At 68.1% G+C, this 56266-nt stretch carries 50 protein-coding genes and 3 pseudogenes (1 of these 53 cut by a window edge); 31 read left to right on the forward strand and 22 right to left on the reverse strand.

The features are described from left to right. Nucleotides 1–207 precede the first annotated feature (207 nt). The 4 genes from AAHM41_RS05835 (at nt 208) to AAHM41_RS05850 (ending at nt 3697) form a co-directional block, all read left to right on the forward strand. On the forward strand, nt 208–1812 hold the full coding sequence (locus tag AAHM41_RS05835; RefSeq protein ID WP_342235581.1) for a glycosyltransferase family 39 protein: 1605 nt from the start codon (nt 208–210) through the stop codon (nt 1810–1812). After that, nucleotides 1812–2927 carry a glycosyltransferase family 2 protein gene (locus AAHM41_RS05840; RefSeq protein ID WP_342235643.1) on the forward strand — a complete coding sequence of 372 codons (1116 nt, stop codon included), beginning with the start codon at nt 1812–1814 and terminating at the stop codon, nt 2925–2927. Before AAHM41_RS05835 ends, AAHM41_RS05840 begins: the two co-directional genes overlap by 1 nt. Before the next feature lie 131 nt (nt 2928–3058). Beyond that, on the forward strand, nt 3059–3319 hold the full coding sequence (locus tag AAHM41_RS05845) for a type II toxin-antitoxin system RelE family toxin (RefSeq protein ID WP_342235582.1): 261 nt from the start codon (nt 3059–3061) through the stop codon (nt 3317–3319). A 9-nt stretch (nt 3320–3328) separates the two neighbouring features. Next, nucleotides 3329–3697 carry a helix-turn-helix domain-containing protein gene (locus tag AAHM41_RS05850; RefSeq protein ID WP_342235583.1) on the forward strand — a complete coding sequence of 123 codons (369 nt, stop codon included), beginning with the start codon at nt 3329–3331 and terminating at the stop codon, nt 3695–3697. A gap of 40 nt (nt 3698–3737) precedes the next feature. Here AAHM41_RS05850 and AAHM41_RS05855 read toward each other — a convergent pair whose 3' ends face one another. After that, the gene (locus AAHM41_RS05855; protein WP_342235584.1) at nt 3738–4373 is read right to left on the reverse strand and encodes a TetR family transcriptional regulator; all 636 of its coding nucleotides are present in this window, start codon (nt 4371–4373) and stop codon (nt 3738–3740) included. 444 nt (nt 4374–4817) lie between these two features. On the opposite strand from AAHM41_RS05855, the gene AAHM41_RS05860 reads away from it, so the two are divergent. Both AAHM41_RS05860 and AAHM41_RS05865 read left to right on the forward strand, forming a co-directional pair. Further along, complete coding sequence (locus AAHM41_RS05860) at nt 4818–5984, forward strand: efflux RND transporter periplasmic adaptor subunit (RefSeq protein ID WP_342235585.1); 1167 nt, start codon at nt 4818–4820, stop codon at nt 5982–5984. Beyond that, on the forward strand, nt 5981–9127 hold the full coding sequence (locus AAHM41_RS05865) for an efflux RND transporter permease subunit (protein WP_342235586.1): 3147 nt from the start codon (nt 5981–5983) through the stop codon (nt 9125–9127). Before AAHM41_RS05860 ends, AAHM41_RS05865 begins: the two co-directional genes overlap by 4 nt. A gap of 123 nt (nt 9128–9250) precedes the next feature. Here the strand turns inward: AAHM41_RS05865 and AAHM41_RS05870 are convergent, their stop codons facing one another. Beyond that, nucleotides 9251–9811, reverse strand: coding sequence for an ankyrin repeat domain-containing protein (locus AAHM41_RS05870; RefSeq protein WP_342235587.1), 561 nt, complete (start codon nt 9809–9811; stop codon nt 9251–9253). Between the two features lie 148 nt (nt 9812–9959). Here AAHM41_RS05870 and AAHM41_RS05875 point away from each other — a divergent pair, with 148 nt between their 5' ends. The 4 genes from AAHM41_RS05875 (at nt 9960) to AAHM41_RS05890 (ending at nt 13879) form a co-directional block, all read left to right on the forward strand. Further along, entirely contained in the window at nt 9960–10613 is a 654-nt protein-coding gene (locus AAHM41_RS05875) for a peroxiredoxin (RefSeq protein ID WP_342235588.1), read from the forward strand. 12 nt (nt 10614–10625) lie between these two features. Continuing rightward, nucleotides 10626–10871: a hypothetical protein gene (locus AAHM41_RS05880; RefSeq protein ID WP_342235589.1), complete on the forward strand. Its 246-nt coding sequence runs from the start codon at nt 10626–10628 to the stop codon at nt 10869–10871. Between the two features lie 142 nt (nt 10872–11013). Next, nucleotides 11014–11634, forward strand: a complete 621-nt coding sequence (locus AAHM41_RS05885; protein WP_342235590.1) for a hypothetical protein — start codon at nt 11014–11016, stop codon at nt 11632–11634. A 433-nt stretch (nt 11635–12067) separates the two neighbouring features. Continuing rightward, nucleotides 12068–13879: an ABC transporter ATP-binding protein gene (locus AAHM41_RS05890; protein ID WP_342235591.1), complete on the forward strand. Its 1812-nt coding sequence runs from the start codon at nt 12068–12070 to the stop codon at nt 13877–13879. Nucleotides 13880–13930: 51 nt separating this feature from the next. Here the strand turns inward: AAHM41_RS05890 and AAHM41_RS05895 are convergent, their stop codons facing one another. Both AAHM41_RS05895 and AAHM41_RS05900 read right to left on the reverse strand, forming a co-directional pair. Further along, entirely contained in the window at nt 13931–14743 is an 813-nt protein-coding gene (locus AAHM41_RS05895; RefSeq protein WP_342235592.1) for a S1 family peptidase, read from the reverse strand. 111 nt (nt 14744–14854) lie between these two features. Continuing rightward, nucleotides 14855–15763, reverse strand: coding sequence for a LysR family transcriptional regulator (locus tag AAHM41_RS05900; protein WP_342235593.1), 909 nt, complete (start codon nt 15761–15763; stop codon nt 14855–14857). A 111-nt stretch (nt 15764–15874) separates the two neighbouring features. On the opposite strand from AAHM41_RS05900, the gene AAHM41_RS05905 reads away from it, so the two are divergent. From AAHM41_RS05905 to AAHM41_RS05915, 3 genes are all read left to right on the forward strand, one after another. After that, nucleotides 15875–16615 carry an SDR family oxidoreductase gene (locus AAHM41_RS05905; protein ID WP_342235594.1) on the forward strand — a complete coding sequence of 247 codons (741 nt, stop codon included), beginning with the start codon at nt 15875–15877 and terminating at the stop codon, nt 16613–16615. Nucleotides 16616–16716: 101 nt separating this feature from the next. Further along, entirely contained in the window at nt 16717–17643 is a 927-nt protein-coding gene (locus AAHM41_RS05910) for an SMP-30/gluconolactonase/LRE family protein (protein ID WP_342235595.1), read from the forward strand. A gap of 11 nt (nt 17644–17654) precedes the next feature. Beyond that, entirely contained in the window at nt 17655–18068 is a 414-nt protein-coding gene (locus tag AAHM41_RS05915; RefSeq protein ID WP_342235596.1) for a fosfomycin resistance glutathione transferase, read from the forward strand. Nucleotides 18069–18083: 15 nt separating this feature from the next. On the opposite strand, the gene murI is transcribed toward AAHM41_RS05915, so the two are convergent. Further along, nucleotides 18084–18953: a glutamate racemase gene (gene murI, locus AAHM41_RS05920; RefSeq protein ID WP_342235597.1), complete on the reverse strand. Its 870-nt coding sequence runs from the start codon at nt 18951–18953 to the stop codon at nt 18084–18086. Between the two features lie 118 nt (nt 18954–19071). Between murI and AAHM41_RS05925 the strand changes: the two genes are divergently transcribed. Both AAHM41_RS05925 and AAHM41_RS05930 read left to right on the forward strand, forming a co-directional pair. Then, nucleotides 19072–19557 (forward strand): hypothetical protein, encoded by a 486-nt coding sequence (locus tag AAHM41_RS05925; protein ID WP_342235598.1) that lies wholly within the window; start codon nt 19072–19074, stop codon nt 19555–19557. A 181-nt stretch (nt 19558–19738) separates the two neighbouring features. Further along, the gene (locus AAHM41_RS05930; RefSeq protein WP_342235599.1) at nt 19739–20221 is read left to right on the forward strand and encodes a GNAT family N-acetyltransferase; all 483 of its coding nucleotides are present in this window, start codon (nt 19739–19741) and stop codon (nt 20219–20221) included. 42 nt (nt 20222–20263) lie between these two features. On the opposite strand, the gene AAHM41_RS05935 is transcribed toward AAHM41_RS05930, so the two are convergent. The 7 genes from AAHM41_RS05935 to AAHM41_RS05965 all read right to left on the reverse strand — a co-directional run bounded on the left by AAHM41_RS05935 (nt 20264) and on the right by AAHM41_RS05965 (nt 28491). Further along, on the reverse strand, nt 20264–22729 hold the full coding sequence (locus AAHM41_RS05935; protein WP_342235600.1) for a DEAD/DEAH box helicase: 2466 nt from the start codon (nt 22727–22729) through the stop codon (nt 20264–20266). A gap of 68 nt (nt 22730–22797) precedes the next feature. Beyond that, a complete protein-coding gene (locus AAHM41_RS05940; protein ID WP_342235601.1) occupies nt 22798–23367 on the reverse strand; it encodes a GNAT family N-acetyltransferase in 570 nt (189 codons plus the stop codon). A 69-nt stretch (nt 23368–23436) separates the two neighbouring features. Further along, on the reverse strand, nt 23437–24615 hold the full coding sequence (locus AAHM41_RS05945; protein ID WP_342235602.1) for a helix-turn-helix transcriptional regulator: 1179 nt from the start codon (nt 24613–24615) through the stop codon (nt 23437–23439). Next, complete coding sequence (locus AAHM41_RS05950) at nt 24612–24833, reverse strand: hypothetical protein (RefSeq protein WP_342235603.1); 222 nt, start codon at nt 24831–24833, stop codon at nt 24612–24614. Before AAHM41_RS05950 ends, AAHM41_RS05945 begins: the two co-directional genes overlap by 4 nt. Before the next feature lie 116 nt (nt 24834–24949). Then, nucleotides 24950–26806: a cobaltochelatase subunit CobT gene (gene cobT / locus AAHM41_RS05955; protein ID WP_342235604.1), complete on the reverse strand. Its 1857-nt coding sequence runs from the start codon at nt 26804–26806 to the stop codon at nt 24950–24952. A 142-nt stretch (nt 26807–26948) separates the two neighbouring features. Next, nucleotides 26949–27929 (reverse strand): cobaltochelatase subunit CobS, encoded by a 981-nt coding sequence (gene cobS / locus AAHM41_RS05960; RefSeq protein ID WP_342235605.1) that lies wholly within the window; start codon nt 27927–27929, stop codon nt 26949–26951. Between the two features lie 34 nt (nt 27930–27963). Then, nucleotides 27964–28491 carry a J domain-containing protein gene (locus tag AAHM41_RS05965; protein ID WP_342235606.1) on the reverse strand — a complete coding sequence of 176 codons (528 nt, stop codon included), beginning with the start codon at nt 28489–28491 and terminating at the stop codon, nt 27964–27966. 223 nt (nt 28492–28714) lie between these two features. Between AAHM41_RS05965 and AAHM41_RS05970 the strand changes: the two genes are divergently transcribed. Then, nucleotides 28715–29005 (forward strand): BolA family protein, encoded by a 291-nt coding sequence (locus AAHM41_RS05970; protein WP_342235607.1) that lies wholly within the window; start codon nt 28715–28717, stop codon nt 29003–29005. Nucleotides 29006–29068: 63 nt separating this feature from the next. Here the strand turns inward: AAHM41_RS05970 and AAHM41_RS05975 are convergent, their stop codons facing one another. Together AAHM41_RS05975 and AAHM41_RS05980 are read right to left on the reverse strand one after the other, a co-directional pair. After that, nucleotides 29069–29461 carry a GFA family protein gene (locus AAHM41_RS05975; protein WP_342235608.1) on the reverse strand — a complete coding sequence of 131 codons (393 nt, stop codon included), beginning with the start codon at nt 29459–29461 and terminating at the stop codon, nt 29069–29071. A gap of 91 nt (nt 29462–29552) precedes the next feature. Continuing rightward, nucleotides 29553–30131, reverse strand: coding sequence for a TetR/AcrR family transcriptional regulator (locus AAHM41_RS05980; protein ID WP_342235609.1), 579 nt, complete (start codon nt 30129–30131; stop codon nt 29553–29555). Nucleotides 30132–30263: 132 nt separating this feature from the next. Here AAHM41_RS05980 and AAHM41_RS05985 point away from each other — a divergent pair, with 132 nt between their 5' ends. Continuing rightward, entirely contained in the window at nt 30264–31037 is a 774-nt protein-coding gene (locus tag AAHM41_RS05985; RefSeq protein WP_342235610.1) for an SDR family NAD(P)-dependent oxidoreductase, read from the forward strand. 1 nt (nt 31038) lies between these two features. Here AAHM41_RS05985 and AAHM41_RS05990 read toward each other — a convergent pair whose 3' ends face one another. Beyond that, complete coding sequence (locus AAHM41_RS05990) at nt 31039–31917, reverse strand: LysR substrate-binding domain-containing protein (RefSeq protein ID WP_342235611.1); 879 nt, start codon at nt 31915–31917, stop codon at nt 31039–31041. Nucleotides 31918–32018: 101 nt separating this feature from the next. Between AAHM41_RS05990 and AAHM41_RS05995 the strand changes: the two genes are divergently transcribed. Continuing rightward, on the forward strand, nt 32019–33011 hold the full coding sequence (locus tag AAHM41_RS05995) for a zinc-dependent alcohol dehydrogenase family protein (RefSeq protein ID WP_342235612.1): 993 nt from the start codon (nt 32019–32021) through the stop codon (nt 33009–33011). Nucleotides 33012–33017: 6 nt separating this feature from the next. On the opposite strand, the gene AAHM41_RS06000 is transcribed toward AAHM41_RS05995, so the two are convergent. Then, a complete protein-coding gene (locus tag AAHM41_RS06000; RefSeq protein ID WP_342235613.1) occupies nt 33018–34118 on the reverse strand; it encodes a lactonase family protein in 1101 nt (366 codons plus the stop codon). Nucleotides 34119–34236: 118 nt separating this feature from the next. Between AAHM41_RS06000 and AAHM41_RS06005 the strand changes: the two genes are divergently transcribed. Both AAHM41_RS06005 and AAHM41_RS06010 read left to right on the forward strand, forming a co-directional pair. After that, nucleotides 34237–34488 (forward strand): DUF3297 family protein, encoded by a 252-nt coding sequence (locus AAHM41_RS06005; RefSeq protein ID WP_342235614.1) that lies wholly within the window; start codon nt 34237–34239, stop codon nt 34486–34488. A gap of 73 nt (nt 34489–34561) precedes the next feature. Continuing rightward, complete coding sequence (locus tag AAHM41_RS06010) at nt 34562–35230, forward strand: methyltransferase family protein (protein ID WP_342235615.1); 669 nt, start codon at nt 34562–34564, stop codon at nt 35228–35230. A 405-nt stretch (nt 35231–35635) separates the two neighbouring features. Here the strand turns inward: AAHM41_RS06010 and AAHM41_RS06015 are convergent, their stop codons facing one another. Together AAHM41_RS06015 and AAHM41_RS06020 are read right to left on the reverse strand one after the other, a co-directional pair. Beyond that, the gene (locus AAHM41_RS06015; RefSeq protein WP_342235616.1) at nt 35636–38746 is read right to left on the reverse strand and encodes an efflux RND transporter permease subunit; all 3111 of its coding nucleotides are present in this window, start codon (nt 38744–38746) and stop codon (nt 35636–35638) included. Then, nucleotides 38746–39855 (reverse strand): efflux RND transporter periplasmic adaptor subunit, encoded by a 1110-nt coding sequence (locus AAHM41_RS06020; RefSeq protein WP_342235617.1) that lies wholly within the window; start codon nt 39853–39855, stop codon nt 38746–38748. Before AAHM41_RS06020 ends, AAHM41_RS06015 begins: the two co-directional genes overlap by 1 nt. An 84-nt stretch (nt 39856–39939) precedes the next feature. Here AAHM41_RS06020 and AAHM41_RS06025 point away from each other — a divergent pair, with 84 nt between their 5' ends. The 6 genes and pseudogenes from AAHM41_RS06025 to AAHM41_RS06050 form a co-directional block, all read left to right on the forward strand. Further along, nucleotides 39940–40539: a TetR/AcrR family transcriptional regulator gene (locus tag AAHM41_RS06025; RefSeq protein WP_342235618.1), complete on the forward strand. Its 600-nt coding sequence runs from the start codon at nt 39940–39942 to the stop codon at nt 40537–40539. Next, entirely contained in the window at nt 40536–41027 is a 492-nt protein-coding gene (locus tag AAHM41_RS06030; RefSeq protein WP_342235619.1) for a PaaI family thioesterase, read from the forward strand. Before AAHM41_RS06025 ends, AAHM41_RS06030 begins: the two co-directional genes overlap by 4 nt. Next, nucleotides 41027–42286 (forward strand): multidrug effflux MFS transporter, encoded by a 1260-nt coding sequence (locus tag AAHM41_RS06035; protein WP_342235620.1) that lies wholly within the window; start codon nt 41027–41029, stop codon nt 42284–42286. The genes AAHM41_RS06030 and AAHM41_RS06035 overlap by 1 nt, the downstream gene beginning before the upstream one ends. Further along, nucleotides 42287–43591, forward strand: a complete 1305-nt coding sequence (fabF, locus tag AAHM41_RS06040) for a beta-ketoacyl-ACP synthase II (RefSeq protein ID WP_342235621.1) — start codon at nt 42287–42289, stop codon at nt 43589–43591. Between the two features lie 93 nt (nt 43592–43684). Continuing rightward, nucleotides 43685–44500, forward strand: coding sequence for an oxidoreductase (locus AAHM41_RS06045; RefSeq protein ID WP_342235622.1), 816 nt, complete (start codon nt 43685–43687; stop codon nt 44498–44500). A gap of 47 nt (nt 44501–44547) precedes the next feature. After that, a pseudogene (locus AAHM41_RS06050) lies at nt 44548–44947 on the forward strand (Tn3 family transposase); the annotation flags it as partial. 206 nt (nt 44948–45153) lie between these two features. Here AAHM41_RS06050 and AAHM41_RS06055 read toward each other — a convergent pair. From AAHM41_RS06055 to AAHM41_RS06070, 4 genes and pseudogenes are all read right to left on the reverse strand, one after another. Continuing rightward, nucleotides 45154–46374 carry an aminotransferase-like domain-containing protein gene (locus AAHM41_RS06055; RefSeq protein ID WP_342235623.1) on the reverse strand — a complete coding sequence of 407 codons (1221 nt, stop codon included), beginning with the start codon at nt 46372–46374 and terminating at the stop codon, nt 45154–45156. 260 nt (nt 46375–46634) lie between these two features. Then, a pseudogene (locus tag AAHM41_RS06060) lies at nt 46635–46876 on the reverse strand (Tn3 family transposase); the annotation flags it as partial. A 754-nt stretch (nt 46877–47630) separates the two neighbouring features. Beyond that, complete coding sequence (locus tag AAHM41_RS06065) at nt 47631–50216, reverse strand: beta strand repeat-containing protein (protein ID WP_342235624.1); 2586 nt, start codon at nt 50214–50216, stop codon at nt 47631–47633. A 315-nt stretch (nt 50217–50531) separates the two neighbouring features. After that, nucleotides 50532–50980: pseudogene (locus AAHM41_RS06070) on the reverse strand (transposase); the annotation flags it as partial. Between the two features lie 237 nt (nt 50981–51217). On the opposite strand from AAHM41_RS06070, the gene AAHM41_RS06075 reads away from it, so the two are divergent. From AAHM41_RS06075 to AAHM41_RS06095, 5 genes are all read left to right on the forward strand, one after another. Beyond that, entirely contained in the window at nt 51218–51433 is a 216-nt protein-coding gene (locus AAHM41_RS06075; protein WP_342235625.1) for a recombinase family protein, read from the forward strand. A 320-nt stretch (nt 51434–51753) separates the two neighbouring features. Then, nucleotides 51754–52482 carry a Tll0287-like domain-containing protein gene (locus AAHM41_RS06080; RefSeq protein WP_342235626.1) on the forward strand — a complete coding sequence of 243 codons (729 nt, stop codon included), beginning with the start codon at nt 51754–51756 and terminating at the stop codon, nt 52480–52482. A gap of 39 nt (nt 52483–52521) precedes the next feature. Next, on the forward strand, nt 52522–55281 hold the full coding sequence (locus AAHM41_RS06085) for a response regulator (RefSeq protein ID WP_342235627.1): 2760 nt from the start codon (nt 52522–52524) through the stop codon (nt 55279–55281). A gap of 2 nt (nt 55282–55283) precedes the next feature. After that, nucleotides 55284–55658, forward strand: a complete 375-nt coding sequence (locus AAHM41_RS06090) for a response regulator (RefSeq protein ID WP_342235628.1) — start codon at nt 55284–55286, stop codon at nt 55656–55658. After that, a protein-coding gene (locus AAHM41_RS06095; RefSeq protein ID WP_342235629.1) for an adenylate/guanylate cyclase domain-containing protein crosses the window boundary here: on the forward strand, nt 55651–56266 show its 5' portion. It continues 431 nt past the right edge of the window; the window shows 616 of its 1047 coding nt (coding positions 1–616); the start codon lies at nt 55651–55653; its stop codon lies off the right edge, out of view. The genes AAHM41_RS06090 and AAHM41_RS06095 overlap by 8 nt, the downstream gene beginning before the upstream one ends.

Here is a 56266-nt window from a genome sequence, read left to right on the forward strand (position 1 = left end):
GGGGGGCGGGGGGGCGGGGGGGGGGGGGGGGGGGGGGGGGGGGGGGGCCCCCCCCCGCGGCCCTGCTGTAACCCGTCGCACCAGGCCGGAATGATCCGCGCTGGCCGGCCGGGGCCCGTGCTGGTATGAAGCGCGGTCGCGCCGGATCGACCGATCCGCGTGATCTATAAGCGCAGCCCGTCCTCGGGGCGGCTGCTGGGAATGCGGATGACCGACGCTCTCTCCGCCGCGTCCGCCCGGCCCGGATCCACGGGATCCGCCGGCTGGCTGCGGCTCGACACCCCCCAGGGGGCGATATTCTGGCTGATCCTGCTGGGCGGGCTGCTGCGGCTCGCCCTGGCCTGGGCGCTCGGCTACGGCAACGGCGAATCCTACTACGTCGCCACCGCCCGGTTCTGGGCGCTCAGCTATTTCGACCAGCCGCCGCTGTTCCTGTGGCTGACCCACGCCATGATCGGGCTCGGCGACGCCGAGCTGTGGCTGCGCCTGCCCTATGTGCTGATGTTCGGGGTATCGACCTGGCTGATGTATCGGCTGGGCGCGGTTCTGTTCGGCGCCTGGGCCGGGGTCTGGGCGGCGCTGCTGCTGAACCTGTCGGCCGTGTTCTTCCTCAGCGTCGGCAGCTGGGTGCAGCCGGACGGGCCGCTGTTCCTGTTCCTGCTGGCCGCGGCGTACTGCACGGCAAGGGTGGTGGTGCCGGAGCCGGAGACGCTGTCGCCCGGCGCCGCCTGGGGCTGGTGGCTCGCCGCCGGGATCTGCTTCGGCCTGGCGCTGCTGTCGAAATACCACGCCGTGCTGATCATGGCCGGGCTGCTGCTGTTCCTGCTGACCACGCCAGGGCGGCGGCGCTGGCTGGCCCATCCGGCGCCCTGGATCGCGGTGGTGGTCGCCTTCGCCATCTTCTCGCCGGTGCTGATCTGGAACGCCGAGAACCAGTGGGTGTCGTTCCTGTTCCAGAGCGGCCGCAGCTCCGGCGGGCGCTTCCGGTTCGACTGGCTGGGCCAGAACATCGGCGGCCAGGCGATCTGGCTGCTGCCCTGGATCTGGCTGCCGATGATCTGGGTGTTCGTCGTCGGCCTGCGGCGCGGGCCGAAGGATCTGCGCGGCTGGTTCCTGGTCAGCCTCGCCATCATCCCGATCGTGCTGTTCACCGCGGTCGCCTCCTGGGCCAAGGTCGGCGCTCATTTCCACTGGCAGGCGCCGGGCTACCTGATGCTGTTCCCGCTGCTCGGCGCCGCCACGGCGCGGTGGCTGGAAGGCGGCAGCCGTCCCGCCCGCATCTGGCTCAAGGCGTCGGCCATCGCCACCGTGGTGGTGCTGGTGGTGTTGGGCAGCCATGCCGCCACCGGCTGGATGCGGGCCCTGCCCTATCTCGATCGCGAGAAGGACCCGACGCTGGAGGGGCTGGACTGGACCGATCTGCGCGCCGCGGCGCAGGAGCGCGGCTGGTTCGACCGGCCCGGCCTGTTCGTGGTCGGCACCCAATGGCACCAGGCCGGCAAGATCGACGTCCAGCTCGGCGACCGGCTGCCGGTGCTGTGCCTGTGCGAAGACCCGCGCAACCTCGCCTTCGGCTGGAACCAGATGGATTTCGCCGGCCATGACGCGGTGATCGTCGGCCAGGACGAGTTCCTGAAGAGATTCGACGAGCGCTGGCGGCCCTATTTCGCCTCGGTCGAGCCGCAACCGGACATCATCGTCCATCGCGGCGGCCGGGCCGAGCTGACCCTGCACGTCTACACCGCCCGTGGCTTCAAGGCGCCCTGGCCGCTGCCGCTGCCGCCGAACGCACCGTGGGAAGCTGCCAAGTGATGCGCTACGAGCTCGCCGTCGTGGTGCCGACGCTGAACGAGGTCGGCAATGTCGGGCGCCTCGTCGAGCTGCTCGACGCGGCGCTGGCTGGGATCGCCTGGGAGGTGATCTTCGTCGACGACGATTCGACCGACGGCACCGCCGAGGCGGTCTACAAGATCGCCGAGACCCGGGACAATGTCCGCTGCCTGAAGCGGATCGGCCGGCGCGGCCTGGCCTCGGCCACGGTCGAGGGCATGATGGCGACCGGCGCGCCCTATCTCGCGGTGATGGACGCCGACCTGCAGCATGACGAGACGCTGCTGCCGCAGATGCTGCAGCGGCTGAAGGCCGACACGCTCGACATCGTCGTCGCCAGCCGGTTCCTGCCGGGCAGCGACCTCGGCACCTTCTCGGAGAAGCGCGAGCGCCTGTCCGGCCTCGGCATCCGCCTCGCCCGCATGGTGGTGCCGCGCGAGCTGAGCGACCCGCTCAGCGGCTTCTTCATGCTGCGCCGGCCGCTGATCGAGGAGGTCGCGGACCGGTTGAACGGGCAGGGCTTCAAGATCCTGCTCGACATCTTCGCCTCGGCCGGGCGCCCGCTGCGCTTCGCCGAGCTGCCCTTCGTCTTCCGCAGCCGGCTCAGCGGCGAAAGCAAGCTCGACTTCGCCGTGAGCCTGGAATTCCTGATGCTGATCTTCGACAAGCTGCTGGGCGGCACGATCCCGGCGCGTTTCATCCTGTTCGTCATGGTCGGGCTGTCCGGCGTGGCGGTGCAACTGGCCCTGGTCGGGCTGTTCCTGCACGCCTTCGACTGGGACTTCTACTGGGCCCAGGCGGTGGCGACGGTGGTGGCGATGTCCTCGAACTTCGCCCTCAACAACCGCATCACCTATCGCGACAAGCAGCTGCGCGGCCGCGACTTCCTGCGCGGCCTGCTGTCCTTCTATGCCGCCTGCGCCATCGGCGCCGTGATCAACCTGCAGGTGGCCGAGTTCCTGTACGAACAGCACCTGCCCTGGGCCCTGGCCAGCTTCCTCGGCGCCGCCCTGTCCTCGGTCTGGAACTTCGGCGTCACCTCGACCTTCACCTGGACCAAGCGCCACCGCCCGCGCACCCAGGCGGCGGGGGAGTAGGCGGCCGCCCGGGGGCTCCGAGGCGGAGATCAGGGGCGAGGATGGGACAAGATCCTGGGCGCTTTACCGCTGATTGGCAATGCGCAAGGCCATGGTTGTCATTTTTGTTAGCAATTCGCTAATATTCACTCATGAAGTCGGTCCGCTACAGCAAACTCGCCCTCAGAGTTCTGCAGCGGATGCCGGCCAATACCGCTCGCACGATCCGGGCCAAGATTGAGCAGTATGCGGCGGATCCGGCTTCTCTTGCCAACAATCTGAGGCCGTTGAAGGGCGACGAGTTCAAAGGCTACACGCGGCTTCGAGTCGGCGATTGGTGGGTCATCATGCGTGACGACGGTGCTGTCGTCGACATCGCCGAGATCGGTCCGCGCAGCGATATCTACGACTGAGAGACAGCCATGGACGTTCAGTACATCGACACTCCGGCCGGGCGCTTCGCCGTCATCCCCGAGGCCGAGTTCCGTCGGCTGGCGGCGGCTGCCGAGGATGTTGCGGACTCCGCGATCGTCCGCGAATTCGAGCGGAAGCTGGCGGCCGCCGAGGAGGAACTCCTGCCCTCCGCTATGGTCGACCGTCTGCTGGCCGGCGAGAGCGCCGTGAAGGTCTGGCGCGAATATCGCGGCCTCAGTGCCCAGCAACTTGCCGCCAAGGCCGATGTCAGCGCCGCCTACATCAGCCAGATCGAAAGCGGCAAGCGCGACGGCACGGTCTCGACCCTGCGCAAGATCGCGGATGCGCTCAAGGTCAGCCTCGACGACCTTGCCTGAGAGCATGGGTGACGGCCGGAGCCCGGCCGGCACTCTCCGCTTAGCACATCGCCGGCTCGGTCTCCCGGCGGAACGACCGGAACAGCTCGCCGACGCTGCGGGTGCCGGTCTCGACCAGGTCGAAGCGGCGGCCGAAGCGGATCCAGTCGACCATCAGCCCGACCATCAGGCAGGTCAGGGTGCTGGCCGCCACCTCGGGCGGCCAGGCCGGGCTCAGCCGGCCGGCCTCCCGCGCCATGGTGAAGGCCCGGCTCATGGTCGCGCGCATGTGGTCATGCGCCTCGCGCTGCCGGGCCAGCGCCGCCAGCATCTCGCCGACATACTCGCAGCGGCAGGTCAGGATGGTGAAGACGCGCTGGCGCTGCTCGTCCTCGGTCAGGGCGACGAAGCTCTCGACCATCGCCTGCTCGACCAGGCCCAGCGGGTCGGGATGGCCGTCCGCCATCGCCCGCTCGACGATGTCCTCCGCCGGCAGCTTCACCCGCTCGTGCAGCGCCTCGAACAGCTCGACCTTGTTCTTGAAGTGCCAGTAGATGGCGCCGCGGGTCACCCCGGCGGCGTTGGCGATCAGCTCCAGCGAGGTGCGCGACACCCCGTCGACGAAGAACAGCCGCTCTGCTGCGTCCAGAATCTTCTGCCGGGTCTCTTCCGCCTCGGCCTTGGTGCGGCGTGCCATGTCTCTACTCCTCTCCCCCTTTTTTCTCTTTACATACGTCCAAGTATGTATATAAGTCCATCCCTGCATGATGTCCCGGAGGCCCCGGGATGTGTGCGGTGCAAAAGATTCCGACAGCGGGAAGGGGTTGTCGTGAGCTCAGCCATCCGGGATTCGGGGTGCTCCCCGACACGATTCCGTCGTTCCGGGGACCGGCTGCCGCGTCTCTCCCGATAACAAATCTTAATATGTCGGCTCGGCCTCCGCCATTGCCCGGGCGGCCAAGAGCAGGCATTCTGAAGGTGCGCCGATATGGCGGTGTGGGGGCCGGGTGAAACGTCGAGGGGATCTTCCACATCCCTGAAACATACATGCTGGAATGTATGTAAATCAATCCCGCACTGACAGCGGTCGGTCAAATCTATTGTGCAGTGCGAAAAACTCTGAGGCAAAGGTGCGGTCACCGTGAGCAAGACGTCATCACTTCGCGCCGTGGCATTGGCCATCACCCTGGCCGCCGCGCCGATTCTTGCATCTTGCAACGAAAACACCGGTGAAGCCCAGGCCCAGACGCAATCCGCGCCGCCGCCGCCGGAGGTGACGGTGCAGGAGGTGTCGGCAGGGCCGGTGCCGCTGACCTACACCTATGCCGCCCGGGTCTCGGCCTTTCGCGAGATCGAGGTGCGCGCCCGCGTCGGCGGCATCCTGCTGAAGCGCGACTACACCGAGGGCGAGCGGGTGGCGGAGGGGCAGGAGCTGTTCCGCATCGACCCCGCGACCTACCAGGCCGAGGTGGCGCGCGCCCAGGCCCAGCTGCAGCAGTCCCAGGCCCAGCTCGCCAACGACCGGACCAACGCCGAGCGCGCCGCCAAGCTGTTCGCCGCCCGTGCCGGGTCGGAGCGCGACCGCGACGACGCCGCGGCCAAGGTGCGCACCGACGAGGCGGCAGTCGCCTCCGCCCAGGCGCAGCTCAAGACGGCGCAGCTCAATCTCGACTATACGACGGTGACGGCGCCGCTCGGCGGCATGACCAGCATCGAGGAGGTGCCGGAGGGCAGCCTGATCAGCGCCAACGGCCTGCTGACCCGGATCACCCAGCTCGACCCGGCCTATGTCAGCTTCTCGTTCAGCGACGCCGATTTCGCCGAGATCCGCCGGCTGCTCGACGAGGGCAAGGCCGACGGGCCGAGGGACCGCCGCTTCCCGGTGTCGGTCAAGCTCGGCGACGGGCGGACCTACGACCATGGCGGCACCATCAACTTCACCGACAGCATCGTCGACGACCAGACCGGCACGATCCGTGCCCGGGCGATGCTGCCGAACGCCCAGGGCATCCTGATGCCGAACCAGTTCGTCCGCGTCACGGTCAGCGGCCTGGCGCTGAAGCAGGGCATCGTGGTGCCGCAGGTGGCGGTGATGCAGGGCCCGCAGGGTCCCTTCGCCTACGCGCTGGGCGAGGGCGACAAGGCCGAGGCCCGGCCGCTGACGCTCGGCCGCGAGGTCGAGGGCGGCTGGCTGGTCGAGGCCGGCCTGAAGGCGGGCGACCGGATCATCACCGAGGGTGTGATCAAGGTCCGGCCGGGCAGCCCGGTGCGCCCGTCCCTCGCCAAGGTCGCGGAGGCGACTCCGTGATCTCGCGCTTCTTCATCGACCGGCCGGTCTTCGCGGCCGTCCTCTCGATCGTCATCACCCTGGCCGGGCTGGTGGCGATGCGGGTGCTGCCGATCGCGCAGTATCCGGAGATCGTGCCGCCCGAGGTGTCGGTCTCGGCCAGCTATTCCGGCGCCAGCGCCGAGACCGTGGCCCAGACCGTCGCCGCGCCGCTGGAGCAGCAGATCAACGGCGTCGACAACATGCTGTACATGCGGTCGACCAACACCGGCGACGGCACCATGACGCTGACCGTCACCTTCAAGATCGGCACCGACCCCGACCAGGCGACGATCAACGTCAACAACCGCGTCCAGCGCGTGCTGCCGACCCTGCCGCAGGAGGTGCAGCGCACCGGCGTCCGCGTCGACAAGAAGTCGAGCTCGATCCTGCAGGCGGTGATCCTGCACGACGAGAGCGGGCAGTACGACCCGATCTACCTGAACAACTACGCGCTCCTGAACGTCATCGACGACCTCAAGCGCGTGCCCGGCGTCGGCGACGCCACGCTGTTCGGCGCCGGCAAGGACTATTCGATGCGGATCTGGCTGCGGCCGGACAAGCTGGCGCAGTACAGCCTGACACCCAGCGACGTCTCCGCCGCGATCCAGGAGCAGAACGCCCAGTTCGCCGCCGGCCGCTTCGGCGAGGAGCCGGATGCGAGCGGCCTCGCCTTCACCTATTCGGCCACCACCGATGGCCGGCTGCCGAACGCCGAGGCCTTCGAGAACATCATCCTGAAGTCCGACAGCAACGCGGCGACGCTACGGCTGAAGGACGTGGCCCGGGTCGAGCTCGGCGCCCAGGCCTACAACTCCGCCGCCAACTATAACGGCAAGCCGGCCGCCGCGATCGGCATCTATCTGCAGCCCGGCGCCAACGCGCTGGAGACGGCGGAGGGAGTGAAGGCCCGGATGGAGGAGCTGAAGCCGGCCTTCCCCGACGGCATCACCTACGCCATCCCCTACGACACCACCCGCTTCGTCCAGGTCTCGATCGACGAGGTGATCAAGACTTTCATCGAGGCGATGGTCCTGGTGGTGCTGGTGGTCTTCGTCTTCCTGCAGAATCTGCGGGCGACGCTGATCCCGGTGATCGCCGTGCCGATCTCGATCCTCGGCACCTTCGCCGGGATGTACATCCTCGGCTTCTCGATCAACCTGCTGACGCTGTTCGGCCTGATCCTCGCCATCGGCATCGTCGTCGACGACGCGATCGTGGTGCTCGAGAATGTCGAGCGCATCATGCGTACCGAGAGGCTGCCGCCGAAGGAAGCGGCGCGGAAGGCGATGGACGAGGTCTCGGGCCCGGTCATCGCCATCGTGCTGGTGCTGTGCGCGGTGTTCGTGCCGGTCGCCTTCATGGGCGGGCTGGCGGGCGAGATGTACCGGCAGTTCGCCGTCACCATCGCGGTGTCGGTCACCATCTCCGGCATCGTCGCGCTGACACTGACCCCGGCGCTGTGCGCCCTGATCCTGAAGCCGGGCCACCACGAGCCGGCGCTGCCGTTCCGCTGGTTCAACCGGGTGTTCGACGGCATCACCTCGGCCTACACCGCCGGGGTGCGCTTCTTCCTCAAGCGCTTCGCCATCGGCCTCTTGCTGTTCGCCGGCTTCGCCGGGGTGGCGGGCTACCTGTTCCAGAGGATCCCGGGCTCGCTGGTGCCGGACGAGGACCAGGGCTACCTGATCGTCGCCGCCTTCCTGCCGCCGGCCGCCTCGCTGGAGCGGACCGAGAAGGCGCTGTCGGAGGCGACGCAGAACATCCTGAAGCACCCGGCGGTCAGCGAAAGCATCGACGTGCCCGGCTTCGACCTGCTGTCGGCGGCGCAGAAGACCTATGGCGGCGTCGTCTTCGTGCCGCTCAAGGACTGGTCGCAGCGCACCGACCCGGCGATGGACGCGCGCAACCTGCCCGGGCCGTTCATGGGCATGAATGCCGGCATCAAGGACGCCATGGTGCTGGCCTTCAACCCGCCGCCGATCATGGGCATGAGCACGACCGGCGGCTTCGAGGCCTATGTCCAGGACCGCACCGGCGCCGGCTATCCGGCGCTGGCCGAGGCGACGCAGAGGCTGGTCGATGCCGCGGCCAGGCGGCCGGACCTGGCCGGCGTGCGATCCCAGTTCAACATCGCCATCCCGCAGTACAAGCTCGACGTCGACCGCGAGAAGGCGCGGGCGCTGGGCGTGCCGATCTCGTCGATCTTCGACGCCATGCAGGCCACCTTCGGCAGCCTCTACGTCAACGACTTCACGCTCTACGGCCGCAACTACCGGGTCAGCCTGGCGTCGGAGGGCAGCTTCCGCCAGCGGCCGGAGGATCTGAAGCAGGTCTTCGTCCGCGCCGACGGCGGCGCCATGATCCCGATCGACGCGCTGGTGAAGAGCCGGCGGGTCGTCGGCCCCGACCAGGTCGAACGCTTCAACATCTTCCCGGCGGCGAAGATCATGGGCGGCCCGGCCCCGGGCTACTCCTCCGGCCAGTCGATCGCGGCGATGGAGCAGCTGGCCAAGGAGGTGCTGCCCCAGGGCTATGCCCTGGCCTGGACCGGCTCGGCCTTCCAGGAGCAGTCGACCGGCGGCTCCGGCAACCAGGCGCTCCTGTTCGGCCTGGTCATGGTGTTCCTGATCCTGGCGGCGCAGTACGAGCGCTGGTCGCTGCCGATCGCGGTGCTGACCGCCGTGCCCTTCGCCCTGTTCGGGGCGCTGGTCGCGGTGTGGCTGCGCGGGTTGCAGAACGACGTCTACTTCCAGATCGGCCTGGTCACCCTGATCGGCCTCGCCGCCAAGAACGCGATCCTGATCGTCGAGTTCGCGGTGCTGAAGCGCGAGGAGGGGATGAGCGCCGTCGACGCGGCGCTGGAGGCGGCGAAGCTGCGCTTCCGGCCGATCGTGATGACCTCGCTGGCCTTCATCCTGGGCTGCCTGCCGCTGGCCATCGCCAGCGGCGCCGGCTCGGCCAGCCGCCACTCGATCGGCACCGGCGTGATCGGCGGCATGCTCGCCGCCACCGTCATCGCCACCTTCTTCATTCCGATGTTCTACCGGCTGATCGCCTGGCGCGATCGCAAGAAGCCGGCAACCGAAGCGGGGCCCGCCTTCCCCCAGGCGGAGCATCCGTGAGACGGGGTCGCCCCACGGCCCCGTCTCGGTCCCGGTCGTCATTGCTGCCCCTCGACGACCGGGACTCCTAACCGGACGGGGCGCGGACCGCAACCCGCGCCCCGTCCGTCGTATCCTATGAGGTCAGTCCGACGCACCGGCCTTGCGCAGCCGCGAGGCGACCGAACGGGACCGGCTGGTCTCGGCCCAGCCCAGGGCGGAGCGGCCAGTGAAGTCGCGCAACTGCGGGTTGGCGCCGCCCGCCAGCAGCGCCTCCACCGCCGGCAGGCTGCCGCCGCGCGCGGCCGCCATCAGCGGGGTGATGCCCTGGCGATTGGCGCGGTTCGGGTTGGCCTTGCCGTCCAGCAGCGCCCGGACGATGCCGGCATCGCCGGTGTCCGCCGCCCAGAACAGCGGCGTGTTGCCCAGCGAATCCGCCTGGTCCGGCTGGGCGCCGAAGCGCAGCAGCTCGCGCACCAGGGCCGTGCGGCCGTCGCGGGCGGCGATCACCAGCGGGGTGCGGCCGCCGGCGTCGGTCGCGTTCGGCGGGATCCCGCTCAGCAGCAGGGTGCGGACCTTGTCGACATCGTTGGCGTCGACCGCCCGGATCAGCTCCGGCGCCCGGCGCAGCACGTCGATCTCGGCCACGGCCGGGCCGCTGAGGGTGAGAAGCAGCGCCGCCGCGGCGCAGATGCCTCGTCTCATCTCGATCCTCCGGCTGTCCCGCCGGCCCGGCGGGCCCGGGCGCGAGCTTATACCGCGCCCCATGGCCCGGACCAGCCGGTTGGCCCTCGCGGTGCTGCTGGACTATCCTCTGCCGACGCCGTCACCGCAGTCAGCAGTGAGTCCCGCCATGACCGAGACATCCCCCCTGCCCAGCCTGCCCCGCCTCGGGCAGGTGGCCCCGCCCTTCGAAGCCGAGACCACCCATGGGCGCCTGGCGCTCGAGGATTTCCGCGGCAGCTGGGTCGTGCTGTTCTCGCACCCGGCCGACTTCACCCCGGTCTGCACCACCGAATTCGTCGCCTTCGCCCGGATCGCCCCGGCGCTGAAGGAGCGCGGGGTCGAGCTGCTGGGCCTGTCGATCGACAGCATCTACGCCCATCTCGCCTGGACCAAGCGGATCGAGGAGCTGTTCGGCACCAGGATCCCGTTCCCGGTGATCGCCGACGGCGACCGCAAGGTGGCGACGCTCTACGGCATGATCATGCCGGAGCAGTCGGGCACCGAGACCAGCCGCTGCGTCTTCGTCATCGATCCGACCGGGGTGGTGCGGGCGATGATCTATTATCCGCTGACCACCGGCCGGAACATCGACGAGATCCTGCGCCTGGTCGACGCGCTGCAGACCACCGACAAGCACAAGGTCGCGACCCCGGCCGACTGGCGCCCCGGCGGCAAGGTGATCGTGCCGGCGCCGCGCACGATCGAGGATGCCGACGCCCGGGCCAAGGGCGGGTATGCCTACACCGACTTCTGGTATTGCGAGACCGAGGTGAAGGGCTGACCCGGTCCGGACATGGCCTGCATCAACCCGGACGGCACGCTGACCGAGGTGGCGAAGCGCAGCCTCACCCTGCTCGCCGTCCCGCACACCGCGGCAAGGCTGGCCGAGGCCGCCGGCCTGCCGCTCTGGCGGGTGCGCGCCACCCTGCGCGAGACCGGCCGGGCGAAGCTGATCGCCTGTCTTGACCCCGATGCCGCCGATCCGTCCTGGCAGCTCACCGAGCTCGGCGTCGAGGCGCTGGAGCTGAGCCAGGATTGATTGCGCTTTACTGATACATCACAATGGGATAAGGGTCTGAGTTGAAGCGCGTTGTGAGCCCAGCCGGTGCGGCGGAGCATTTCAGATTCTGTCGGCGGGGCTTCTGCGCTAAAGTGCGGGCGATGGATCTGCGGGGGTACCGATGAGGATGATGAAGGGTTTTGCCGCGGCCACGTTGGTCGCCATGGCGTTGGCGGCCTGCCAGGAAGCACCGCCGCCGAAGCCACAGACGGGGGGGCTGTTCCCCGATGTCGGCAACTACCAGCCGGTGAACCTGCCGGCGAAGGCGCAGCTGACGCCGACCGAGGTGCGCTACGACCTGCTGGTCAAGCTGCAGACCGAGATGATGGTCACCGGGCTGAGCTGCAAGGAAGAGTTCAAGGATCCGATCATCTTCCGGACCTTCAGCCAGTGGGTGGTCAACAACGACGACCGCATCCTGGAAACCCAGGACAAGCTCGGCCGGCTGCTGGGCAAGTACAGCAAGGGCAACGGCCAGCGCCTGTTCGACACCTATCGCACCAAGATGGCGAACGACGAATCCCAGCGCATGCAGCGGATGACCCAGACCGCCTACTGCCTGGCGCGCCAGGACCAGTTCGCCGAGGTGGTCAAGTACAATCCGCAGCAGCTGGACGAGTATCTCAACAAGACCTACGAGATGCTGCACACGCGCTACAACGAGGTCGGGGCGAAGACCCAGACCGCGGCGGCGCCGGCCGACAAGGCGGCAGCTCCGGCCGTCAAGCCGAAGAAGCCGTAAGGACCAGCTTTCTCTTTTGCGGATCCATCCGGAAAGGGCCGCGCGAGCGGCCCTTTCTCGTCTCTGATCCGCATCGGCCCGATAATCTTCCCATCGCGACTTGCCGAAACATTCTGTCGCTGGTATCAAGAACCTCCCGTCCGTCGCGGCGGGTTGAACGGCATCCACAAGAACGGCAGAGGGGAGTTGCAGTGACATCGCCACGCATCGTCAGCTCCCCGGACCTCCGTCACTAGGTAGGTCCGCCTCCGCGCTCTCGGCTGGTCTGGCCCCGGGGGCCTCCGGACCCTCGCCGAGGACGCCCATCGGCCCTACATCGCCCGGGCGCCCAATCCGAAACCCTCAGATCGCCGTCGGCGCCGGGCCCCGCCCTCGCCGACTCGCCTGAACCGTTCAGCCGGGAGGATGCCGCTTCGGCGGTGTCGGAACGACCGTGGCGCCAGACCAGACCACCAAAGACCAGACCACCAATCAGAATCCGCTGCTGCGCGTGCTGCGCTTCAGCTACGGCCATTGGCGCCGCCATCCGCTGCAGATCGCGGTCGGAATCGGCGGCGTGCTGGCCTCGACCGGCATCGACGTCGTGCTGCCGGTGTTCGCCGGCCATATGGTCGACGCCATCGCTTCCGGCCCCGGCGGCTATGACGCGGCGCTGCAGGCGCTGCTGACCATCGTCGCGCTCGGCATCGTCTATGTGGCGCTGCGCGACACCGTGTTCCGCGCCATCATCCGGCTGACCACCCGGGTCATGCAGGCGATGACGCAGGAGGCGTTCTGGCGCGTCCAGCGCTTCTCCACCGACTGGCACGCCAACGCCTTCGCCGGCGCCACGGTCCGCAAGATCAACCGCGGCACCTGGGCGATGGACCTGCTGAACGACGTGATCCTGGTCGAGCTGCTGCCGTCGATCCTGGTCCTGCTCGGCGCCACCGCGCTCCTGGCGGCGCGCTGGCCGCTGATGGGCGCGGCGGTGGCGTGCGGCGTCGCCGTGTTCCTGTTGGTCAGCCTGGTGCTGGTGCTGCGCTACGTCGCCCCGGCGGCGCGGCTGGCCAACGAGATGGATTCGAAGCTCGGCGGCAACCTGGCGGATTCGATCGGCTGCAACGCGGTGGTGAAGACCTTCGGCGCCGAGCGGCGCGAGGATGCCTTCATCGCCCGCACGGTCGAGATCTGGCGCCAGCGCACCATCCGCACCTGGCATCGCGGCACCAATTCCGGCACCACCCAGAACCTGTTGATGGTGGGGCTGAACGGCATGGTGCTGGGCATCGGCCTGTGGTTGTGGGGCCGCGGCATGGCGACGCCGGGCGACATCACCTACATCCTCGGCACCTATGCCCTGATCCACGGCTATCTGCGCGGCGTCGGCATGCATGTCCGCAACCTGCAGCGTGCGGTCAACGACATGGAGGAGCTGGTCGACTTCATGGACCAGCCGCTCGGGGTCGAGGACCGGCCGGCGGCGCCGGAGATCAAGGTCGAGGCCGGCCGCATCGACTTCGACGCCGTCACCTTCCGCTACCACGGGCAGCGGGAGCCGATCTATGACGGCTTCACCCTGACCATCGCCCCGGGCGAGCGGATCGGCCTGGTCGGCCATTCCGGCAGCGGCAAGAGCACCTTCGTCAAGCTGGTGCAGCGCCTGTACGACCTGAACGGCGGCGCCATCCGAATCGACGGCCAGGACATCGCCGGGGTGACGCAGGAGAGCCTGCGCCGGCAGATCGCGCTGGTGCCGCAGGAGCCGGTGCTGTTCCACCGTTCGCTGGCGGAGAACATCGCCTATGGCCGGCCCGGCGCGACGATGGAGCAGATCGTCGACGCGTCGACGCAGGCCTATGCCCACGACTTCATCTCCCGCCTGCCGCAGGGCTACGAGACGCTGGTCGGCGAGCGCGGGGTGAAGCTGTCGGGCGGCGAGCGCCAGCGCGTCGCCCTGGCCCGCGCCATCCTGGCCGACGCCCCGGTCCTGATCCTGGACGAGGCGACGTCCAGCCTGGACAGCGTGTCGGAATCGCTGATCCAGGCGGCGGTGGAGAAGCTGATCGTCGGCCGCACCACGATCATCGTCGCGCACCGGCTGTCGACCGTGCAGAAGGTCGACCGCATCCTGGTGTTCGACCGCGGGCGCGTGGTCGAGCAGGGCACCCATGCCGAGCTGGTGAAGCGCGAGGGCGGCCACTATCGCAAGCTGTTCGAGCACCAGGCGATGGGGCTGATCGACGGCCAGGAGGAGGCGGCGTAGAGTTCGGGGCGCTCGAACAGGAGCGCCCCACCTCCAGGTCGCCCTCTATCACTATGAATCCGCTGCCGCCTTTTGCATTGCGTCATGAATGATATTATCATTTTTCAAATGATCTATTGAAAATGCATAACCTATTCCAACATTTGCTTGTCTTTCGATTTCTCCAAGAGTCAGTAGAATTTGCCTTTGTCCAGATAAGATTGTCTGCTTGTAGCTGACGCCAGCCACAAACATGTCCCCTCCCATATTATTAATGAGAGATATGTTTGAATTTATCGTAGCTCTTAAACTAGAAAACGCTCTTGTCAGTCCTGTTTCCTTTCTAGTTATTATACATATAACTTCTCCTGTCTCGGGAATAAATAAAGGGCCTCCCGAATTGCTTGGATTTACGCTTCCATCTATCTGTATTACCTCCGTAATTCCAGATTTGTAGAGGGATGATATGGTTCCTCTATGACAAGTAATATTTAAATGTTCGAACGGATATCCAATAAAAGCTACGTCCTGGCCTGGGCGACAAACAGAAGAAGTTGACAGTCTGAAATTGTGTGCCGATGTTATTTTCATTCCATTAGGTATGTTCAATATAGCAAAGTCATAATTGTTTTCTTCCGATCTAGATACGACAAGTTGATTAAATTCTATTTGAGATAAAATAATACCACTTTTTGTGTCATTTTCGCCATTCCGACGAATCCATACACGACATCCATTCGGAGCGCGTGCGACATGTGAATTCGTAATCAAATAGTTGAGAGAGAGAAAACAAGTACCACCGCCAAGACGATTGTTTTTCGAGTCAATAAAAACAATATTATAAACACCGCTTTTTATCCGATCAATTGTGTCTTCAAGGGACATATGCCTACTCCATATTTTGGAAGCAAAAAAACGCTCTCGGAAACATGCGTGAATGCGCGACACCTTAGGAAGGATAGTTGAGATACATGAAAAATTGAAGCAATGAGTTGCTCATTCTCCGTTAGCCGACGGCAGGCGGGCGGCGAATTCCGCCGCCAGCCAGTCGATGAACACCCGGACCCGCGGCGACAGCTGCCGGCTGTGCGGGTACAGCGCATAGACCGGCGCGGGGGCGGGCGGCATGTCGGCCAGCACCTCGACCATGGTGCCGGCCGCCAGATCCTCCGCCAGGCGGTAGCGCGGCAGCTGGATCAGCCCCAGCCCCAGCCGGCCGGCGGCGAAATAGATCTCGGCGCCCGCCGCCGACACCGTCACCGGCAGCGTCACATCGCGCCGGGCGCCGTCGACCGTGAACTCCAGCGGCAGCAGGGCGCCGGTGGCGGAGGACAGGAAGCCGACCATGCGGTGGCCGTCGAGCTCGTCCGGCCTCCGCGGCATGCCGAACCGCTGCAGATAGGCCGGGCTGGCGAAGGTGCCCTCGGCCAGCATCGCGATCCGCCGCCCGATCAGCGTGCTGTCGGCGGGGTGCCCGACCCGCAGTACGCAGTCCACGCCCTCGCGCACCAGGTCGACGAAGCGGTCGCCCTCGCCGAAATGCAGCCGGATCTCCGGGTATTCCTCCAGGAAGCGCGGCAGGCCCGGCATCATGAAGGACCGGGCCAGGATGCCGTGCACATTCACCCGCAGCAGCCCCTTGGGCTTGGCCCCGGTGAAGGCGGCCTCGGCCTCCTCGATATCGGCCAGGATCGACAGGCAGCGCTGGTAGTACGCCTCGCCGTCCAGCGTCGGCCGGACCTGCCGGGTGGTCCGCTGCAGCAGCCGCACGCCGAGCCGCGCCTCCAGCTGCTTGACGCCCTCGGTGGCGGTCGAGCGCGGCAGGCCGAGATCCTGCGCCGCGAGCGAGAAGCTGTGCCGCTCGACCACCCGCAGGAACAGTCGCATCGCGTCCAGCCGGTCCATGGCTATTGTTCCAGATCTCCGAATTATGATGCCAGATCAGAGCAGATTATCCGGAAATGGATAAGGCTCATCTTTGCCTCACCGACATGGAGGTCGGGTTTGGAGGACAAGATGAGCGAACGGAGCAACAAGGTCGCGATCGTCACCGGCGCCTCGCGCGGCATCGGCGCCGCGATCGCCGAGCGGCTCGGCCGGGACGGCTTCACCGTCGTCGTCAACTACGCCGGCAATGCCGAGGCCGCCGAGGCCCTGGCCCACAGCATCGAGCAGGCGGGCGGCCGCGCCCTGACCGCCCAGGCCGACGTCGCCGACCCGGCCGCGGTGCACCGCATGTTCGAGGCGGCCGAGACCGCCTTCGGCGGCGTCGACGTGGTGGTGAACAATGCCGGCATCATGCAGCTGGCGCGGATCGCCGACACCGACGACGCGCTGTTCGACAAGACGATCGCGATCAATCTGAAGGGCACCTTCAACGTGCTGCGCGAGGCCGCCAGGCGGCTGCGCGACGGCGGGCGGATCGTCAGCCTCTCGACCAGCGTCGTCGGCACCAGGCTGGAGACCTACGGCGTCTACACCGCGACCAAGGCCGCGGTCGAGGCGCTCACCGGGATCCTGGCGAAGGAGCTGCGCGGCCGGTCCATCACCGTCAACGCCGTGGCCCCGGGCCCGACCGGCACCGACCTGTTCTTCCACGGCAAGTCGCCCGAGCTGGTCGAACGCCTCGCCAAGGCGGCCCCGCTGGAACGGCTGGGCACGCCGCAGGACATCGCCGGGGTCGTGTCCTTCCTGGCCGGTCCGGACGGCGGCTGGGTCAACGGCCAGGTGCTGCGCGCCAATGGCGGCCTCGTCTGAGGCCGGCCAGATCGGCCTGGACGGGATCGCCGGCAGCGGTATCGTGCGGAAGCCGCCAGCCTGGCCGCAGCCCGATCCGGGCTGATCCGATGGAGGAAGCCATGCCCGAGACCCGCATCATCGCCAGCGGGCTGCAGTTCCCGGAAGGGCCGGTGGCGGAGGCCGACGGCTCCGTCCTGCTGGTCGAGATCCAGCGCGAGACCGTCAGCCGGGTCCGGCCCGACGGCACGGTCGAGGTCGTGGCGCAGCTCGGCGGCGGGCCGAACGGCCTGGCGGTCGGGCCGGACGGCGCGCTCTATGTCTGCAACAACGGCGGCTTTCTGTTCCATCACGACGGCGGATACAACCGGATGCGCCGCGGCGTCCACCCGCACTACACCAGCGGCCGGATCGAGCGCCTCGACCCCGCCACCGGCGAGCTCCGCACCCTCTACGATCGCTGCGGCGACCATCCGCTGCGCGGCCCGAACGACATCGTCTTCGACCGCTCCGGCGGCTTCTACTTCACCGACTACGGCAAGCACCGCGAACGCGAGCGGGACTATGGCGGGCTGTATTACGGCCGGGCCGACGGGTCGCGGATCGTCGAGGTCGCCTATCCGATGGAGACGCCGAACGGCGTCGGCCTGTCGCCGGACGATTCGACCGTCTATGTGTCGGAGACCGAGACCGGCCGGCTCTGGGCCTTCGACCTCGAGGCGCCGGGGCAGCCGAAGCGGCACCCGTTCCCGTCGCCGCATGGCGGCCGGCTGGTCTGCGGCCTGCCGGGCTATCAGCGCTTCGACAGCATGGCGGTCGACGCCCGCGGCAACATCTGCGTCGCCACGCTGATCACCGGCTGCATCACCGTGATCTCGCCGGACGGCACCGTGCTGAACCAGGTGATGCTGCCGGACGACCCGATCGTGACCAATATCTGCTTCGGCGGGCCGGACCGGAGGACCGCCTACATCACCCTGTCCGGCACGGGCCGTCTGGCGGCGATGGACTGGCCGGAGCCGGGCTGCCCGCTGGCTTACCGTCGATGAGGTGATGCCCCATGGTCACCGGCATCAACCACGTCACCCTCGCGGTCAGCGACGTCGAGAGATCGTTCCGATTCTATGTCGATGTGCTGGGGCTGAAGCCCCTGGCGAAGTGGAGCCGCGGCGCCTATCTGCTGGCCGGGGATCTCTGGCTCTGCCTCAGCATCGACGAGAAGACGCGGTCGTCACCCCATCCCGACTACACGCACATGGCCTTCAGTGTCGCCGATTTCGACGCCTGCTCGAAGCGGCTGGCGGACCACGGCGCTCCGATCTGGCGCATCAACCAGACCGAGGGACCGTCGGTCTATTTCCTCGATCCGGACGGCCACAAGCTCGAGATCCATGACGGCGACTGGCGGACGCGCCTGCAGTCGATGCGGGACAACCCGTGGGAGGCCGGGATCGAGTTCTTTCCGGACGACTAGATTCGCAGCATCACCCTACCGTGCCTCGGCCAGCGCTTCCGCCCCGATCGGCCGGAACGGCGCCGGGCGGCCGTGGAAGCGGGTGGCGAGGGCGGAGACCAGCTCCGCATCCCCGGTGGTGAAGAACAGCGGCGATGCCTCCGCCCCGTCGGCGGTGTCGAACTCCGGGTGGCGCTGCAGATAGGCCTCCAGGCTGCGGGCGGTGATGTCGGGCTGGGACAGCATCTCGACGCCCGGCGGAAGCGCCTCGGCGAACAGGTCGGCGACCAGCGGGTAATGCGTGCAGCCCAGGATCACCGCATCCGGCGGCACGCCCTTGAGCTGCCGCATCAGCAGCGCCGCATAGCGCCGGACGGCGCGTCGCAGCACCGCCTCCGGCGCCGCCCGCTCGATCAGCGTCACCAGCACCGGGCAGGCCTGCTGCACCACCGTGATCTCCGGCGCCCGCTTGCCGATCTCCTCGACGAAGGCGCCGGTCCTGACCGTGTGACGGGTGGCGAAGATGGCCACGGTGCGCGGCTCGCCGCGGTGCCGGCCGGTGCGGATGTCGGCCATCCAGGGCACGCCAGTGATCGCCTCCACCATCGGCACCAGCACGCCGATCACCCTTCGGTCCGGGTGGTGCTGCGGCAGCCAGCTCTGCTGCAGCCGGCGCAGCCCGGTGGCGGCGGCGGTGTTGCAGGCCAGGACCACCAGCCGGCAGCCCAGGCCGAACAGCCGCTCCACCGCCGCGATGGTCAGGCGGTAGATCTCCTCCGGCTCGCGATTGCCGTAGGGGGCGTGGCCGTGGTCGCCGAGATAGAGGAAGTGCTGCTGCGGCAGGTGCCGGGTCAGCGCCTGCAGCACCGTCAGCCCGCCATGTCCCGAATCGAAAACCCCGATCATCCGCATCCCCGTGATCCTGCCCAGGCGGTAGCGGATGTCGAGGGCATTCTCAAGGCGCTACCCGTTGTCCCAGCCCAGGGCAGCCGTTAAGGAGCTGTCTCGACGGGAGGGCTGCGCCGTGGACATCATCTGCATCAACGGGCCGATCAATTCCGGCAAGTCGACCGTGGGCCGGTGCCTGGCCACTCTCCTGCCCGGCGCCGTCTTCGTCGAGGGCGATGACCATGGCGCGCCGGACGATGCCGGTCTCGACGCTATCATCGCCATCGCCCTGGCGCGGATCGAGGCGCTGATCGCCGCCGCCACGAGCGACCTGGTGGTCGCCTATCCGCTGCGGCCGCAGGACCATGCCCGCCTGGCCGCGGCGGCGGGCCGGCGCGGGGCGCGGCTGTTCGTGGCGACGCTGGCGCCGCCGATCGAGGTGGCGCTGGCCGATCGCGGCGGCCGGCCGTTGTCGGCGGAGGAGCGCGACCGGATCGTCGAGATGTATGCGGAAGGCTATGCCGGTCCGGCCTTCTCCGACCTCGTCCTCGACAATTCCGGCCTGACCCCGGACCAGGCGGCCGCCGCCATCGCCGCGGCGCTGGCCGTGCGGCGCGGTTGACCGCGGCCCGGCCCGCAGATAGCCTGCCGGCATGATCCGTCGTCCTCGCCCCGCTCCGCGATACGGTGCCCCGCCCCTCTGAGGCGGCGGGACGATGCTTCATGCCCATCCCATGCTGCCGGTTCCGGCGGCATTTCCATGTGGGGTCTCCGGGCCGTGCGGCGCCACCAGGAGATCCGAGATGCCCATCATCCGCCCGGCCCGTCCCGACGAGCACGCCGCCCTCTGCGTCCTGTTCGCCGAGCTCGACCGCTTCCACCGCAAGGCCCGGCCCGATGTCTTCGTCGAGCCCGAGGGGCCGGCGCGCAGCCCGGAGCTGATCGCCGGGCTGATCGAGGGGCCCGGCAGCGCCATCCTGGTCGCCGAGGATTGCGGCGCCCTGGCCGGCCTCGCCACGCTGATCGAGCGGACGGTCGCGGCCAATCCGGTCCGGCCGGAGCGGCGCATCGCCGAGATCGACAATCTGGTGGTGATGCCGGGCCACCGCCGGCGCGGCATCGCCGGCCTGCTGCTGCGCCAGGCCGAGGACTGGGCGCGCGGCCGCGGCCTCGCCAGCCTCGAGCTCGGCGTCTGGGACTTCAACGCCGGGGCGGTGGCCTGCTACGAGGCGGCCGGCTTCGCGCCGACCACCCGCCGCCTGAGCAAGCCCGTCGCGCCGCCTTAGCGAGGCTATATCCTTCGCCGGTCGTCGATCGCTCGTACCGACTCAACGCGACGGGGGTTCGCCGAATCGGCCGCGCAACCCCTCCGCAAAGGCCGAAAGCGCGTTGGCGAGCTGGTGTGCGACTGCGGGCGGCGGGAGCGGCACTTTGAGGCTTCGCGTCCCCGTCGCCGGATCGCGCTCGATCCAGGGATGCGCCGGCGCATCTGTATCCTTCGTTGCCGCCACGGCCGCGACGAGCTGCACCGCCATCTGCGCCAGGGCCTGCCAGGGGTCGGCTTCCGATCCACGTGGCGGGGCCGCATCGCCCTTGGCGGGCGCAACTGCGGTCCCGGCCTCCATTTCCTCCGCGGTTTCGGCGGCGCCGACGCCGTCCGCGCCCTCCACCGCTCCGGCCTCCTCGGCCGGCGTTACGGCTTCGCCCTGGCCCATCTGCCCGGTGACGGATTCCACGTCCTTCATGAATCGGGTGAGGCGCGAGCCGCCGAGCGAGATGTTGTTGGCGCCGCCGTCGAGAATTCCGGCCGACAGGGACTTCTTGAAGGCCAGCACCGACAGCATGCCCTCCTCGATGGTTCCTTTCGCCACGAAATTGATCACCCGAACCGGCCGCGTCTGGCCCATCCGGTGGATCCGCGCGATGCGCTGTTCGAGGATCGCCGGATTCCATGGGAGATCGAGATTCACCAGGGTCGAAGCGTGCTGCAGATTGAGGCCGGAGGCGCCGGCATCGGTCGATAGGAACACCCGGCACCCGGGGTCATTGCGGAACCGCTCGATCAGGGCGGGGCGCTTCTCCGACGGCACGCCGCCATGGAAGCTGACATAGCCGATACCCTGCGCTTCGAGGCGCCGGATGACGATGTCGTGGCTGCCCGTCCATTGCGAGAACACCACCGCCTTGGCGTCCGGATCCGCGAAAAGATCGGCAAACACGGCGGCCAGTTCGTCGGCCTTGACCCCGTGATCGGTGCCCCGATCCAGGAGATAGGTGCTGTTGCACGACATGCGCATATTCTGGAGGGCGCAGGTCAGTCGCCGTTGGTCCTTGTCCGACAGAAACTTCATCCGGCGCCAGCGATGGACGATGCGGGCCACCGCATCGGCATTCTCCTCGTGATAGGCCATCTGGCCTTCGGTCATCGGGACCAGGAGAGTCTGGTCGGTCCGGCTCGGCAATTGTCGCAGTACCTCGGATTTGCGCCGGCGGATCATGATCGGCGCCAGGGTCTGGCCGATCTTCTCGAGCCCGCTATAGCCGGTGACCCGGCCGGCCTCGTCCTTGGCCTGATGCTCATAGAGCAGCTTCCAGGTCGGCCCCAGCCTGTATTGATCGACGAACTGGACGATTGAGACCAGCTCTTCCAGCTTGTTTTCGAGGGGCGTGCCGGTCAGCACGATCGCATAGGGGCTGTCGATGCGCTTCAGGGCGCGGGCGGCGACGGTGTTCCAGTTCTTGACCCGCTGCGCCTCGTCGACGATCACGAGATCCGGCTCCCAGGCGGCGATCAGGTCGAGATCGGGTGCGAGCCTCTCGTAATTGGTGATCTTGCAGAAATCATCGAGGGCATAGTCCTTCCGGCGTTGCGCCCGGCCGCCGCCGATGACCCGGGCCGCGGTCTCGTCCCGCCGGCCGGAGAAGCGCAGAATCTCGCTCTGCCATTGATATTTCAGCGAGGCCGGGCAGACCACCAGCACTTTCGTGAGGCCGAAATGGCGCGCCAGGATCTCCATGGCCGCGATCGCCTGGATCGTCTTGCCCAATCCCATCTCGTCGCCGATCAGCGACCGTCCGGCACGGACCGCGAACAGCGCGCCTTCGGCCTGATAGGGATAGAGCGGCACCTGCAGCAGGTTCGCGAGCCCGGGATCGGCGGCGCCCTCCGGGAACAGCTGTTCGAGCCGTTCGGAGCGCCGCCCAGCGTCGAGCCGTCCCGCGATGAAATCGAGGGCATCGTCATAGGCCCGCAGCTCGTGCCCGATGTCCGAGGCGGCGGCCAGGAAGGCTTCGATGTCTCCGAAGCGGTCATCCCGCAGCACCCCGCCGCGCCCGGAGTCGAACAGGCCCTCGGCTGCTGCGGCCACCTTCTGCGGACAATCCGTTCCGGCCCGGAAATAGATCCGGCGGCCGCCATCGTTGCGCAGATACAGCTCGGAGAATGCCGGCCGGTAGCCGCGGGCGAAGGCGGTCTTCGCCCCGCGTTTCTTCTCCAGCTGGGCCAGCGTGAACTCGATATGCTTGCAGGTGCCCAGTTCATTGGTCGTGTAGTCAGGACAGGCGCAGTAGTTGCCGCCAGGACCTCGCCCCCGGATGACCACGCGATAACTCGACCCTGAAGCCGGATTGCCGATCCGGAATTCGGAGAAGAACGGCTCGTCCGTCAGGTTTTCGAGCGTGAAGGACTGCTCGCGGCCGAATTGGCGGCGCAGGGCTCGCTGCCACTCCACCGGCGACAGATCGGCCGGCTGCAGGGTGCGCGAGAGTTTCGCTTCTTTGCGTGGCTTGGCCACGGGCTTCGGGGCTCGTCTCGTGGCAGTCATGGATGTCCGGTCGCTTTGGCGGGATGACGGGCGTGCGGCTATTCGGGTATGGGGTCAGACCTTATCCGATCTCGGCCCTGCCAGTCTTCACGGCTCTGGGCCCAGATCTCGACCTTGGTGTCGATCGGCGCCGGCAGCCGGTCCAGGCCGCGGAAGCGCGAGCCGAGCCGGCGTGCCACCGCCTTCGACGGCTCGTTCTCCGGCGCGATGCAGTGGATCACCTCGGTCCAGCCGAGGCGGTCGAAGGCCCAGTCGATCGTTGCCGCGGCGCCTTCGGTGGCATAGCCCTTGCGCCAGGCGGCGCGGCACAGGGTCCAGCCGATTTCGGTGCCCGGCCAGCCCTCGGGCTGCCAGGGGCCGAGGCGGCCGATCCAGCGCCCGGTCGCCTTCTCGATCACCGAGAAGTTGGCGAAGCCCTGGATCGTCCAGGCGCCGGCCATGGTGAGGAAGCCGCGCCAGGCCGCGGTGCGCAGCTGCACGCCGCCGATGAAGCGGGCGGCCTCCGGGTCGGCCATCAACTCGGCCCAGCTGTCGAAATCCTCGGCCCGGGGCAGGCGCAGGATCAGCCGGTCGGTCTCCAGCACCGGCGCGGGCTCCGGGGTCGGCATCGGGTGTCTCCTGAATCGGGAAGGCGCAGCAAAGCCCGATCCCGGACACCCGGTCAAGCTGCCGGCCGCTCAGCGTTCCGTCGCGGTGCCCAGATCGGGGGCGGCGAAGCTGTGCAGCAGCAGGCGCACCAACTCGGCCTGCCGGTGCGTCTCGGTCTTCTCGAACACCTGCTTCAGATAGTGGCGGGCGGTGCCGATCGAGATGCCCAGGCTCTCGGCGGCCTCCGCCGGGCCGAGGCCGCCGGCGATCAGCGCCGCCAGGTCGGATTCGCGCCGGGTCAGGCCATAGGCGCTGGCCAGGCCGGCGGTGTCGATGCGGCAGCGGCGGTCGGGGTCGGAGATCAGCACCGCCACCGCGCCCGGCTCGCCGGGGACCGCGCCGCGGCCGTCCGTGGGGGCCGGAATGACGCTCAGGATCAGCGGGCCGTTCGGTGGCCGCCGCGACACCGGGATGCGCAGCATCACGGCGGCGGCGCGGCTCAGCGCGGCATCGGCCGTGTCCGGCCCGCCGGCCAGCAGCATCGCCGTGGCGATCGCCTGATGCAGCGCCCGGGTCTGCGCCGGCAGGGTGGTGGCGATGCCGTGGGCGTCGGCCAGCAACCCGTCGCGCTCCGCGATCACCGCCTCGGCCCGCTCGCTGCGGTAGACCGGCCGGCCGTGCCGGTCCAGCAGGATCAGGCCGAGGCCCAGCGCGTCGATCGCGGCCAGGGCGCCGGTCGCGCGCGGGTCGACGCTGGCCAGGCGGCGGTTCAGCTTGCCGGCCTTGGCCAGATGCGGCACCAGGGCCTGCAGCCGGTTCAGCTCCTCGGCGCCGAAATCGCGCTCGTCCAGCGGGCGGCAGATGCGGACGGCGGACCAGCCGGACGTGCCGCGCCACGGCACCGCCACCGCCGCCAGGCCGCCGCCGATCGGCCGGATCAGCTGCTGGTAGAAATCCGTCCGCTCATAGTCCTTGACCGGCACCATGGACGACTGGGTGCGCGCGGCTCCGGCCGGGAACCGCTGCATCTGCTCGGTCCAGAAATCGCTGTGCAGGATCTGGGCGCAGCGGTCGCCGTGCTGCCGCACATCCATCCGGGAGCAGGTGGAGAGCTGGACGCCGTCGAGGCTGTTGGTGGTGAACACGGCATGCGAGCCGCCGACCAGGTCGCGCACGGCGTCCAGGCACTGCGGCCATTCCTCCGGCTCCATCGCGGCGTCGTAGATCCGCTGCACCGTCCGGAGGATCACCTGCGCGCCCGCGGTCACGCCGCCGACCCTTTCCCGTGGTTCGCCGGATCTAAACCAGCCACCGCCTGCGCGCCGCCCGCAAGTCGATCATGGAACACCGGCATTCCCGCGCTCCAAAATATCCTAAAACAGGAAAATACGCCGCCAGTCGAGCCGCCCGATTCCTCAACAACGCCGATCCACGAGGGCGACATCGCGGCAATGCCGCGAACGTCTTCCTCGATCGGAAGGATCATACCGTGTTTTTCTCGATGCCATTAGAGCACTTTTATTATGGCATCGGTATGGAGGCGTGGCGGCAAAGCCGGGGCGATTCGCACACGGGACGACGAAAACCCTGGGCTGGCCGGTCTCAGCTCGCCCGGCGCATCGTGACGGCCTTCTTCGGCTCCTCGTCGAACAGCTCGGCCAGCTTGTCGATCATGGTGCCGCCCAGCTGCTCGGCGTCGACGATGGTCACGGCGCGGCGGTAGTAGCGGGTCACGTCATGGCCGATGCCGATCGCCACCAGCTCCACCGGCGACCAGCGCTCGATGTATTCGATCACCTGCTTCAGGTGCCGCTCGAGATAATTGCCGGGATTGACCGAGAGCGTGGAGTCATCGACCGGGGCGCCGTCGGAGATCACCATCAGGATGCGCCGCTGCTCCGGCCGGCCGACGATGCGGTTGTGGGCCCACAGCAGCGCCTCGCCGTCGATGTTCTCCTTCAGCACGCCCTCGCGCAGCATCAGGCCGAGATTCTTGCGGGCCCGGCGCCAGGGCGCGTCGGCGGATTTGTAGATGATGTGGCGCAGGTCGTTCAGCCGGCCGGGATTCTGCGGCTTGCTCTGCTGGATCCAGCGCTCGCGCGCCATGCCGCCCTTCCAGGCGCGGGTGGTGAAGCCGAGGATCTCGACCTTCACGCCGCAGCGCTCCAGCGTCCGCGCCAGGATGTCGGCGGCGATCGCGGCGATGGTGATCGGCCGGCCGCGCATCGACCCGGAATTGTCGATCAGCAGGGTCACCACCGTGTCGCGGAAATCGGTGTCCTGCTCCTGCTTGAAGGACAGCGGCGTCAGCGGGTTGATCACCACGCGGGCGAGGCGGGCGGCGTCGAGGATGCCCTCCTCCAGGTCGAAGTCCCAGGACCGGGTCTGCTTGGCCATCAGCTTGCGCTGCAGCCGGTTGGCCAGCTTGGCGATCACGCCCTGCAGATGCTGCAGCTGCTGGTCCAGCATCAGCCGCAGCCGCGACAGCTCGTCGGCGTCGCACAGGTCCTCGGCCGCCACCATCTCGTCGAACTGGGTGGTGAAGGCCTTGTAGTTCAGCCCGTTCGGGTCCAGCGCGCCGGTCTGGTCGTCGCGCCAGGGCTGGCCCGGGGCCTCGGTGTCCTCGGTCGAGAACTCGTCGGAATCGTCGGCGGCCTCCTCCTGCTGGGCGCCCTCGGCGTCGGTCTCGTCGCCGCTTTCCGGGTCGCTGTCGCTGTCGTCGGCCTCGGCGCTGACCTGCTCGCCCTCGCGGCCCTGCTCCTCCGGCTGCTCGCCATCGGCCTTGTCGTCGTCCTCGCCGTCCTCGTCCTCCTGCGTCTCGTCCTCCTGGCCGATCTCGACATCGAGCTCGGCCAAGAGGTGCTTGGCGCAGCGGGCATAGGCCTCCTGGTCGTCCATGGCGTCGGCCAGCTCGTGCAGCGACCGGCCGATCCGGCTCTCCAGCCAGGACCGCCAGAGGTCGGCGGCGTGGCGGGCGTTCGGCGGCGGCTTCTCGCCGGTCATCGCCTCGCGCGCGGCCAGCCGCACCGCCTCGGCCAGCGGCACCTGCTCGCGCTCGGTGACGCGGTCCAGCCCCTGGCGCTTGAAGCGGTCGTCCAGCGCCGCCGCCAGGTTGCCGGCGACGCCGGCCATCTGGGTGGCGCCGATCGCCTCGCAGCGCGCCTGCTCCAGCGCCTCGAAGGCGGCGCGGGCGACGTCGCCCTGCGGCATGCGGGCGGCGTGCGTCTTGGCGTTGTGGTGGCGCAGGCGCAGCGCCACGGCATCGGCGGCGCCGCGCACCTTGGCGACCTCGGCCGAGGTCAAGAGGCGCGAGGGCTGCGGCAGCCTGGCGCGGGTGCCGGCGACGCCGGCCGGCTCGCTGGAATAGGCCACGGTGATGTCGGGCCGCTCGGCGATGGCCCGCACCGTCGCCGTGGTGGCGCGCTTGAACACCTCGATCGGGCTGTCGTCCTGGGGCATCGCCTGCTTCGTCTCTGCGGCCTTCGCCGCTCTTCCTTCATCTGTCATGCCCGGTCTTGACCCGGGCATCCAGAGGTTGTCGAGACCTTCTGGATTGCCGGGTCAAGCCCGGCAATGACAGCAAAACCTAACGAACCACGCCTTACGCCAGATGGGCGCGGACGCCGCTTTCCGGCAGCTCGGTGCCGAAGCAGCGCTGGTAGTACTCGGCCACGGTCGAGCGTTCGACCTCGTCGCATTTGTTCAGGAAGGTCAGGCGGAAGGCGAAGCCGACATCGCCGAAGATGCGCGCATTCTCGGCCCAGGTGATCACCGTGCGCGGCGACATGACGGTGGAGATGTCGCCGCCGATGAAGCCGGCGCGGGTCAGGTCGGCCAGGCGGACCATGGCGTTGATCTTGGTCCGGCCCTCCTCCGTGTCGAAATCCGGCACCTTGGCCAGGACGATCTCGACCTCGGCGTCATGCGGCAGGTAGTTCAGCGTGGCGACGATCGACCAGCGGTCCATCTGGCCCTGGTTGATCTGCTGGGTGCCGTGATACAGGCCGGTGGTGTCGCCCAGGCCGACGGTGTTGGCGGTGGAGAAGATGCGGAAGGCCGGGTGCGGCTTGATCACCCGGTTCTGGTCCAGGAGGGTCAGCTTGCCCTCGACCTCGAGCACGCGCTGGATCACGAACATCACGTCCGGCCGGCCGGCGTCGTATTCGTCGAACACGATGGCGCAGGGGTTCTGCAGCGCCCAGGGCAGGATGCCCTCGCGGAACTCGGTCACCTGCTTGCCGTCGCGCAGCACGATGGCGTCCTTGCCGACCAGGTCGATGCGGCTGATGTGGCTGTCCAGGTTGACGCGGACGCAGGGCCAGTTCAGGCGGGCCGCCACCTGCTCGATATGGGTCGACTTGCCGGTGCCGTGATAGCCCTGGATCATCACCCGCCGGTTGTGGGCGAAGCCGGCCAGGATGGCCATGGTGGTGTCGCGGTCGAAGCGGTAGGCGCTGTCGACGTCCGGCACATGCGGCGTGGCGGCGGAGAAGGCGGGCACCTGCAGGTCGCTGTCGATGCCGAAGGTCTGCCGCACGGACACCTTGATGTCGGGCAGCGTCGTGGAGGTGTCAGCGCTCATGATCCAGTCGAAGTCCAAATTTCAGAGTATCGGTTCACGAGGCGAAGCCGGCCTTCAGCACGCTGTAGGCGTGGTTGATGGTCTTGAACTTCTCCTCGGCATCGCGACTTCCGCCATTGGCGTCCGGGTGATGCAGTTTGACAAGGGCCTTGTAGCGGGCCTTGAGGGTTTTCAGGTCCAAAGGCGGAGCGAGCTCGAGCGTCTTCATCGCGCTCTCCTGCTCGGTCAGGGGGCGGCCCTGCTTGGCCTCATCCTGCGCCTCGCGGCCGGCGTGGAACGGGTTGTCGCCCGCGCCCTCGGCGAAGCTCTGATAGATCCGGGAGCGCAGCCGCTGCTCGGCGCGCCAGGACCCCATCGGCCAGGTCGGCCGGTCCCACACCGTGTCGCGCCGCGCCTCGCGCTCGATCTGGTCGGCGCTCATGCCCTGGTAGTAGTTCCAGGCGCGGTTGTACTCCCGCACATGCTCCAGGCAGAACCACCAGTAGTCGTTCAGCCGCTGCCGCGATTTCGGCGCCCGGAACTCCCCGGCGCAGGCACAATCCGGGTGGTCGCAGCGGCGCATCGCCGGCGCCGGCTCCTCGAATGCCCGGTATTCTCTGCGGTTTGCAGTGGCCATGCTGCGAGTATGGGGAGGGCGTTTTCGCCTGACAAGTCGACGCGGCGGAAATCTGCCCTGCCCTCGTGTCGCAGCATCGGGGCTTGCGTCATATGGGAATATCGGGTCGCGGTCTCCCGCCGCGGCCCCGGCTCTGCTATCACCTGATGCCGGATGGAGGACAGGACCGATGCAGATCGCCGACCGCATGCGCCGCAAGATCGAGGAGGCGCTGGCCCCGGCCCAGCTCGAGATCATCGACGACAGCCACCGCCATGCCGGCCACGCCGGGCATGACGGCCGCGGCGAAAGCCATTTCCGGGTGCTGGTCGTCTCCGACGCCTTCGAGGGCCGCTCGCGGGTCGAGCGGCAGCGCCTGGTCTACGACCTGCTGGCGGCCGAGCTGCAGGACCGGGTGCACGCCCTGTCGCTGACCACCCGGACCCCGGCCGAGGCGGAGAAGGCGGGCGCCCGCGGCTGACGCCCGCCGCCCCGTCTCGTCGCGCGCCGTGGGCCAGGCCGCCGTGCCGGTCCTGCGGTCGGGCTACCCCTCGAAGCGACTCGTGGCGTCGCGATCGCGGTCGTATCGCCTCGTGAGCGGGAACGGCGGCAACCAGGATTCGCGGCGGATGATCCAGCTTTCATAGGTCGGCATCAGCTGGTCCGGGGCATCCAGCGATCCCAGGTTCACCTCGATCTCGTCTGCGCTGCGCCCGAAAACGGATGAGCCGCAGCGGGGGCAGAAAAACCGCCCGGCGTAGTCGCGTGTCTCGCCGTCGATCGTCACCGCATCCTGAGGGAAGATCGCGGAGGCGTGGAACAGGGCCCCATGATGCTTGCGGCAGTCGAGGCAGTGGCAAAGGCCGACCCGGTAGGGGCGTCCCGACGCCACGATGCGGACGCTGCCGCACAAACAGCCGCCCGTGAATCGCTCCATGCCGCGTCTCCTCAAAATCGCGCCGTCGGAATGCTTACAACGAACCCCGGCGAGCGGCCATCAAGGATGCGCGACGGCCCGGCCGCCGGTCTCAGACGTTCGGTCCGGCCAGCGCCGCCAGCCTGTCCCGCACCCCTTGCAGGATCTCGTCCGACAGCGCCGGGTCGGACACGGCGCGGGCCAGGGCCACGGCGCCGGCCAGGGCGCTGATGGTCAGCAGCGCGTCGGCGCGGGTGGCGGCCGGGTTCTTCGCCCGCAGCAGGGCCAGGAAGGTCTCGGCGCTGGCCTCGACGTGCCGGGTGAAGGCCTCGCGAGGCCGGTCCTGCAGCCGCCCGGCCTCGCTGGCCAGGGCGGCCACGGCGCAGCCCTGGCCCGGCGCGTCGCGATGCGCCGGGCTCAGATACTCGGCGACGATCTCGGCATAGCCGGCACCCGCCTCCCGCGCGGCGGCGACGGTCGCCCGGCTCTGCTCCAGCGCTTCCTCCAGCGCCTCGGCCACCAGTTCGTCGCGCGAGCCGAAATGGCGGTAGAAGCCGCCATGGGTCAGCCCGGCCTCCTGCATCAGATCGGCGACGCCGAGGCCGCCGACCCCCGCCTCGCGGAAGCGGCCGGCGGCGATGCGCACGATGCGGTCATGGCTGGCCGCCTTGTCCCGCCGTGAATGGCCCATCGCAAAATCCTCCTCGGGCGGTCATTGACAATCAGGATGATGGTTATCATCTTCGCAATCGAGATGACAAACATCATCCAGAATATGGGCTCGACCGGCCGTCGCCGCCAGCCCGGATCGCAGGAGACCGAGATGAGGTTGCAGGACAAGGTTGCGCTGATCACCGGCGGCAATGCCGGCATCGGCCTGGCGACGGCCCGCCTGTTCGTGGCCGAGGGCGCCAAGGTGGTGATCACCGGCCGCAACCGCGAGACGCTGGACGCCGCGGCGCGCGAGCTGGGCGATGCCGTGCTGGCGCTGCAGGCCGACACCGCCGATGCCGCGGCGATGGAGCGGGCGGCGGCCCAGGCGGTGGAGCGCTTCGGCCGGCTCGACATCGTTTTCGCCAATGCCGGCATCGGCGGCACCACGCCGCTCGGCCAGACCTCGTTCGAGGCGTTCGAGCAGATCATCCGGGTCAACCTGACCGGCGTGTTCTTCGCGGTGCAGGCGGCGCTGCCGCATCTCAAGGACGGCGCCTCGATCATCCTGACCAGCTCGGTGCACAGCGCGCTCGGCGCGGCCGGCTGGTCGGCCTATGCCGCCAGCAAGGGCGGCGTGCGGTCGATGGGCAAGGTGCTGGCGTCGGAGCTGGCGCCGCGCGGCATCCGGGTGAACGTGGTCTCGCCGGGCGCGACCGACACCGAGATCTGGTCCGCCCTGGCGCCGACGCCGGAGGCCCGCGCGGCGCTGGACCAGCGCCTCAGCCGTGGCATCCCGCTCGGCCGCATGGGCAGGCCGGAGGAGGTGGCGAAGACCGTGCTGTTCCTGGCCTCGGACGAGTCCAGCTACGTCCAGGGCGTCGACCTCTTCGTCGACGGCGGCGCCACCGGCTCGCCCTCGGGGGCGCCGATCTATCGCGGCTGACCTACCCCGCCACCCCCGCCACCCCCGCCACCCCCGCCACCCCCGCCACCAGCGCATCCAGCAGGGCCCGCAGCCGGGCCAGGCGGCGCAGGTCGCGATGGAAGCCGATCCAGACGTCGCGGCCCGGCGGCGCCTCGCCCAGCTCGATCCGCCGCAGCCCCGGCTCGGCATCGCCCAGCGGCCGGGGCAGCACGGCGAAGCCGGCCCCGGCGGCGCAGGCCCGCGCCTGGGCCTCGCGGCTGTTGCTGCGGAAGGCGATCCGCGCCTGGGGCAGCATCCGCCTCAGCCAGCCGACATCCGGCATCGTCTCGAAGGCGGTGTCCATGGTGACCAGGGCGCAGCCCGCGCCGTCACCCGCCACCGGCGGCGTCGTGCCGGAAGCGGCGTAGAGCGCGTAGGGCACATGGGTCAGCCGGCGCTGCACCACCTCCGGCTCGTCGAAGGGCCGGATGCGCACCACCAGGTCGGCCTCGCGCCGGGCCAGGCTGAACAGCCGGGCATCGGTCACCAGCTCGACCACGATTCCGGGATGGGCGCGGGTGAAGCCGGCGAGAATGGGCGCCAGCACCCGGGCGCCGAACCAGTCGGAGGCGGAGATTCGCAGCATCCCCTCCAGCGCGCCGCCCCGGCCGGCCAGCGCGCGCTCGAAGGCGATCGCCTCCTCCTCGACCCGCTCGGCATGGGCCAGCACCGCCGCGCCCTCCGCGGTCAGCACGAAGCCGTCGCTTGTGCGCTGGAACAGGGCCTGGCCGACCGCCTGCTCCAGCGCTCGCAGCCGCCGGCCCATGGTCGGCTGGGTCTGGCCCAGCGCCCGGGCCGCGGCGCCCAGCGTGCCGGCCCGCGCGATCGCCAGGAACACCCGCAAATCGCTCCACTCCATGCGGCGATCATACAGAACTGCATGGATCTCGAACATTCTCGTTCATTCCCGAACGATCCGGCATGGCCCATCTCTCGGTCCGTCACTGAAAGGACCAAGCCATGACCGATCTCCCCACGATGCGCGCTTTGGTGCTCGACCGGCCGGACGGGAAGCTGCGCCTGGCCGAGCTGGCGCGGCCGGTGCCGGCCGAGGGCCAGGTGCTGGTGCGGATCGCCGCCAGCGGCGTCAACCCGCTCGACCTCAAGATCCGCGCCGGCGCCGCGGCCCATGCCAGGCACTCGCTGCCGGCGGTGCTCGGCATCGACCTGGCCGGCACCGTCGCGGCGGTCGGGCCGGGCGTCACCGGCTTCCGTCCCGGCGACGAGGTCTACGGCATGGCGGGCGGCGTCGGCGGCCACCAGGGCTCGCTGGCCGAATACGCGGCGGTCGACGCGGCGCTGCTGGCGCCGAAGCCGGCCAATCTCTCGATGCGCGAGGCCGCGGCGCTGCCGCTGGTCACGATCACCGCCTGGGAAGGGCTGGTCGACCGCGCCGGGGTACGGGACGGGCAGTCCGTCCTGGTCCAGGGCGGCGCCGGCGGCGTCGGCCATGTCGCGGTGCAGCTGGCCCGCGCCTTCGGCGCCCGGGTCTTCGCCACCGCCTCGGCCGGAAAGCTGGAGCTGGTGCGGCGCCTCGGCGCCACGCCGATCGATCGCGTGGAATCGGTCGAGGCCATTGTCGCCGCCCACACCGGCGGCCGCGGCTTCGACCTGGTCTACGACACGGTCGGCGGGCCGGTGCTCGACGCCTCCTTCCAGGCGGTGCGCCGTTTCGGCCACGTCGTCAGTGCCCTCGGCTGGGGCAGCCACCTGCTGGCGCCGCTGTCCTTCCGCGCCGCCACCTATTCCGGAATCTTCACCCTGCTGCCGCTCCTGACCGGCGAGGGCCGCGAGCACCATGGCGAGATCCTGCGCCGGGCGACGGCGCTGGCCGAGGCCGGGCAGCTGGCCCCGATCCTCGACCCGCGCCGCTTCACCCTCGACACGGCCGAGGCCGCGCATCAGGCGGTGGCGGCCGGGCCGGCCGGCAAGGTCGTGGTCGAGATCGGGTGACCGCCCTCACCCCGGCAGGAACGCCACCATGTTCGGGCTGCCGATCGGCAGATAGCGGCCGGTGAAGGCCAGCCGGCCGGATTCGGCGTCGACCCGGAACAGGGTGACGTTGTCGCTGCGCCGGTTGCAGGCGAACAGGAACTGCCCGGTCGGGTCCAGCGCCACATGGTTCGGGTAGTCGCCGCGGGCCCATTCCGCGTCCAGCCAGCGCAGCGTGCCGGCGGGCTCGACGGCGAAGATGGCGATGCTGTTGTGCAGCCGGTTGCCGGAATAGACGAAGCGGCCGTCGCGGCTGACCGCCAGCGCCGAGGCGAAGCTGGAGCCGGCGAAGCCCGGCGGCAGCGACCCCTGCTGCTGCAGCAGGGTGGCGCGGCCGGTCGCCGGGTCCCAGCCATGGGCGGCCAGCTGCGACGCCTCCTCATAGGTGGTGTAGAGGACGCGGCCGTTCGGGTGGAAGGCGAGGTGCCGCGGCCCGGAGCCGGCCGAGGCGGCCGGGATGAACGGCGGGTCGGCCGGGCGCAGCGCCCCCGCAGCCTCATCGAGGGTCCAGACATAGACCCGGTCCTGGCCCAGATCGGTGCTCAGCACGAAGCGGCCCGCGGTCTCGATGATATGGGCGTGCGAGCCGTCATGGCCGCTGATGGCGAAGCTGCCGGGCGGCCCGGCCTCGGCCCGGTCGGCGCCGACCGGCCCGACCGGCGCCTGGATATCGGTGGCGGCGCCCAGCGACCCGTCGGCCGCGATCGGCAGCACGGCGAGCTGGCCGCCGCCGTAATTCGCCACCAGCAGGTGCCGCCCGCCGGGATGGACGCTGCAATGCGCCGGCCCGGCGCCGCCGGAGCCGACGGTGTTCAGCGCCGTCAGCGCGCCGCTGTCGCGGTCGACCCGGTAGGCGGTGACGGCGCCCTGGGCCGCGCCCTCGAAGCGGTCGATCTCGTTGACGGCGTAGGCGTGCCGCCCGTCCGGGGCGAAGGCCAGCCAGGCGGGGTTCGGCCCGGCGACGCTCTGCAGCGCCTCCAGCCGGCCGGTCTCCGCATCCAGCCGCGCCAGGGTGATGCCCTCGCCATTGCCGGATGCGCCCGTGTAGCTGCAGACATGGAACAGCATCGCCTCGCCCATCCTGTTGCCGGTGCTTGAGAACCCGATAGCATCCGCGTCGCGCATTGTCAGCGCCGCCGCGCGCGGCTATCACCCGCCATCCTCTGTCCTTGCCGGGAACCCTCCGATGGCCGACACCCCGCCCGACCGCCTGTCGAACAACCCGAACAGCCCGCATTTCGACGAGGCCGCGCTGCGCCGCGGCGTCGGCATCCGCTTCAACGGCGCCGAGCGCACCAATGTCGAGGAGTACTGCGTCAGCGAGGGCTGGGTCCGCCTGTCGATGGGCAAGGCGCTGGACCGCCGCGGCAACCCGCTGACGATGAAGATGACCGGCACGGTCGAGCCGTATTTCCGGGACGACACGCCCGAGGCCTGATCCGGCCCGGCAGGAACACGGGCCGCCCGTCCGGCATTGTATCCTGGGGGTTCGTGATCCCGGGAGCTGCCGGATGGATCGACCGATGCCTTCGCCGCGGATGGTGCTGTTCGCCGTCCTCGGCACCGTGGTCTATCTCGGGCCGGCCGTGCTCGGCTGGGGCGGGTTCGGCGCCTTCTTCGCCCATCCGGCCCGCATCGCCCTGGTGGCCGTCACCGTCGTGCTGACGGTCGCGAGCCTGTTCAGCGGCGGCAATATCAGCCCCGGCGAGCGCGAGGACCGCGGCAACCGCTGGGTGCTGGCGGTCTTCACCGTGCTCGGGCTGCTCGGCGCCTATGTCCCGGCCTGGACCGACCGGACGGAGCTCTGGACCCTGGATGGCGACACCATGCGCTGGATCGGGGTCGTGATCTTCGCGCTCGGCGGCGTGCTGCGACTGTGGCCTGTCTTCGTGCTCGGCCGGCTGTTCAGCGGACTGGTGGCGATCCAGCCCGGGCACCGGCTGGTCACCGACGGCATCTACGGCGTGATCCGCAACCCGAGCTATCTCGGGCTGATGATCGGCGCCCTGGGCTGGGCGCTGGCCTTCCGCTCCGCCATCGGGGTGGTGCTGGCGCTGCTCAACCTGCTGCCGCTCGTCGCCCGCATCCGGGCCGAGGAGCGGCTGCTGGCCGACCAGTTCGGCGCCGAATACGAGGCCTATCGCGGCCGGACCTGGCGGCTGGTGCCGGGGGTGTGCTGAGGGGTGGTCCCGGCCTCGACGAAATGCCCTCACCCGAAGCCGCTTCGTGTCTCCGACCACAAAGGCCAGAGCCGCGGTCAGACTTGGCCGGTCGGCTTTGCCGCCAGACGCCTTGTCCCGGCACACCCCGGGCGCAACCGATCTTGGCAAGAGTGTGGAGCTGCAATGCTGGGTCCTGGTCGGCCGTCAAAACCCGCGCGTAGCCGATCTACGCTATCCCGCACCGGCCTTTGTCCGAAAACCCGTCCGGCAAACTATTTGTCCGGAAAGCCATCGTCAATGTGGGTTGGCGGACAGGCTGCAGGCGGCCGTCAAACGGCCGTTGAGCGGACCGGTCGCTAACGCTCTCACCATGCTGCACCTCTCTTTCGGTCCGCTTCCGGCTCCAAGCCGGCCAACCGAGCCCTACTCGGCGGCTATTGCTGCTCGCAGTTCCGGTTTATCCGTCGAAGCCTCATGGATCTCATCCGCGGTCGGCTTGATCCGGAACCACGCGGCGTAGAGCGCGGGAAGGAAGAGCAGGATCAACACCGTGCCGACCGCCGTGCCGCCGATCAGCGTAAAGGCCATCGATCCCCAGAAGACGGAGTGCGTGAGCGGGATGAAGGCCAGTACGGCGGCAAGTGCGGTCAGGATCACGGGCCGCGTGCGTTGCACCGTGGCCTCGATGACGGCGTGATAATCGTCGAGGCCGGCCGCACGGTTCTCCTTGATCTGCTCGGTCAGGATCAGCGTGTTGCGCATCAGGATGCCGGCCAGCCCTATCAGGCCCAGAATGGCGTTGAATCCGAAGGGTTGGTTGAAGGTGAGCAGCGCCGGCACGACGCCGACAAGGCCAAGCGGCGCCGTCAGCATGACCATGGCCATCGTCGAGAAGGATCGCACTTGCAGCATGATGATGATCAGCGTGGCGGCGATCATGGCCGGGAAGACCTTGCCCAACGCGGCGTTGGCCTTACCTGCCTCCTCGATCGACCCGCCCATTTCGATGCGATAGCCGGCGGGAAGGGATGCGATCAGCGGCTGAAGGGCCGTCATGACCTGCTTGGAGACCTCCGGAGGCTGGGTCGCCTCGTCGATGTCCGAGCGGATCGTGATGACAGGCGTGCGATCGCGGCGCTTCAGGATCGGCTCTTCCAGACGGGTTTCCGAATGGCCGATCTGATCGAGCGGGATCGGGCGGCCGTCCCGGCTCATCAGAGAGAAATCCGCCAGACGCGTCGGATCCAGCCGCTCGCCGCCGGCGCTGCGTGCCACGACGGGAACGTTGCGGATGTCCTCGCGGACCTGGGTGACCGGAATGCCGGTGAGGAGGAACTGGAGCTGCTGTCCCACCTCCGCCGGGGAAAGGCCGATGAGGTTCAGCCGGTCCTGATCCGGGACGAAGCGAAGCACGGGCGTTCGGTTGCCCCAGTCGCGGTTGGCCTGCCGCACGTCCGGGACGCCGCGCATGATGTCGAGGGCCTTTTCGGAAATGCTGTAGAGTTGCGCGGGATCAGGCCCCATGACGCGGAACTCGACCGGGAACGGCGTGTAGGGGCCGAATACGAGCTGCGTGACGCGGACATCGGCCTCGGGTGCGAGCCCCTGTGTCACCGCCTCCCGGAGCCGATGCTTCAACGCCTCACGCGCCTGGGCGTCCGGGGTCAGCACAACGATCTTGGCGAAGGCGGGATCAGGCAGTTCCGGCGCCATCGCGAAGAAGAAGCGCGGCGCGCCCTGACCGACATAGCTCGTGACGATTTTCGCCTCGGGCTGGCTTTCCAGCCAGTGTTCGAGCTTCTCGACCGTGGCGGTCGTCGTCTCGATGCTGGTGCCTTCCGGCAGGCGAACCTCCACCAGCACCTCGGGGCGGTCGGATGTCGGGAAGAACTGCTGCTTGACGGCGCCCATGCCGATAACGGACAGCGCGAAGGCGATGGCGACGATACCGGAAGTCATGAACTTGTGGCGCACGGCAAAGGCGATGAGCCGCCGCAGGCGCCGGTAGTTCGGCGTGTCGTAGATCGCGTGGGTGCCGCCTTCGATCGGTTTGATCGCGGGCAGCATCTTGACGCCGAGATAGGGCGTGAAGACCACCGCGACGATCCAGGAGACGATGAGCGCGAATCCCACGACCCAGAAGATGTTGCCGGCATATTCGCCGGCCGTCGAGCGCGCGAAGCCCACCGGCAGGAAGCCGGCGATCGTCACGAGCGTTCCAGAGAGCATCGGCGCCGCGGTGTGGCTCCACGCATAAGCCGCCGCCTTGATGCGGTTCATGCCCTCTTCCATCTTCACCACCATCACCTCGATGGCGATGATGGCGTCGTCCACGAGAAGGCCGAGCGCCAGGATGAGGGCGCCGAGCGTGATGCGGTCGAAGAACCGGCCTGTCTCCAGCATGATGAGGAACACGACGGCGAGCGTCAGGGGGACAGCCGCCGCCACCACGATGCCCACGCGCCAGCCCAGGCTGAGCAGGCTCACCAGCAGCACGACGCCGAGCGCCATCGCGAACTTCATCATGAATTCATCGACCGCCGAGGTGATGTTGACGGCCTGGTCGGTCACCTTCTCGAGCGTCATCCCGAGCGGCAGCGTCTGCGCGATGGCCGCCGTCCTGTCCTCCAGCGCCTTGCCGAGCGCAAGGCCATCCCAGCCCTCCTGCATGACCGCGGCGAGCATGATAGTGGGCTCACCCTGACGTCGGATGAGGTATGTGGGAGGGTCTTCATAGCCGCGGCGGACCTCGGCGATGTCGGAGAGCTTCAGCGTCCGCCCCGCAGCGACGATCGGCGTGTCGGCGATCGCCTGAACGCTGTCGTAAGCGCCGTCGACCCGGATGAAGACCCGCGGCCCCCGGGTGTCGATCGAGCCTGCCGGAGTGACGGTGTTCTGCCGCTGCAAGGCGGCGACGATGTCCTGTGCCGACACGCCGAGGGTTGCCAGCTTGGCGTAGGAGAACTCGACGAAGATCTGTTCGGGACGTTCACCGAGAATGTTGATCTTCTTGACACCGGGCACGTGCAGGAGGTCCTGGCGGATCACCTCGGCCTGCCGAACCAGTTCACGCATCGGCATGCCCTTGGCCTGGAGGGCATAGAGGGCGAAGCTCACATCGGAATATTCGTCGTTGACGAAGGGGCCATAGACGCCGGACGGCAGGTTGCGGACTTCATCCGCGAGCTTCTTGCGGGCCTGATAGAACTCCTCCTGCACGGCGGATGGCGGTGTGCTGTCCTTCAGCGTGACCGTCATATACGCGTAGCCCGGCCGCGTGGTCGTCTCGACCCGATCGTACCAGGTCAGTTCCTGAAGCCGCTTCTCCAACGGCTCGGCGACGAGATCCTGCATCTCGCGCGCCGTCGCGCCCGGCCATGCCGTCGTGACCGTCAGGGTCTTGATGGTGAAGTTCGGGTCCTCCGCCCGTCCGAGCATGACGAAGGCGTAGGCGCCGGCGGCCACCAGCAGGAGGATGAAGAACAGGGTGACGGCGCGCTCGCGAACGGCGATCGCGGAAAGATTGAGGCTCATCAGTCGCTCCTGTTTTCAGAAGCAGTCCGGACGCGAGCGCCCTCCCGCAGAAGATGAGCGCCGAGCGAAACAACCGGATCCCCAGACCTCACTCCGGAGATCACAGCGGTTTCGCTGGTCACACGCACCAGCCTGACGGGCCGAAAACCCACGGTCGAGGTAGCGCTGTCGAGCACCCAGACGCCGGTTCTCCGGCCGTTGTCCAGCACAGCTCCGAGCGGCACTTCCACCTCCGGTTGGCTGGCCTGGGTCACCAGCCGAATGGTCACCGTCGCGCCAAGAGGCGCGTCCGCGGCCTCACCGTCGAGCACATAGCGGGCTTCATAGGTGCGGGTCTGGGCATCCGCGGAATCCGATAGCTGACGGAGATGTGCCGTGTAGCGACGTCCATCGCTCCCATACACGCTGGCCTCGGCCACCGAACCGATCGCCGGCCGGATCGTTTCGGGAAGGGCAACCACCGCTTCGCGGGGCCCTACCTGGGCAAGCCGAACCACGGTCTGGCCGGCGGACACGACCTGTCCCGGCTCGCCAAGCGTTTCGACCACCGTGCCGTCCACGTCCGCCACCAGAATGGAATAGGTCGCCTCGTTCTCCGCGACCCGTGCCTCGGCTTCGGCGGCGGCGAGTTGCGCCGTGGCCGTATCCAACACGGCCTTCGCCCGCTCGTAGCGCTGTCGGGAGGACCATCCGTTGCTCACCAACTCGGCGTATCGCCGCTCATCCGCCTCTGCTTGAACGACAGATGCACGCGCCGCGGCAACTGCGTTGCGCTTCGCCGTGAGCGCAAGGCGAAGGTCGGTTTCGTCGATCCGCATCAGCGGCTGACCGGCTTTGACCTGCTGACCGACATTCACAAGCCGTTCCACGATCTTGCCGGGAACGCGGAAACCGAGATTGCTCTGCACCCTCGCCCCGATGATGCCGGTGAAGCCGCGCTCGGAACCGGTCACCCGCGCGGCCGTCGTCAGTCTGACGATCGGAGGTTCCAGTCTCGGGTCGCTCACCGCCGCGGCTTCCTGCACGGGAAGGGAAAGCGTGACGAATGCGGCCGCCCCCGACACTGCGGTCAGGACGCCTGCCAGCACCACAGCGGGTTTCTTTTTCATGGCCGTCGCCTCGCCAAATTAGATTGTGCTCGACATCTATATCCGTTATAGAGTTCGAACGCAATCTAATTTTGGAGATAGGCGATGCGCGTGAGTCGCATTCAGGCTGAGGAAAACCGGCAGACGGTGATCAACGTGGCGAGCCGCCTCTTTCGGGAACACGGCTTTGACGGCATCGGCCTGAAGGACCTGATGAAGAGCGCCGGGCTGACCCAGGGCGCGTTTTATAAGCAGTTCGCGTCGAAGGACGACTTGGCTGCGCAGGCGTCCAGGCGGGCTTTGGAGCACGCCTTTCACCGATGGTCAGCCGCTGCCGAGGCCAATCCGCAGGACCCGCTTGGCGCGGTGGTCGCGTTCTACCTCAGTATGGATCACCGCGAAGAGAAGATGGACGGCTGCCCCGTCGTTGCGCTCGGCTCGGATGCTGCCAGGCAGGGCGCTGACGTGAAGGCGTCATTCGAAGCCGGGATCAAGGAATACCTCGAGCTGCTCGGTCGCTGGGTTGGCGATGGCGATGAGCCCAGTGGCGAGGCTATGGCCATTCTCTCGACCATGGTCGGTGCGGTGGTCCTCTCGCGCGCCGTCAACGATGAGCGGCTGTCGAAACGGTTCCTGCAAGCGGCCGCCGAGAGCGTGCTGACGGGGCCGTCTGCGGGCGATGCCCAACAAGGACCGCGCCAATGACGATGGATCCTCCGACCGGGGTGCGGAGCGCGACTGTTTCAATCGCCGAGTTGGCGGGCTGGTCCGGGCTTGAGCTCGTTGCGAGGCTGGCGGACGGTAGCATCCGCCGCCCACCGATGGCGGAGACGCTGCCTTTCACCTTGCTTCCTCCGGAGGAAGGCAAGGTCGGGCTCCTGGCCACGCCTGAACTGCGCTTCTGCAACCTGACGAATTCAGTTCACGGCGGCTGGATCATGACGATGCTCGACACCGTCATGGCGCTTGCTGCCCAGACGACGCTTTCGCCCGGCGAGACCTGTCCATCCCATGAAACCACCGCCAAGTTTGTCCGCCCGATCTTCGTCGACTCCGGCGAAATGCGTGTGCTTGGACATGTGGTCTCGCGCGGCCGGACCGTCATCACGCTGGAGGGCAGGGTCGAGGACGCTCAGGGCAGACTCTACGCACATGGGACGTCGACCTGCCTGATCGTCGACAGGAAACCGTGATGTCCGCGTTTTCGATTGCCAATCCGGCGCCTGCCCAGCGCCGCCTGACGGGCGGAACCCTGTTCCTGCTTGCCGGCCTAGCTGCGCTCGGCGCGCTCGCCACCAACATCATCCTTCCTGCCTTTCCGCGGATGGCCGCAGAGCTTGCGATTTCATCAGCTGAACTCGGTCTCCTGTTGAGCAGCTTCTTCGTTGCGTTCGCCCTCGGGCAGCTTGTGGTCGGTCCGTTCTCCGATCGCTTCGGCCGCAAGCCGATAGTTCTGGGAGGCCTTGCCGTCTTCGCCGCCGGCAGCGTGGTTTGCGCAATGGCCGATACATTGCCCGTGTTGGTTCTGGGCCGGGTCATTCAGGCTGTGGGAGCTTGCGCGGCCTCTGTCCTGTCGCGCGCCATTGTGCGTGATCTTTTTGAGGGCGAGGCGCTCGGGCGGGCTTTGGCGCTGACCATGATTGCCGGGGCGGCGGCTCCCGGTTTTTCGCCTCTGCTCGGCAGTATCCTTGCCGGCCTGGCCGGCTGGCGGATGACCTTCGTGGTCGTTGCGGCATTCGGCGTGGCGCTCGCTTGCCACTACCTGGGCCGCATTGGCGAAACGCACCCGGCGGACCGCCGAACGCCCCTGGCACCTTCGGCCGTGGCGCGCGCCTATGGGCACCTCGCCACTGATCCGCGCTTCTTACTGCCCGCGCTTGCGGTAAGCCTCGTCATCGGCGGGCTCTACAGTCTCTTCGCGGCCGCCCCCGGCGTGCTGATGACCGAGCTGGGCCTGACCGCCATCCAGCTCGGATTGTCGTTTGCGGCGACGGTTCTGATCGTCTTCCTGTCAGGATTTCTCGCGCCGCGCCTCGCTCATCGCTCAGGTCCGCGTGCCGTCAGCATGATCGGCCTCTTGATCGCGCTCGCTGGCGGCGTCGCCATGTTCGCGTTCGCGGCCGTGCCGACCTTCATGACCTACACCATGGCTATCGGGCTGTATCTGTTTGGCATGGGTTTAATCAATCCGCTCGCCACTGCGATCGCGCTCCATCCCTTTGGACGCCAGGCCGGGCTGGCATCCGCGCTGCTCGGGTTCATGCAGATGGGCTGCGCCGCGATCGGAGCGTCCTTTGCCAGTACACTGCCTTTTCCGCCGTCGGTTTCCCTTGCCGTCGTCCTGACCGCGGGTTCGGCGTTTGCCCTGCTGGCCTTTCTTCCGGTCGCGTTGCGCCAACCGCGAGCGGAGCTGAGCGAATCTCGCGACGTACCGGAATCGACAGGAGGATAGATGCGACGGGTTGTTGTCACGGGTCTGGGCGCGGTCACGCCGCTGGCTGCGGGTGTCGAGGCGTCATGGTCGCGTCTGTTGGCCGGTCGCTCGGGCATTCGCAGACTTCCCGCCGATGTGGTGGGAGACTTGCCGGCGAAGGTCGGTGGCGTGGTGCCTTCGCGGCAAGACGATCCGGAAGCCGGTTTCGATCCGGACGCCGTTCTGGCGCCGAAAGATCAGCGCAAGGTAGACCGGTTCATTCTCTTCGCTCTGGCGGCGGCGGAAGAGGCGCTCGCGCAGGCGAACTGGAAGCCTGGCTCGGAAGCCGAGCGCCTGCGCACGGCCACGATCATCGCTTCAGGCATCGGCGGTTTCCCGGCCATCACCGAGGCCGTGCGCACGGTGGACTCGCGGGGTGTGCGCCGCCTGTCGCCGTTCACGATACCGTCCTTTCTGGTGAACCTTGCGGCGGGTCATGTCTCGATCCGCCATGGCTTCAAAGGCCCGCTCGGCGCGCCGGTGACAGCATGCGCGGCCGGAATCCAGGCGATCGGCGATGCGGCGCGTCTTATCCGTGCCGGTGAGGCCGACATTGCCGTGTGCGGTGGCGCGGAAGCCTGCATGAACATCGTCAGCCTTGGCGGCTTTGCTGCCGCGCGCTCTCTTTCCACCGGCTTCAATGACAGGCCGGCCGAGGCCTCGCGCCCCTTCGACACGGCGCGGGACGGATTCGTCATGGGCGAAGGCGCCGGCATCCTGGTCATCGAGGAGTTGGGTCATGCGGCGACGCGCGGCGCAAAGCCGCTCGCCGAACTCGTCGGCTACGGGACGACGTCGGATGCTCATCACGTCACCTCCGGTCCCGAGGACGGCAACGGTGCACGCCGTGCCATGGAGATCGCGATTGTCCAGGCCGGGATTCCGCCACGCGAGGTCCGCCATCTCAATGCACATGCGACCGCCACACCCGTCGGCGATCTCGGCGAGATCGAGGCGGTCAAACGGCTCTTTGGCGCCGATTCCGGCATCGCTGTCAGCGCCACGAAATCGGCGACCGGACATCTGTTGGGCGCCGCCGGCGGGCTTGGCGCGATCTTCACGATCCTGGCGCTCAAGGGTCAGGTGGCGCCGCCGACGCTCAATCTGGCCGCTCCCGACCCGGCCGGCGACGGGATTGACTTCGTCGCAAACGAAGCCCGGCCAATGGCGATGGAGTACGCGATCGCCAACGGCTTCGGCTTCGGAGGTGTCAATGCCAGCGCACTGTTCCGACGCTGGCCGGCGGGATCGCCGGAGGATTCCCGTGGCTGGCCTCGCCTCTGACCGCTCCCGTTTCCCTATCCGCCCAATCCTGTGGCCGACGAGCGAACGCCACAGGTTGAACCGCAATCCAGCACAAAGAAAGACGTGGTTTCCATGAGCAAGAGCAATTCTGGCGTCGCCCTGGTGACAGGGGCATCCTCTGGCATCGGCCATGCGACGGCCAAGGCCTTGCAGAACGCGGGTTATCGCGTGTTCGGAACCAGCCGCCGCGCTGCCCCCGCACGATCCGATGGCGTCACCATGCTGACCTGCGACGTGACCGATGATGCTTCTGTGGCGAAGCTGGTCGAACGCGTTCTGGCCGAGGCCGGTCGCATCGACCTGCTCGTCAACAATGCCGGCATCGGCCTGCTCGGCGGCGCTGAGGAATCCTCGATCGCCCAGACTCAGGCGCTGTTCGACGTGAACGTCTTTGGCGTTCTCCGCGTGACCAGCGCGGTGTTGCCGGCAATGCGCCGTCAAAGGATGGGCAGGATTGTCAATCTGAGTTCGGTGCTGGGCTTGATTCCGGCTCCCTATTCCGCGCTCTACGCGTCGACCAAGCATGCCATTGAAGGCTATTCTGAATCGCTCGATCATGAGTTGCGCACATTTGGAATTCGGGTTGTTCTGGTCGAACCCGCCTATACCCGGACGGCGTTTGACGAAAATCTCGTAAAACCGGACCGGTCGCTTGACATCTATGACGCTGCGCGCGCTGGCATGAATGGGATCCTGCGGAAAGCGATTGAAACAGGCGATGCCCCCGAAGTCGTAGCCAGGACGGTTCTCGAAGCGGCGACCGCTTCCGCTCCGAGGAGGCGCTATGCGGCGGGAAAAATGGCGCGCCAGGTCAGTTTCCTGCGCCGCTTCGTCCCGGAGTCCGCATTCGACAAGAGCTTGCGAAAGCAGAACGGGCTGCCGGTCTGACGTCGATATCAACGACAGAGACCAAGCCGTCGCTGCCGCTATGATGCATCGAGCGCACCATGTTCACCCTGGATTGGCTGCGCGATCCGGCGCTGCGTTGGCGGGCCAATGCTGGACTCAACAAGGGCGAGGCGCGCATCGCCTTCGCGCGGGCCATCTTCTTCAACCGGCTCGGGGAGATGCGCGACCGCAGCTTCGGGAACCAAGCCTACCACGCCTCGGGACTGAACCTGCTCGTGTCGGCGATCATACTGTGATCTGCAGGTCGCGCTTCGGGATCTTGGCCGGCGCGGAACCGACGTGATGCCGGACTTCGCTCGCCACGTGGCGCCGCTCGGCTGGAAGCACATCGGCCTCACCGGCGACTATGTCTGGGGCGCCGGCCCCGTGCCGGCTGATAGCCTGCGGCCGCTCCGCCGGCCGGTGTCTTTGCTTGCGGCCTCGTAACTCGTCCGTTCTCACGAACCGGACAGTCTGATCACTTTCGTGTCGTGGCTCCTTTGTCGTCATTCCCGCGAAAGCGGACTCTCCCTCCGGTCAAAGCGTTGCGAGATCCCTGCTTTCGAATGCGGGGGTGACGGGTTGGGGGATTCTGAATAGGTCTCGCAAGCGGGAGAGGTAACAACAACTCACCGCTGCAGAAACCACCCGCCTCAGGCAGCCGCCTTCGCCGCGCCGGCGATCAGGCGGCCCAGCCGGCCGATGCCCTCGTCGATCGCCGCGGCGTCGGCCAGGGAGAAGGACAGGCGCAGCGTGTTGCCGTGGCTGCCGTCGGCGTGGAAGGCGCGGCCGGGGACGAAGGCGACGCCCTGGTCGACCGCCCGGGCCAGCAGCTCGGCGCCGTCCAGCCCCTCGGGCAGGGCCACCCAGATGAACATGCCGCCCTCCGGCCGGGTCCAGCTCACCCCCGCCGGCATGTGCCGCTGCAGCGCCGCCAGCATGCGGTCGCGCCGGTCGCGATAGGCGGCGCGGATCTTCGCCACCTGGGCCGGATAGGCGTGCTCGGCGGCGTGGTGCATCACCATCTGGTTGATCGTCGGGGTGTGCAGATCGGCCGCCTGCTTGGTCAGCACCAGCTTCTGCACCACGCCGCGGGCGGCGCAGATCCAGCCGATGCGCAGCCCCGGCGCCAGGGTTTTCGAGAAGCTGCCGCAATGGATCACGCGGCTGCGGTCGATGTCGCCCTTGGCCGCCACGTCCAGCGCCAGCAGCGGCGGCACGTCCGCGCCGTCATAGCGCAGCGCCTGGTAGGCCGAATCCTCGACCAGCGGGATGTCCAGCTCGTCGGCCAGGGCCAAGGCGCGCTCGCGGGCGGCAAGGCTCAGCGTCTCGCCCGAAGGATTGGCGAAGTCCGGCGTCAGATAGGCCAGCCGCACCCGGCTGCCGGCCGCCCTGGCCGCCGCGCGGTAGGCCTCCGGCGTGGCGTTGCCGTGCTCCGGCTCCAGCCGGTCGTAGCGCGGCTCGTATGCGTTGAAGGCCTGCAGCGCCCCGAGATAGGTCGGCCAGCCCACCAGCGCGGTGTCGCCGGGCGACAGGAACAGCTTGCCGAGATAGTCCAGCCCCTGCTGCGAGCCCGAGGCGATGACGATGTTGTCGGCGCCGCAGGGCACGCCGATCGAGCCCATGTGCCGGGCGATCCACTGCCGCAGCGGGGCATAGCCCTCGCTGACCGAATACTGCAGCGCGGTGTCGCCGGCGGCCAGCGCGGCCTCGTAGCCGGCACGGATGGTCTCGGCCGGGAACAGCGCCGGGTCGGGGATGCCGCCGGCGAAGGAGATCACGCCCGGCCGGTCCAGCAGCTTCAGCAGCTCGCGGATCTCGGAGGCGCGCATCCGGGCGGCGCGGCTGGCGTAATGGGTCTCGCCGATGGTCATGGTGTCTCTTCCTGAGCGTGGCGTCTGTCCTGGCGCCGTTCCCCAACCGAACCATAGCGGGCCGATTTATGTCAATGAGACTGCCCTATTTCATGCCAGAGTTGCGCAACATGCGGGGCAATTAGACATTTTGTTTCGAGCGGTGGCCGCCGTTCCTGTTGACGCTGCATAATGGGCCACGACACGAAAGTGATCAGATTGTCCGTATGGCGAGCCAGGTCCGGCCTCATATCGGTTCCGCGCTGGCCAATGTCCCCCAGCGCAGCCTGCAGATACCGGGTGTTCCACAGGATGACCGCCGAGACGGACAGATTTGGTCCCGGGGGCGCGGTAGGACTGGTTCTCAAAGCTTCGGTCGCGCCTCTCCGAGGCGGTTGAAGACGATGGCCCGCGCCGGGGCGTTGCGCGCCTCGTCCTTGTCGAGTCCGGCTTTGGCCCGTCGACGCAGCGCCGGATCGCGCAACCAATCCAGGGCGAAGATAGCCCGCTCGATGCGGCCGAGGGCTTCTGGTCCTTCAGCGGTGCGGACAGCGCTGTCCGGATCAGGTCCGTTTGACGGATCGCGACCGGAATGACCGATGACTCTCGGGCGACCTCAATGTGGGCCGCAGTAGGCAGCCGCTTTAGGACGGGAAGTCATCCTCTCCGGCAAAGCCGTCAGACATCCGAACCTCGCGCCGGAACGGACGTGTCCGGGCCAACCGGCCCTCACACTAGCATGACAGCTTTCGATATCGGTTCCAGCTGGATTGCCTTGCAACATTGCGCCACCTGATCCCAGAAGCCGGCGAGATCTGGGTCGCCATGCGCCCGTGCGGTATCGGCTCGCGCCTGCGTGTCGGTCAACGCCCACGCACCGCGACGCTGGACGAGCGTCACGGCAAGATCCCAGGGATCTTGCCCATCGGGAGGGAAGCAGGTCCTCGGCATGGTCCATGGTCCTCGCGGTGTGCGTCCGCCGTGCGGAGACTTAGCTATAGTCATTCGCCAAGACAAGAATTCACAAAATACAGAGCGCGGCTAGAGCGATCGTTCGAATAACGACGGCGACAGTCATGTGCCCCAACTGCTTCCATACATGCGGACGCCTATTAAGCCGACCAGGTGCAGCTCGCCGCGAACCACACGGTGGGGATTGAACGCGAGTTACAGCTGATTGCAGCCGTGGTAAGACCAGCGCAGCCTCGCGGATCCAACTCTCGATGGCGCGACGAGGATAACGGCTCGGGCGCACGAGACGCCCGAGCCGGCATAGGTTAGAGCATAAAGTCCGAGGCCTGCAGCGTGATTGCGCCGTCGAGGCGAATGTGGAAGTCCGAGGTGCCGTCGCCGTTGATGTCGCCGGCGATGGTGGTGACGCCGGGGCTGGTGACCGCATAGCGCAGCTGGCCGGCGACTCCAGTGTAGGCGGCGGTGCCGATGAAGCTGAAGGCCGTGTCGCCGTTCCCGGCATCGCCGTCGGCATCGATCATCCGAACCGAGATCACGTCCCCGCGTTGGAAGTCCTGGATCGTGTCGGCGGCCGAGATGGTGCTGTCGGAAACCGCTGTGTAGCTGAAGAAGTCCCTGCCGCTGCCGCCGTTCAGCGTGTCGGCGCCAGCTCCTCCCCGCAGGACGTCGTCACCGCCGCCGCCGTTGAGGATGTCATCCCCATCGAACCCGATGAGCGCGTTGCCCAGGGTGTTGCCGGTCATCACGTCGTCGTGGTTGCTGCCGTGTATGGTCTCGACGTCGTCGGCGATGGTGTCGCCCTCGGCCGTGCCGCCGGTGTTGACCCCGGTCTGCAGGTTGATCGACACGCCCACGGCACTCTCCCAGTAGCTGGCGATATCGTAGTCGGCACCGCCGGTCAGCTGGTCGGCACCGGCGCCGCCGCGCAGGATGTCGCCGCCGTCGCCGCCGGTCAGCCGGTCGTCGCCGGCCTCCCCCTGGAGGGTGTCCCAGCCGATGCCGCCGTCGACCTGGTCGTTGCCGTTGCCGCCATAGAGGATGTCGTTGCCGATTGCTCCCGCGACGGTGTCGTCGCCGCCTCCGCCGTTGATCCGGTTGGCGCCGATATCGCCGGACAGGGTGTCGTTGAAGATGCTGCCGCCCAGGTTTTCGATGTTGGTCAGGACGTCGCCTTCGGCGTAGCCGCCGGTGCCGGTGCCGGCCGCGAGGTCCACCGTCACCGCGGCGTCGGAGTTGAAGTAGCCGGCTGTGTCGAGCCCGTTGCCGCCGTCGATGGTGTCGGCGCCGGCGCTGCCATAGAGCATGTCGTCGCCGTCCCCACCGGTGAGGGTATCGTCACCGGCTCCACCGTCCAGCACGTCGATTCCATTCATGCCGCGGAGCTCATTGGCGGCCGCATCGCCGATCAGAGTGTCGTTGTGATTGGAGCCGCCGATCCGCTCGATGCCGACGAGGGTGTCCCCTTCGGCCTCGCCTCCGCTGCCCAGGCCGGTGACGAGATTGACCGATATGGCGGCGGTCGAGTCGGAATAGGTTGCGATATCGTTCCCATCGCCGCCGATGATCTGGTCGGCCCCTGCGCTGCCGATCAGCCAGTCGTCGCCGTTGCCGCCATTGATGGCGTTCGCGCCCGCGTCGCCAGAGAGACGGTCGCCAAATGCCGACCCGTTCAGGTTCTCGATCCCGGTCAACGTATCGCCTTCGGCGATGTCGCCAGTGCCGGTACCGAGTGCCAGATCGACCGTGACCCCGCCGGTCGCATGTCCATAGTCGGCGGTGTCGAGGCCGTTTCCGCCGATCATCGTGTCGCCGCCAGCGCGGTCATACAGGTAGTCGTCTCCGTCGCCACCATCGAGGATGTTGGCGCCGGCATCACCCTCAAGCAAGTCGGTGAAGGCGGTGCCCCTGAGGTTCTCGATATTGGTCAGCGTATCACCCGCCGCCCCGTCGAACATGTCACCCGTGGTCAGGCCGACGATGACCCGCATATCGCTGTTGCTATAGTCGGCCCAGTCGCTCCCGTCACCACCGTCGAGCGCATCGGCCCCGACGCCACCAAGCAGGGTGTCATCACCAGCCAAACCGGCCAGGAGGTTTCCGTTCGCGTTGCCGATAAGCCGGTCATTGTGGTCCGAGCCGAATGCACCGTCGAAGCCGGAGATCGTGTCCCCCTCGGCATCGCCGCCGGCAGCCGTATTGGCGGCCAGATCGACCGTCACGGCGGCCGAGGAGCCGGCATAGCTCACGCGGTTGAAGCCGGCGCCGCCGTCAATCACGTCGGCGCCCGCGCCGCCGTGCAGATCATCGTTGTCGTCGCCGCCGCTGATACTGTCGTTGCCTTCCCCGCCATAGAGGACATTCGCGCCAGCAGAGCCGACGAGAACGTCGTCGTGGCTCGAGCCGATCAGACGCTCGATGCTGACGAGAATGTCGCCCTCAGCGTCGCCACCAGTACCGGTGCCGGTGGCGAGATCGATCGACACGCCAGCCGTAGAACCCTCGTAGCTGGCGGTGTCCAAGCCGTCGCCGCCGTCGAGGGTATCAGCCCCCGCGCCGCCGGCGAGTACGTCGTTTCCATTCTCGCCGCGGAGCTCATTCGCGGCCGCATCGCCGATCAGAGTGTCGTTGTGATTGGAGCCGGCGAGCCGCTCGATGCCGACGAGGGTGTCCCCTTCGGCCTCGCCTCCGCTGCCCAGGCCGGTGGCGAGATTGACCGATATGGCGGCGGTCGAGTCGGAATAGGTTGCGATATCGTTGCCATCGCCGCCGATGAGCTGGTCGGCTCCTGCGCCGCCGATCAGCCAGTCATTGCCACCTAGAGCATTGATCGTGTCGGCATCGGGTGTGCCTGCAAGAAATTCATCGCTGTCGGTTCCGTTGATAACGGCCATAGTCCCTTCCCCTTCTCATGCGTAAGGCGCCGCGTCTGCGGCGCAGTGGTCACAGTTGTGGACTGTCGCGCTCCAGCGATCCGACCAGCAGAAGGCTGAGGCGATTAAGAGTGAGGGTGCCGAAATCGCGCCGGGACCGGCCGGAGTGACCCGGCTCCCAACCCTCTTTGCGTATGCACGGGCGGCACCATCGCTTGGCTGTAGGGGCTCAGCGTGCCACGAAGACCCAACATGCCCGCTACTCCGGTTGGTGCATACGCGATCAGCATCTAGCAGCGAATCGTCCAAAATTCGAGTAGAATATTCCTGAAACAGTTAATCCTGGGTCGGTTCTGCGCACAGTTGCCTAAGCCATAGGACGACAGCGGCGTTGGTGCGACGGCGAGGTCGGTTCTAGCGGCTTCTCGAAGCGGGTGGCAGCGCGCCGGAGCTGCTTGAGCTAGAAGCAGTGCTCGACGAGGTGGCGCTGGGCACAGAGATGTTTGTCGAGCGGATATTTCTGAGCACGGGATGGGTTGTTCGGGATGACCACGTCGGCGCCCTTGTCGGCGATCGCCTGACGGAGGCGGTCGCTGTCATAGGTGGCATCCGCCATGACGATCTCTGCAGGCAAGCCCTCGATCAGGGTATCGGCCTGCGGGATATCGCCCTTCTGGCCGGCCGTGAGAGCAAAGCGCACCGGAGGCAGCAGCGACCGCGCACGGCGAGATGGATTTCGGTACTCAGGCGGCACGGAACCGGCCATGGGCTTGATCTTCAGGCCCCCGGCTGCGTGCTGGTCGGAGCGGGTGATCCGGCTGAGTCGAGAGGAAGGTCCGCTCCAGGGGGAGCCGAAATTGCTTCGGACATCCGCAAACGGCGTCATAGCGGAGATGGTAAGCGCCCGTCCGCTCAACGGCCGTTTGACGGCCAGCTCGCGACGTGTCCGCCAACCAACCTTAGCGATGACTTTCCGGACAGATGGTTTGCCGGACGGGTTTTCGGACGGAAGCCGGTGCGGGATGCCGGAGATCGGCTATGCGCGGGTTTCGATGGCCGACCAGGATCCGGCATTGCAGTTCGACGCTCTTGCCGAGGCCGGTTGCGCCCGGGTGTTCCAGGACAAGGCGTCTGACGGCGGCTCCGGCCTTCGTACGGGAGGGCGACGCGCGGGAAGAACCTCGCCGTATGCGGCGCTCGGCGACGATGCCGTGAATGCCTCCGATCGCAGGACCTGACGGATTCCGCGTCCGCTCTTACCGACCGGACAATCTGATCACTTTCGTGTCGCGGCCCCATGAGGGGGTGTCGTGCCGATGCCGCCATCCGATGTACTCCAAAAGCGTTAGGGCGACGCCACTCGAGTAATCGCCGGATCGCCTCCGCCACTGTCTTGGTCAATCTTGCGCGCCAGAAGCAATTTCGTTATCCTGATATTGCAATACTTCCTTTCCTATCTTTGGGTCACGCGAATCGATTACTGCGGTTCTGCCTAAGGATCGAAATGGTTTGGGATCGCCGGCCGCTGCTTAGGATTTCCGGGGCGAGGAAGACGTTCGTGTCTCTCGTCCTGCTCGGCATGCTTGCCATCGGCCTGCCCCCGATCCTCGCGGCAGGCCAGGACGATGTCGACGCGGCGCTCAGCCTGGCGGAGTTCCTGCGCAGCGCCCGCACGGTGATCTCGGCGAACCAGGCCCGGATCAACGACCCGGGTCTCGGCGACAAGGGGCTGACCGGCGATGCCGTCGTCGAGGCGGCGATCCGGAACATGGTCGCGACCACCGGGGTCGATCCGCGCAAGGTCGATCCCGGGTCGGAGAAGGGCCGGCTGCTCGCCGCCATGGCCCTTGCGGTCAAGGAGGTGATGGATGCCAACCAGCCCCTGATCAACGAGAAGGGGTCGGGCTTCAAGGGCTTTGTCCCCGCCGTGTTCGCCCGGCTGGCGACCGAGCAGTTCCGGCGGGACCAGAGCGGCCGGGCCGAGATCAAGGTGACGGCGCCGCCGGAGTTGGTGCGCAACCGCAAGGCCTCGCCCGACGCGTTCGAGACCGATGTCATCCGCACCAGGTTCCAGTCGCCCGGCTGGACCAGGGATGCCGTCTACGCCGCGACGACCACCGTGAACGGGCGTCCCGCCACCCGTGTCCTGGTGCCGGAATATTACGGCGCCGACTGCCTCTCCTGCCACGGGAAGCCCAAGGGCGGGATCGACATCACCGGCTATCCGAAGGAAGGCGCGAGCCTGGGCGATCTGGGCGGCGTCGTCAGCGTCACCTTGTTCGACTGAGCCCGACCGGCGGTGGACCGCCGGTCGCCGAGGAGCGGCATGTCGCAGCTTTCGATCCGTACCCGGCTGGTCTCCCTGGCGGTCCTGCTGCTGGCGATCCTCACCCTGACCACGCTCTACCTGAACCGCCAGGTGGCGTCCGAAGCGGCGGCGCTGGCCGACGAGGCGCGGCTGGTCACGGTGCTGAAGACGGCCAACAAGGCGAACAAGGATTTCGGCGACCTCAAATACTGGCTGACCGACCTGGCCGTGAGCCTTCTCGTCCGGTCGGAGATGAACGCCCGCGCCGCCCGGGACCAGCTGGCGACCGACCTCGCCGCCCTGGACCCCTACGATCCCGACGGCGTCCGGTCGATCCAGGCCGAGATCGGGCCGCTGATGGACCAGGCGCTCAAGGCGGTCGAGGCCTACACCGACGACCAGCGCGTCGTCGGCAACGCGCTGATGTCGCAGACCCGCAACCACATCCTTGCCATCGATACTGCCCTGGCCGGGATGGTCGACCGGCTCGAGGACGAGGCGGTGGCCAAGCGCGACGCGGCAGCAAGCAATGCGGAGACGGCGGTGCAGCTGTCGCTGGCGGCCGGCGTCCTCGCCTTCCTCCTGGCGGCGGTGCTGACCGCGGTCATCGTCCGGTCGATCATCGGGCCGCTGCGCCAGCTCGAGCACGCCATGGCCGCGATCACCAGCGGCAGGCTCGACGTCGCGCTGCCGCCGGCCGGGCATGACGAGATCGGCGAGATGACCCGGACCCTCGGGCTGCTGCAGCGCAGCCTGGTCGAGCGCGACCGGCTGGAGCGCCAGCACCGTGAGGCCGAGGCCGAGGCGCAGCGGGCCCGGCGCCAGCTCGGCGAGGCGATCGAGACGATCTCCGAGGGCTTCGCCCTGTACGATTCCGAGGACCGGCTGGTGATCTGCAACAGCCGCTATCGCGAGATGTATGCCGGGGTCGATCTCGCGATCGAGCCGGGCATACACTACCAGGAGGTGATCCAGGCGGCCGCACAGGCCGGGATGATCCCGGACGCCAACGGCCATCTCGACGCCTGGCTCACGGCGCGGCTCGACCGCCACCACCATCCGGGCGGGGCCTATGAGCAGCGGCGGGCCGGCGGCCGCTGGCTGAAGATCAGCGAGCGCCTCACCGCCGACGGCGGCTGCGTCGGCGTGTTCACCGACATCACCGAGCTGAAGGCGCGGGAGGCGCAGCTGGGCGAGCTGGTCGACCGGCTGGCCGACGCGCGCGACCAGGCGACCCAGGCGACGCTGGCGAAAAGCCGCTTCCTGGCGAATATGAGCCACGAGCTGCGGACCCCGCTCAACGCCATCATCGGCCTGGCGGAGATGCTGGCGGAGGATGCCGAGGACCAGGCGCTGACGGAGTTCCGCGAGCCGCTGGACCGCGTCCTGCGCGCCGGCCGCCACCTGCTGGAGCTGATCAACGACGTGCTGGACCTGTCGAAGATCGAGGCCGGGCGCCTCGATCTGCATGAGGAGGAGATCGACCTCGCCGCCCTGGTCGCCGATCTGGCGGGCGCGTCGCAGCCGCTGGCCGCCCGCAACGGCAACCGCCTGGTGGTCGAGCGGCCGGCCGGGCTCGGCTCGATGCGGGCCGACCAGACCCGCCTGCGGCAGATCATCCTCAACCTGCTCAGCAATGCCTGCAAATTCACCGAAGGCGGAACGGTGACGCTGGCGGTGGCACGTGATGCCGAAGAGGGCTGGGTCCGGTTCCGCGTCTCGGACACCGGCATCGGCATGACCCGGGACCAACTCGGCCGGCTGTTCCAGGAATTCACCCAGGCCGACAGCTCGACCACCCGCAGATACGGTGGCACCGGGCTGGGGTTGGCGATCAGCCAGCGGCTCGCGGCGCTGATGGGCGGCACCATCGCGGTCGAGAGCGAGCCGGGCGTCGGCACCAGCTTCACCGTCCGCCTGCCGGCGGGCTCTGTCGTGACGGCGGAGGTGATCCCCGGGCCGGCCCCCGCGCCGGTGGGCACCGTCGCGACGATGCCGGACGCCGCGCGCGCCGTCGCCGACCGGGTCCTGGTGGTCGATGACGACGCCACGGTGCGCGACCTGATGCACCGCTTCCTCAGCCGCGAGGGCTTCGACGTCATCACCGCCGAGAGCGGCGCCGAGGCGCTGGCGGCCGCCCGGACGCAGCGCCCGTCGGTCATCACCCTCGACGTCCTGATGCCGGACATGGACGGCTGGAGCGTGCTGCAGGAGCTGAAGGCGGCCCCGGAGCTGGCGGGCATTCCGGTGATCATGGTCACGATCGTCGACGAGAAGCAGAAGGGCATCGCCCTGGGCGCGTCCGACTACCTCAACAAGCCGATCGACCGCGCCCGCCTCGCCGCGATCCTGGCCCGCCACCGATCCGCGGCCGCGGCGACGCGGCGGGTGCTGGTGGTCGAGGACGATGCCGCGGCCCGCATGATGATGCGCCGCCTGCTGATCGGCGAGGGCTGGCAGGTCGCCGAGGCCGGCGACGGCCGCGAGGCGCTGGAGCGGATGGGCCGCGAGCGGCCGGACCTGATCCTGCTCGACCTGATGATGCCGGAGATGGACGGCTTCGAATTCCTCGCCGCCTGCCGGAAGGTGCCTGAATTCGGCGGCATCCCGGTCATCATCGTCACCGCCGCCGACCTCACCGACCACGACCACCGTCGATTGAACGGCGGCGTCGAGCACATCCTGCAGAAGGCGGCCTTCGAGCAGCATGAGCTGCTGGCGCAGATCCGCCAGCTGGTCGGCCGCTATGCGACTGCCGCAACCCGGCGGAGGGCCTGAGCATGGCGACGATCCTCTATGTCGAGGACAACGAGGACAATGTCTACATGCTGTCCTCCCGCCTGAAGCGCCGCGGCTTCGACGTCATCGTCGCCCGCGACGGGGCGGAAGGGGTCGAGATGGCCGGCCGCGAGGGCCCGGATCTGGTGCTGATGGATCTCAGCCTGCCGGTGATCGACGGCTGGGAGGCGACGCGCCGGATCAAGGCCGCGGCCAGCGGCACCCCGGTGATCGCATTGTCGGCCCACGCCATGGCGGGCGACCGCGAGAAGGCCCTGGCGGCGGGCTGTGACGACTACGACACCAAGCCGGTCGACCTGCCGCGGCTGCTGCGCAAGATCGAGGTTCTGCTGGACAAGGCGTGGCGCGATGGCTGACCCGGCGGCCGCCATCCTGATCGTCGACGACGACGAGATGAACCGCTACACGCTGGCCCGCCGGCTGCGGCGGGAGGGCTACCAGGACCTGACCGAGGCGGCGGACGGCCTCACCGCCCTGGCCCTGCTGCGCAGCCATACCTTCGACCTGGTGCTGCTCGACGTGATGATGCCGGGCATGAACGGCTACGAGGTGCTGCGGACCTTGAAGTCGGACCCGGCGCTGCGCGGCATCCCGGTGATCATGATCTCGGCGCTCGATGCGGTCGACGGCGCCGTGCGCTGCATCGAGCTGGGCGCCGAGGACTACCTGCCCAAGCCGTTCAACCCAACCCTGCTGCGGGCCCGGGTCGGCGCGTCGCTGGACAAGAAGCGGCTGCGCGACCAGGAGGCGGCCCATCTCGACCAGATCCGGCGGGAGCAGGAGCGCAGCGAGCGCCTGCTGCACGCCATCCTGCCGCCTGGCGCGATCAGCGAGCTCAAGGCGACCGACAGGGTTGCGCCGCGGCGATACGAGAATGTGGCGGTGCTGTTCTGCGACATCGTCGACTTCACCGCCTATTGCGACCGCAATCCGCCGGAGCAGGTGGTCGCCGAGCTGCAGGGCC

Source organism: Inquilinus sp. OTU3971 (assembly GCF_038440215.1).

Bases quoted from the DNA above. Each gene is read 5' to 3' on its own strand.
- AAHM41_RS05835 (WP_342235581.1), top strand. From the start codon at position 208: ATGACCGACGCTCTCTCCGCCGCGTCCGCCCGGCCCGGATCCACGGGA.
- AAHM41_RS05840 (WP_342235643.1), top strand. From the start codon at position 1,812: ATGCGCTACGAGCTCGCCGTCGTGGTGCCGACGCTGAACGAGGTCGGC.
- AAHM41_RS05845 (WP_342235582.1), top strand. From the start codon at position 3,059: ATGAAGTCGGTCCGCTACAGCAAACTCGCCCTCAGAGTTCTGCAGCGG.
- AAHM41_RS05850 (WP_342235583.1), top strand. From the start codon at position 3,329: ATGGACGTTCAGTACATCGACACTCCGGCCGGGCGCTTCGCCGTCATC.
- AAHM41_RS05855 (WP_342235584.1), bottom strand. From the start codon at position 4,373: ATGGCACGCCGCACCAAGGCCGAGGCGGAAGAGACCCGGCAGAAGATT.
- AAHM41_RS05870 (WP_342235587.1), bottom strand. From the start codon at position 9,811: ATGAGACGAGGCATCTGCGCCGCGGCGGCGCTGCTTCTCACCCTCAGC.
- AAHM41_RS05875 (WP_342235588.1), top strand. From the start codon at position 9,960: ATGACCGAGACATCCCCCCTGCCCAGCCTGCCCCGCCTCGGGCAGGTG.
- AAHM41_RS05880 (WP_342235589.1), top strand. From the start codon at position 10,626: ATGGCCTGCATCAACCCGGACGGCACGCTGACCGAGGTGGCGAAGCGC.
- AAHM41_RS05885 (WP_342235590.1), top strand. From the start codon at position 11,014: ATGAGGATGATGAAGGGTTTTGCCGCGGCCACGTTGGTCGCCATGGCG.
- AAHM41_RS05895 (WP_342235592.1), bottom strand. From the start codon at position 14,743: ATGTCCCTTGAAGACACAATTGATCGGATAAAAAGCGGTGTTTATAAT.
- AAHM41_RS05900 (WP_342235593.1), bottom strand. From the start codon at position 15,763: ATGGACCGGCTGGACGCGATGCGACTGTTCCTGCGGGTGGTCGAGCGG.
- AAHM41_RS05905 (WP_342235594.1), top strand. From the start codon at position 15,875: ATGAGCGAACGGAGCAACAAGGTCGCGATCGTCACCGGCGCCTCGCGC.
- AAHM41_RS05910 (WP_342235595.1), top strand. From the start codon at position 16,717: ATGCCCGAGACCCGCATCATCGCCAGCGGGCTGCAGTTCCCGGAAGGG.
- AAHM41_RS05915 (WP_342235596.1), top strand. From the start codon at position 17,655: ATGGTCACCGGCATCAACCACGTCACCCTCGCGGTCAGCGACGTCGAG.
- murI (WP_342235597.1), bottom strand. From the start codon at position 18,953: ATGATCGGGGTTTTCGATTCGGGACATGGCGGGCTGACGGTGCTGCAG.
- AAHM41_RS05930 (WP_342235599.1), top strand. From the start codon at position 19,739: ATGCCCATCATCCGCCCGGCCCGTCCCGACGAGCACGCCGCCCTCTGC.
- AAHM41_RS05940 (WP_342235601.1), bottom strand. From the start codon at position 23,367: ATGCCGACCCCGGAGCCCGCGCCGGTGCTGGAGACCGACCGGCTGATC.
- AAHM41_RS05950 (WP_342235603.1), bottom strand. From the start codon at position 24,833: ATGATCCTTCCGATCGAGGAAGACGTTCGCGGCATTGCCGCGATGTCG.
- cobT (WP_342235604.1), bottom strand. From the start codon at position 26,806: ATGCCCCAGGACGACAGCCCGATCGAGGTGTTCAAGCGCGCCACCACG.
- cobS (WP_342235605.1), bottom strand. From the start codon at position 27,929: ATGAGCGCTGACACCTCCACGACGCTGCCCGACATCAAGGTGTCCGTG.
- AAHM41_RS05965 (WP_342235606.1), bottom strand. From the start codon at position 28,491: ATGCGCCGCTGCGACCACCCGGATTGTGCCTGCGCCGGGGAGTTCCGG.
- AAHM41_RS05970 (WP_342235607.1), top strand. From the start codon at position 28,715: ATGCAGATCGCCGACCGCATGCGCCGCAAGATCGAGGAGGCGCTGGCC.
- AAHM41_RS05975 (WP_342235608.1), bottom strand. From the start codon at position 29,461: ATGGAGCGATTCACGGGCGGCTGTTTGTGCGGCAGCGTCCGCATCGTG.
- AAHM41_RS05980 (WP_342235609.1), bottom strand. From the start codon at position 30,131: ATGGGCCATTCACGGCGGGACAAGGCGGCCAGCCATGACCGCATCGTG.
- AAHM41_RS05985 (WP_342235610.1), top strand. From the start codon at position 30,264: ATGAGGTTGCAGGACAAGGTTGCGCTGATCACCGGCGGCAATGCCGGC.
- AAHM41_RS05990 (WP_342235611.1), bottom strand. From the start codon at position 31,917: ATGGAGTGGAGCGATTTGCGGGTGTTCCTGGCGATCGCGCGGGCCGGC.
- AAHM41_RS05995 (WP_342235612.1), top strand. From the start codon at position 32,019: ATGACCGATCTCCCCACGATGCGCGCTTTGGTGCTCGACCGGCCGGAC.
- AAHM41_RS06000 (WP_342235613.1), bottom strand. From the start codon at position 34,118: ATGCTGTTCCATGTCTGCAGCTACACGGGCGCATCCGGCAATGGCGAG.
- AAHM41_RS06005 (WP_342235614.1), top strand. From the start codon at position 34,237: ATGGCCGACACCCCGCCCGACCGCCTGTCGAACAACCCGAACAGCCCG.
- AAHM41_RS06010 (WP_342235615.1), top strand. From the start codon at position 34,562: ATGGATCGACCGATGCCTTCGCCGCGGATGGTGCTGTTCGCCGTCCTC.
- AAHM41_RS06015 (WP_342235616.1), bottom strand. From the start codon at position 38,746: ATGAGCCTCAATCTTTCCGCGATCGCCGTTCGCGAGCGCGCCGTCACC.
- AAHM41_RS06020 (WP_342235617.1), bottom strand. From the start codon at position 39,855: ATGAAAAAGAAACCCGCTGTGGTGCTGGCAGGCGTCCTGACCGCAGTG.
- AAHM41_RS06025 (WP_342235618.1), top strand. From the start codon at position 39,940: ATGCGCGTGAGTCGCATTCAGGCTGAGGAAAACCGGCAGACGGTGATC.
- AAHM41_RS06030 (WP_342235619.1), top strand. From the start codon at position 40,536: ATGACGATGGATCCTCCGACCGGGGTGCGGAGCGCGACTGTTTCAATC.
- AAHM41_RS06035 (WP_342235620.1), top strand. From the start codon at position 41,027: ATGTCCGCGTTTTCGATTGCCAATCCGGCGCCTGCCCAGCGCCGCCTG.
- fabF (WP_342235621.1), top strand. From the start codon at position 42,287: ATGCGACGGGTTGTTGTCACGGGTCTGGGCGCGGTCACGCCGCTGGCT.
- AAHM41_RS06045 (WP_342235622.1), top strand. From the start codon at position 43,685: ATGAGCAAGAGCAATTCTGGCGTCGCCCTGGTGACAGGGGCATCCTCT.
- AAHM41_RS06055 (WP_342235623.1), bottom strand. From the start codon at position 46,374: ATGACCATCGGCGAGACCCATTACGCCAGCCGCGCCGCCCGGATGCGC.
- AAHM41_RS06065 (WP_342235624.1), bottom strand. From the start codon at position 50,216: ATGGCCGTTATCAACGGAACCGACAGCGATGAATTTCTTGCAGGCACA.
- AAHM41_RS06075 (WP_342235625.1), top strand. From the start codon at position 51,218: ATGCCGGAGATCGGCTATGCGCGGGTTTCGATGGCCGACCAGGATCCG.
- AAHM41_RS06085 (WP_342235627.1), top strand. From the start codon at position 52,522: ATGTCGCAGCTTTCGATCCGTACCCGGCTGGTCTCCCTGGCGGTCCTG.
- AAHM41_RS06090 (WP_342235628.1), top strand. From the start codon at position 55,284: ATGGCGACGATCCTCTATGTCGAGGACAACGAGGACAATGTCTACATG.